Origin of the sequence: Aurantimonas aggregata, assembly GCF_010500835.1 — a bacterium.
Classification (GTDB): domain Bacteria; phylum Pseudomonadota; class Alphaproteobacteria; order Rhizobiales; family Rhizobiaceae; genus Aurantimonas; species Aurantimonas aggregata.
In genome coordinates this window covers 1-56,729 of record NZ_JAAAMJ010000010.1, presented here as the reverse complement: position 1 = coordinate 56,729, position 56,729 = coordinate 1, and the positions used below count along the sequence as shown (strand labels likewise).

Sequence of the window (56,729 nt, the reverse complement as noted above, 5' to 3'; positions counted from 1 at the left end):
CGAGCAGCGATTGGCAGCCGCCAATCTCTTGCCTTCTCGAAGGAAATTACCTCGATCGACACTCAATCGCCTTTTGTCAGCCGAGCCTTTCAGAAACCGCGTCGGCATAAGCATGAAGAGGGGGCGGTTCGAGTATACCCATGATGAAACAGCGACCCTTGATGCTCTTGCCAGAATTGCGAGTGATCTCGCGAGCCGCAAAGTTGTGCTTGGGCATCTTTGGGACGTTGATGGCAAGGAAGCATATCTGAACAGGTTGGACAGCGAAGGTGTCCTTCCCGGCCCTCGCCACACCATTGCTGTCCCTGCGAAAGGTCCGCCCACGCAGCCCAAAGCCAAACCCACTGCCAAGGCCGTTCCCACCATACGATCGACCCTCATCCCTCCCAAGGATTTCGGGCTGACTTGGCCGGGTCGCCTCCAACGACACCATCAGATTTGGGAGGAGCTGCAGTTTCACCTCGAGCTCAGAAATCACCCGAACGCAGTATCGGTTCTCCTCAGAGTCCTTATCGAGCTTGCCCTGGAGAATTATATCAAGTCGGCAAACGTGCCGGTTCATGAGAACGACAAGCTTGCCAAGAGACTAGAAAAGGTTGGCCAACATCTGTTAGCGGCGGGAGCAATCGACAGCAAGCAGATGGATGTGGTTCGGAAGTTCCAACAAGGGGACAAGCTCGTTTCGGCAGATACTCTAAATCGCTACGTACACTCACCCAATTTCGCACCGTCACCAGAACATCTCTCATCAATGTGGGACAGCCTAGCGGACGTAATCGTACTTTGTCTAAAAGCCTAGTACCGCGGCTTTTGATTGATTGATTCCTGCTTTTGAAATTTCGGCAGAGAAAGCTTCTGGCTTGCCTGCTCCATGAGGAATTCGGCCATTCCCTTGCCATTGAACCAGTAAACGAAATCCACGGAGTTTTTGTCCGGATTGTCATCGCTGAACGCCGTGAAGCCCTCTAACAGTAAATCCAAGGCATCGTTGTCGCCGGTAAAATCGAACCATTCTCCCGAGTACCAGTAGCTCGAAAAACCGGCGTGCAGGCACCGTTCATGGTGCGACATTCCCCAAAACGGCTTTTGGCCGATTAGCGTCATGTCAGGCAGCCAGGTCTTTGCCGCTCTAAGCCAATTTTTACCCCGCTTCGACTTTCCAATTTTGTATTTACCGTGGTTCTCGACAATGTAGATGTAACCAGGATCTACCCGGCTGATCTGCCACACTGGCACAATTGTTCCGGCGTCTTTGAAAATCATCATTCCGCCCCCTTGCGGGCGAACGATCCAGCCCTGAATTTAGGTGAGAACCGGCGATCAAATTCCGGGTGGAGGGCGTCGTAAAGCCAATTGAGCTGCCGGACGAGTTTTTTCATAGCGGCATTGAACTCGCGTTGAAGTTCAACGAGGCCCTCCCGATAAAGTCGCTCAACAGGCAGCGCTCGGCCATTAGGCCCCACTGCTCCACTAAAGCGATGCTCAAAGAGGCTGGCGACAAGAAAAACTTGGTCATCCGAGCTGAAACGGCGTTCAAGTCCATGGTGAAAACGGCGGTTTCGCTCGTGGCGCAAGTCGCCTTGATCGTCAATCATGGCCACCAAATGAGCGAGAAGCTCTCCGGGAATCGACTTCTTTTTGAGATTTTGCGCAGTGCAAGCTTCGAAAGCGAGTGTGCATTCGAAAACTTGGCTGACCAGAATCATCGCGCAATCAACAACCGAAACGTAGCGGGCAAGGAACACGTCCGCACATATCGTCAGCCATTCGTAGCGCGAAACTGGAAACTGCTTGAAACTATCAGGCATACTTGATGGCCACAGCATACCTCCGACCATGTTAAGTGATTCTACGCGTCGGGTCAGCATTGAGAGAACTTGATTGACGTCGTAGGCATATTTGCAATCGTCGTGCTTAGAAAGTTCATCGTACGTTTCGAAATGAAGTCCGATTATGGAAAGATCATAAATGCGGCCAACAAACGCGTGGCCGTCGGAGGGAAGTACGTACTGTTTGAGAAATCTGGTCGACATTGAGCAAGCTTAGCTCATATCCAGGCCCTGTTAGGGGCGATTGCGCTCATCCTAGCTGAAAAGCCCGAGCCGAATCCACTCTGCAGAACTCGGTTGCGCAAAGATGGCATACCCACCCAGAGCCGACGCCAGTACGCACACATCCCCAGGGCTCAGGGGCAGCTTTTGGGAAATCTCGGACGCCAGTTGAGTGGCTAAAATGGGCGCGAAGTGGACCAATTGGCAGCGGTCCCCCAATGACCCCTCGCCCTCCCAACTCGGTGCCTCTGCCCATCCCTACTCCACGAACACCCGCGTCGCTGCCGCCGCCCCCGTGGCGTCCACGACCGATATGCTGAGGAAGCCCGGCTCGGCCGGTTGCCAGCTCGACTGGCGCTCGAGCGTGCCGAGGGTCACCGGGCGGCCGTCGACATACCAGGTGAAGGGCGGTCGGCCGTTGCGGACTTTTAGCGGCAGCGTGCCCGTCCCGGCGCTTCCGCCCTCGCCGAAGCCGACTTCCACCCGCGCGGCGTTCGGCGGGAAGACGATCTCCGGCTTCAGCCCGGCCTCCGCGCGCTCGGCGGCGCGGCCCATGCGGCGCAGCGGCGGCGGCAGGCCGCTACCTGCCGAGGCGAGGATGCCGGGCGGCGGGCCGGCCAGCCGCGCCGGAGGCCCGAGCCGAGCGAAGACGTCCTGCATCACCGGCACCGCGCTCGCCTCGCCGACGAGGCCTTCGACCGGCGCGCCATCCGGCCGCCCGAGCCAGACGCCGACGACGTGGCGGCCGTCATAGCCGACGGTCCAGGCGTCGCGGTAGCCGTAGGACGTGCCGGTCTTGTGGGCGATCGTGCCCGGCGAGCCCTTGGCGGTGGTGGTCGCGCCGGCAAGGATCGAGGTGACGTACCAGGCCGCCTGCGGCGACAGGATGCGCTTGCCGGTTGCCGCCGCCCCCGGCTCGATATGCAGGGGCATCGCGACGCCGCCATGGGCGATGCCGCCATAGATCGCGACGAGGTCCTCCAGCGTCAGGCCGATGCCGCCGAGCCCGATCGCGAGGCCCGGCAGCGAGCGGTCGCCCAGCTCGGGCTTGGCGCCCGCCCGCCGCATCCGGTAGACCAGCCGCGCCGGGCCGACTGCGCTGAGCAGTTCCACCGCCGGCAGATTGCGCGACAGCTGCAGCGCCCGCCGCGCGGTGATGATGCCCTGGAAGTCGCGGTCGAAATTCTGCGGCGTGTAGCCGGAAAAGCCGCCCGGCGAATCGTCGACGAGGCTTTCGGGATGCGCCACGCCGCGCTCGAAGGCGAGGCCGTAGATCAGCGGCTTCAGCGTCGACCCCGGCGAGCGCGGCGCCCGCGTCAGGTCGACGAAGCCCTGCCGCTCGCGGTCGAACAAATCCGGCGAGCCGATATCGGCGACGATCTCGCCGGTGGCGTGGTCGGCGACGACGATGGCGAGGCTCACCGGCTTCCGCAGCGTCGCGGCCTTCTCCTTCGCGTAGGCCTCGAGTCGCGCCTGCACGGCCTTGTCGATGGTGAGGTCGATGATCTTGCGGCCCGGCTCCGCCGCCCGCAGCCGCTCCGCCGCATGCGCCGCCAGCATCGGCAGCGGCCGTCGCGACGGCGGCATCGCCTCGCGGCGGGCCCGTTCCGCCTCGTCGGCGTCGAGCAGGCCGAGCGCTTCCATCCGGTCGAGCACCCGGTCGCGCGCCGCTTTGGCGCGTTCGGGAAACCGGTCGGGGCGGTAGCGCTCCGGCGATTGCGGCAGCGCGACGAGCAGCGCCGCCTCCGCCGCCGTCAGCCGCCGTGGCTGCTTGCCGAAGAAGCTCAGGCTCGCCGCCCGCACGCCCTCCAGATTGCCGCCGTAGGGGGCGAGTTCGAGATAGAGCGACAGGATCGCCGCCTTGTCCTGGCTGCGCTCCAGCGCGATGGCGGAGAGGATCTGCTCGGTCTTCGCCGCAAAGCTGCCGGTCGGCAGCCGGCCGAGCATCCGCGCCACCTGCATGGTCAGCGTCGAGCCGCCGGAGACGATCCGCCCGTGCCGCGCCGACTGCCAGAGCGCCCGGCCGAAGGCGACCGGGTCGACGCCCGGATGCTCGGCGAAGCGCTTGTCCTCCCAGGCGAGCAGCATGGCGAGGTAGCGCGGGTCGACGTCCTCGGCCCCGGCCGCCAGCCGCCATCCGCCGTCGTCGTTGGCGAAGGCCCGCAGCAGCGCGCCGTTCCGGTCGCGCACCTCGACCCCGGTCACCGGCGTCGCGAAGCCGGCGATGCGCGTCGCCACGGCCCGTTCGAAGGCCGAATAGAAGCTGCCGACCACGACGATGGCGAGGAGCAGCGCGAGCAGCCCGCCCTGCGCCCACTTCCTCAGCCGCGACATGGCAGCGGCTCCCTGCCCGTCACCGCAGCGGGCCGACGACGCTGACCCGGCTCTCGTCGGTGCGCCCGCGCCGGGTCGGGTCGTACATGTTCTCGACCAGGGCCGCCGGATGCACGAACTCGCCCGGCGAAACCGCCCGGACGATATAGGCGAAGCGCCGCGTCGCGGTGTCGCCGTCGCCCTGGTCGACGGCGGCGAGGAAGCGGTCGGCGCGGAACTCGGTATGCGCCGCCTCGCCGGTCAGTTCCAGCCAGTCGAGCGCCGCGACGTCGCCGCCGCGCAGGATCGCCGGATTGTCGATCTCGAAGCCCGCCGGCAGCGGATCGTCGATGATCAGCCGCGCCGGCCCGGAGTCCACCGGCGTCATCTCGACCACCGCCACCAGCCGGTCGCCCTGGCCGATCTCGGCCGGGTCGGCGAGGTCGCCCTCCAGCGTGTAGTAGCTGCGGCTGATCGCGTAGCCGTCGACCGAGGCCGGCGGCGCGATCGCCGGCACGCCGCGCAGCGTCACCTCCGCCGTCACCGGCGTCGCCGCCCGGTTGGCGAGGTCCAGTCCACTGGCGAGACCGGCCGCATCGAAGGCGCGCGAATAGACGCCGTCGATGTCCTCGCCGCCGACGGTCAGCTGCGGCGGGTTGCGGCCGAGCAGCGCGTGGGCGGCCAGCAGCGACCAGGCGTCTTCCTGCGTGCTGGTGTGGCGCGTCTCCTGCCGCGCCGCATTGACCCGCTGCACCAGCCCGTCGAAGGAGAGCCCGTCGACATCCGTCTCCAGCCCGAGCGTCAGGATCGCGGCATCGTCGCGCAGCGGCGTGCCGAAATCGGTGCGGCCCGGGATCGGCGTCATCCGGCTGGCGGACGCGTCGATCGCCGTACGGAAGATCCGCTCCGCCCGCACCCGGTCGCCATAGAGCGCCAGCGCCGCGGCGATCTGCGCCTTGGCGAGCGGCGTCCTGAAGTTGTCCAGTTCGTTGTCGGCGAAGTAGCGCAGATCGCCGATCGCCGCCCGGCCGTTGCGGGCGAGGACGTAATAGGCGTAGGCGACCGGGCCGAAATCCGGCTTTTCCGGCAGATAGGCGAGGCTGTTGCGCAGATTGTCGATCGCCAGGGTGAAGGCGGTTTCGGGCACCGCGTAGCCGGCTTCCCTGGCGCGGGTCAGGAAGTCGGTGACATAGGCATCCAGCCAGAGGTCGCCGTAGTCCGGCTGCCAGAGGCCGAAACTGCCGTTCGACGACTGGTTGGCGAGCACCCCGGCGATGGCCTCGTCGACCCGCTGGCGCACGTCGTCGGTGCGGCCGAGCCCGGCCGCGATTATGGTCGGGTCGAGATAGACCAGCGGCATCGCCCGGCTGGTGATCTGCTCGGTGCAGCCATAGGGGTAGCGGTCGAGGGCCCGCACGACGCCGGCGACGTCGAACTCGGCGGCGCCTGTCACCGTCAGCGTCGCGGCGCCGGTGCCGGGCACGAGGTCGGCGAAGATGTCCGGATCGAGCGCCAGCCGCCCGCCATTCGCCGAGAGCACGACGCGGCTCCGCTCGACGGTTTCGGGCGCGATCGAGCGCACCGGGATCGAGAAGGCCTTGGTCAGGACCGCCCCGTCCGGCAGGGTGAGCGCCACCTCGAAGGCGGCGTCGCCGATCGCTTCCGCCGTCACCGGCAGCATGAAGCGCTCGCGCGCCCCTTCGCCGAGGTCGAGGCGCGCCGCGGCCTCGCCGCCGAGCGAGACGATGCCGGTACCGCCCGTCAGTGACAGGCCGATTTCGCCGGTCGGGCCTTCCACATGGGTGACGTCGATGGCGATCCGCGAGGAGTCGCCCGGCGCCAGGAAACGCGGCCGGCTGATGGCGATCACCACCGGATCGCGCACCAGCATGTCGGCATGCGCCTCGCCGACGCCGGTCTTGCTCCAGGCGAGCGCCATCAGCTTCAGCGAGCCGTTGAAGTCCGGAATGTCGAGCGGCACGGTCGCGGTCCCGTCGGCGCCGACCGTGACGATGCCGGAAAACAGCGCCACCAGCTCGTCCATCGGCGGCGGGCTCTCGTAATTGCCGCTGGCGTCGCCGCCCGAGCGCACCGTGCCGGGCGCGCCCTGCATCCGGTCGATCAGGCGGGAATAGAGGTCGCGGATCTCGACCCCCAGCCGGCGCTGGCCAAAATAATAGCCCGACAAAGACGGCGGCTCGAAGCGGGTGATGTTGAGAATTCCCTCGTCCACCGCCGCCAGCGTGAGATACGCCGTCTCGCCCGTCTGAACGCCGTCGACCGTGACCGCCACGTCGACGCTCTGGCGGGGCTCGATCTCGGCCGGCGCCGCGATCGAAACGTCCAGCTGCCGCTCGCCCGGATCGACGCTGGCATGGGCAAGGCCGATCGCCCGTCCCGGCATGCGCTTGGCGTCGAGATCCATCGGCCGGTAGACGATGGCCGCAATATAGGCGCCGGCGCCCCATTCGGGGGTCACGTCCAGCGTCACCTCGCCACCTTCCGCGCCGATCTCGGCGGTGGTCGACGCGATCAGGCTCTCGCCCATCACCAGCACTTCCGCCGTCCCGGCAAAGCGCGGCTCGATATGCACCGTCGCGGTGTCGCCGACGGCGTAAAGCGGCTTGTCGAGCGAGACGCGGGCCATGTCGGGCGTGTCCATCGACGCCGTCGCGACGTACCAGCCGGCGTCGAAGCCGGCGCTCGCCGGCAGCGCCGCGTCGCCCGGAGCGGTCAGCGACAATTCGTATTCGCCCCATTCGACCGGCAGCGACAAAGACGCCGGGGTGTCTGCCGCGATGTCGATCGTGCCGCTGGCGACGCGCTCGCCGCTGCGCACCGGCTCGTAGTTCCAGCTGCCGGCGGTCGAATACCACTGGAAGCGCGTATTGATCTTCTCCAGCCGCCACTCGACGCCGGCGAGCGACCGGCGCGCCCCGTCCGCATCGATGGCGATCACGTCGAACCCTGCCTCGGCACCCTCGGCCACGGCGCCATCGAAGCGCGGCTTGAGGCCGAGCCGCGGCTGCGACCCCGCCAGCGGCAGCGTCATCGTCCGCTCCACCGGCCGGCCGGACGCATCCATGACCCGAACCTGCAGCGAGGCCGTCACCGGCTTCGTCGTCGCCGGCGGCTCGAAGGCCGTCATCGCCAGCGTGGCGTTGCCGTCCACATCCGTCGTCGCGCTCTCGAAAGGCTGGCGGGTGGCCGTCGTGTCGTCGCCGGCAAGGCCGAAGCGATAGCCGGGGAAGGCCTCGATCGCGTCGGATGCCGTCAGCACCGCCTCGCCGCCGACCTCCAGTTCGCCGGCCGGCGCGCCGAACAGATAGCGCGCCGAAACATCGATCGTCGGCGGCGAAGTCGGGTCGAGCGTCTCAACCGAGGCGGCGAGATCGAAATCGATCGTCTCCGGCTCGAAATCCTCGACGATCACGGTCTTCTCGGCCAGCGCCGGCTGCTTCGGATCGGTGTGCAGCGCCACTTTCCAGACGCCGCGCATGGCGTTGTCCGGCAGGTCGAGATCCCAGACGAAGCCGCCAGCGCCCTGATCGGCGATCTGCCGGCGGGCGAACTCGACGCCGTCCGGCCGCGTGACGATGCCGGTCAGCGTCAGGCCCTCGACCGCCTCGCCCGTGGCATTGCGGACCGTGCCGGTGAAGAAGGCGGTGTCGCCGGTGCGGTAGATGCCGCGCTCGGCAGTGAGGAAGATGTCGAGCGGCCCGGCCGGTGCCCTTCCGCCGACGCCGCGGTCGGTGAGGTCGAACGGCGCCTGCGTCATGTCGAGGAACACGAAATCGCCGCCGCCTCTGTCCGCCGTCAGCACCGAGGGCCGGTCGCCGCCGGTGCCGCGCAAGAGGCCGGCGGGAAAGCGCGCATGCCCCGCCGCATCGGTGGTGGCGGTGCCCAGCACCTGGTTGTTGACGGCGACGAGTTCGAGTGCCGCGCCCTCGATCGGGCCGGCGGTGCCGAGCGAGCGGGCGAGGACGTGGAACCCGTCCTCGGCGGCGAAGCTGGTCAGGCCGATGTCGCTGACGACGAACCACTGCGTCGCCAGCGTGTCCTGGTATTGCGGGCCGTTCTTCGCCTTGGCGGAGAGGATGTAGACGCCGGGCTCGATCGTCTCGGCGATGGCCGAGACCGGGATCGCCGTCGTCACCTCGGCGTTGGTCTCGCGGGCGACGTCGACCGTGCCGGTCCAGACGTCCTCGCCGCTGTCGCTCGCCACCTCGTCGATCTGCCATTGCGACAGGCCGCGCAGGAAGCGCGCGTCGCCGATCGTGCGCGACAATGCGCGGTCGCCGATCCGCTGCAGCCTCGCCTCGATCTGGTCGGTGTTGATCGTCGTGACCGGGATCGTCGCCTCGCCGCCGGCCGGCAGCACATAGGCGTTCGTCGTAAAGCGCACCGACGGGTCGCGGTCGCGGACATACACGCTGATCTCGGCCGGCCGGCCCAGCATCTCGCCGTCGATCGCGGTGATGCCGGCCCGCGCGACGATGCGGTAGCGCTCGCCATGGGTGACGCCGTCGACGCAGATCTGGTTGCCGCTCGCCGTCACCGGCAGATTGTCGCCGCCCTCGACGCTGACATAGTCGCCGGCGTTCTCCGAGCCGGTGATCGCCCCTGACAGCGTGTCGGAGAAGGTCAGGCAGATGCGCGGGTTGGCGGAGTTGTTGTCGACCGTGTTTTCGAGGATGCGGAAGCCGTGCTCGGCGATGACCGCGTCGAGCCGCGACTGCACGGTTTCGACGTCGGCGATCTCGAGGCTTTCGCGATAGCTGCGGATGGCGCTCTTCCAGTCCTGCTTCGCCTCGAAGCTCGCCCCCAGCGCCCGCAGCGCTTCCGCCCGCCCGGCGTCGTCGGACGCCACCAGATAGGCGTTGACGGCGCCCAGCTCGCGGAACCGGTCGTTCTGCGGCCGCTCGGAATATTGCTCGGGATTGTAATCCAGTGCCGCGTCCGCCAGCCCCAGCCAGGCGCGATGGTCGAGCGGGTCGCGCTGCAGCGCCTCGCGCCAGGCGCGGATCGCCTCCGGCAGCGACAAGGCCGCTGCGGCGCGGGCGGCGAGACTGTCGGCGGTGACCTCGCCGAACTGGCTGTCGCGGTCGGCGCCGGCGAGTTCCAGCCGCAGCCGGCGTGCCTCGTCGAGCGTCGCGCGTGGCAGGAAGGCGAGCTCGGCCTCGCGGGCGGCGATCGTGTCGTCGTCGACGGCGGCCGCGACGACGACCTTGCCGGAGACGGCGCCGGCCACCGTGCGCAATTCGCCGACCTCTTCCTTGAGGAAGCACCACTGGCTGTTGGTGTTGAGCGTGAAGGCCTTGCAGCGCCGATCGCCGAGGCAGGCGGCGGTGCAGAGGTCGAGGTCGACTTCCTTCAGGATGTCGTAGTCACGGCCGAAATAATCGGCGCCCTCGGTGGTGACGATGCGCCGCTCGGCAACTTGCGCCCCTGCGGGAACGGCGACGACCAGAGCGAGGACTAGCGCGGCCAGCGCCGCTGACCAACTGCCGATGACGCGCATGCCTGATCTCCCGCCGGGACACATCCCTTGGCGGAGACTATGCTGGCGGGCCGTCATGCGCCAGCCGGAATCCGCGCCACCCCGCACTCTCTCCCGCCCGCCGAAACGCCGTCGGGGGGGGGATTGTCTCAAGCGCGAAAGCCTCAGCCGGCGAGCTTTGCCAGCAGGGCGCGGCCCTCGTCGATCTGGTCCTGGTTGATCGTGTGGGCGTTGCCCGGATAGAGCTTCGCCGTCACGTTCGCGCCGCGCTTCTGCAGGTGCTCCGCCGTCTCGCGGACCCTTGTGGCCGGGATGAACGGATCGCGCTCCGAGCAGCCGAGGAAGACCGGCATGCCCGTCAGGTCGGCCGGCGTCTCCCGGTCCGCCACCGATGGGCCGATCAGCCCGCCCGAGAAGCCGAGCAGCGCGCCGACCCGGCCGGGGTTGCGCGCGAGAAATTCTGCCGACAGGCAGGCGCCCTGCGAAAAGCCCGCCAGCACCAGGCGCTCGGGCCCGACGCCCTGGGCCGCGAGGCCGTCAAGGATTTCATCGACCCGCCCGAGCGCTGCCGACAGCGACGGCTCGTTGGCGGCGATCGGCTCCATGAAGGGCCGCGGATACCAGGCGCCGCCATCGGCCTGCGGCGCCAGATAGGCGATGCCGTCCTCGCCGAGCGCCTGGCCGAGGCCGAGAATGTCCTCGGCCGAGCCGCCGCGCCCGTGCAGGCAGACCACCGCCAGTTTCGCGGTGGCGAGCGATACCCCCGCCGTCAACAGGCGGAGGCGGGCGGCGAACATGTCGTTGGTCATCGTCGTCCCCTTATTTCAGCGGTTTCAGGTTTGCCTCGATCGAGGCCCGCTTGCCCTCCAGGAACGGCGGCAGCGACAGGCTCTCGCCGAGGCTCTCCATCGGCTCGTCGACGGCAAAGCCCGGGCCGTCGGTGGCGATCTCGAACAGGATGCCGTTGGGCTCGCGGAAATACAGCGAGCGGAAATAGTAGCGCTCGACCTCGCCGCTCGACGGCAGGCGGAAGCCCTTCAACCGCTCCGTCCACTGGTGCAGCTCGTCGATGTCGGCGGCGCGGAAGGCGACGTGGTGGACGCCGCCGGCGCCCTGGCTCGCCTGCGGCAGGCCCGGCTCGACCGCGACGTGCAGCTCCGCCGCCGGCCCGCCCTCGCCCATCTCGAAGACATGCACGGTGGCGCCGCCATCCTCGTAGCTGCGCGCCTCACGCATGTTCATCAGCACCGTCAGGATCGGCGCGGTGCGCGACAGGTCCGGCACCGAGATGGTGATCGGCCCGAGGCCGCGGATCTGGTGCTCGGCCGGCACGGTGCTGGCGTCCCACGGGTTGGCTTCGCCCTTTCCGCCGTCGTCGACCAGCCTGAGGCGCTGGCCTTCCGGATCCTCGAAATCGAGCGAGGCGCGGCCGTCGAGGTCGCGGACCGCGCCGACGTCGACGCCGGCCGACACCAGCCGCTCGCGCCAGTAGGCAAGGCTGTCCGAACCCGCCACCCGCAGCGCGGTGCGCGAGATCGCATGGGTGCCGCGCCGCTCGCGCGGTGCCGGCCAGTCGAAGAAGGTGATGTCGGTGCCGGGCGTCGCCTTCCCGTCCGCGTAGAACAGGTGGTATGCGCTCGTGTCGTCCTGGTTGACCGTCTTCTTGACCAGCCGCAGCCCGAGCAGCTGCGTGTAGAAGCGCAGATTGCCCGGCGCGTCGGCAGTAATCGCGGTCAGATGATGGATGCCTTTGAGGGCGAGGGACATGGCCGTCTCCGTTGCGTTCGATTGCTGGCACCAGATAAGCGGGCTCGGGGCACCGATTGAAAGGGCACTGCGCGTGACGAATCGTCTTCTTGGTGAACGGCCGTTGTCTCGAACCGACCCAGCCAGCGCGTCTCCGCCGGTCGCGGCGCTATGCGGCCCGCGCCCTGCCCGGACGCCCTGCGCGGGCCGCCCGGCCGGCTGTCGCCCTGTCCCGGCGCCGTCTGAGACCTTCCCTCCCGGCCGCCGGCCTTCCTTTCCGCCGCTCTCCGACGGCCCTCCGGCGCTGTCCCGCCCTGCACCCGAGGCCCGCTCGATGAGCCGCCTGACGCTCGACGACCTCGCCGCGTTGATCCTTGCCCGCCAGGGCGCCGCCGGCCGCCTCGTCGTTGCCATCGCCGGCTCGCCGGGCTCCGGCAAGAGCACCACCGCCGAGATGCTGCGCGAAAGGCTGAACGCTGCGTCGCCGGGCCTTGCCGACATCTTGCCGATGGACGGCTTCCACTACGACGACCTCGTGCTGGAAGCCCGCGGCCACCGCCCCCGCAAGGGCGCGCCGCACACATTCGACGTCGACGGGCTGGCGATCATGCTGGATCGCCTCCGGGCCGACGACGGCCGCGCCGTCGCCGTGCCGGTCTTCGACCGCGCCATCGAGATCGCCAGAGCCGGCGCCCGCATCATCGAACCCGCCGCCCGGATCATCCTCGTCGAGGGCAACTATTTGCTCCTCGACCACCCCGACTGGAGGGCCCTGCGCACCCGCTTCGACCTCACCGTCATGCTCGACGTCCCCGAAGCGGTGCTCCGCCAGCGCCTCACCGACCGCTGGCTCGGCCTCGGCCTCACCGGCCAGGCGCTGACCGACAAACTCGAGGGCAACGACCTGCCGAACATGCGGCTGGTGCTCGGGGGAAGCGTCGCCGCGGACGTGGTGGTGGGGGATGGGTGAAAGCGCCGCGGAAGGCGCCCCACCAGCCTGGGAGGAGTGGTCTTCCCTGCGCGCCGTTCTGAGCCCCTTCGCGGCCGCGTCCCTTACGGCTGCTCCTCCCCTTCGCCGCCGACACCCTCGGCCGGCAGGGCGTAGGCGATGAAGTAATCGCCGATCGGCGTCTCCATGAAGTCGTGGCCGCCGGCATTGATCACCACGATCTGGCGCCCGCCCGCTTCGTAGGTCATCGGCGTGGCCTGCCCCCCGGCCGGCAGGGCGACATCCCAGAGCCGCTCGCCGGTTTCCACGTCGATGGCGCGGAAGAGATCGTCGGTCGCCGCGCCGATGAAGAACAGGCCCGACGCCGTGATCACGCCGCCGCCATTGTTGGGCGTGCCGATCTCCAGCGGCAGCATCGACGGGATGCCGAAGGGGCCGTTCTTGCGGGCGGTGCCGAAGGGGCGGTCCCAGAGCACCTCGCGCGTCTCGAGGTCGATCGCCGCGATCCCGCCATAGGGCGGCTCGGAGCACAGCATACCGGTTAACGGTACCCGCCAGCCGGCATTGACGCGAATGCCGTAGGGCGTCTCCGCCTGCGGGCTGAGCGAACCGTGTGATCCTCCACCGACGTCGGGATCGTAATTGGGGTCGGTGATCGGCAGGACGCCCAGCTCCTCCACTTCCTCCCGCGGAACCAGCTGGTTGTAGTTGGGCATGTTGTTGTAGTTGGTGATCATGATGCGCTTCTCGGGATCGACCGCCACGCCACCCCAGTCGACCCCGCCATTGTATCCGGGGAATTGGATCCACGGCCGATCAACCGTCGGCGGCGTATAGACGCCGTCATAGGATGCCTGGCGGAACTGGATGCGGCACCACAGCTGGTCGAGCGGCGTCGCCCCCCACATGTCGGCTTCCGAGATCGTCGGCTTGAGCAGGTTCGGGAAGTCGGTCACGTAAGGCTGCGTCGGCGACAGGCGCTCCGGCTCGACGCCGCCCTGCGGCGCGGGCCGCTCCACGATCTCGACCAGCGGCTCGCCGGTCTCCCGGTTCAGGATGAAGAACTGGGCCTGCTTGGACGGCATGATGATCGCCGGCACATCACCCTCGGCCGTGGGGAAATCCACCAGGGTCCCCTGTCCGCCCAAATCGTAGTCCCACACGTCGTAATGGACCGTCTGGTAGTGCCAGGCGACTTCGCCGGTCTCCACGTCCAAGGCCACGATGGCGGTCGAATAGGTGTTTTCCGCTTCCGAGCGGTCACCGCCCCAGTAGTCGACGGCCGAATTTCCCATAGGCATGTAGACGAGCCCCAGATCGCTGTCGCCCGAGGCGATCGTCCACATGTTCGGGGTACCGGGCGTGTAGATTTCTCCTTCCGGCGGCAGGCCGGTTTCCCCCGGCCGCCCCATGTCCCAGGCCCAGTCAAGTTCACCCGTGACGGCGTTGTAGCCGCGGATGACGCCGGAAGGCGCTTCCCGCGTCTGCCCGTCGCTGACCTGGCTGCCCACGACCAGAACGTCACGCACCAGTGTCGGCGGCGAGGTGGGAGCATAGAAGCCGGGCGCGGTATCGCCGATTCCTTCCATCAGGTTAACGATGCCAGCATTGCCGAAGTCGGGGCACGGCTGCCCGGTCTCGGTATCGAGCGCGATCATGCGCGCATCGTGGGTGAGGTTGACGACGCGCGTCGCGCAGATATCGGTGCGCTCGGCCGTAGGATCCTCGAAATAGACCAGGCCGCGGCAGGAGGCGTTGTAACCGATCGCGTCGACCGGCGTCTGCGGATCGTAGGTCCAGAACTCGGCGCCGGTGGCCGCATCCAGCGCGCTGATCTTGTTCAGCGCCGAGCACAGGTAGAGGCGGTCGCCGACCTTGACCGGGGTATTCTGGTTGCCGAACGGTTCGTCGTTCTCGGGCAGATCACCGGTGCGGAACTCCCAGATCTTCTCGAGCTGCCCGACATTGTCCTTGGTGATCTGCGTCAGGGGCGAGTAGCGCAGCGCGTGGTGGGTTCCGCCATAGGCGGGCCAGTCCGTTCCGGTCTCCATGTTCACATAGGTGGGTTCGGACGCGGCCGTACCGGCAGCTTCCGCAGGGGGAACGGGAGCGGTTTCGGTGCCTTCCGCCTCGCGCTCCGAATTGAGCCCGTCGGGCGCGCCCGTGGTCCCCGCCGGCCCGGCGGGCTCGCCCGCGGTTGCCGGTGTGGCGTCGGGCACGATCACGGGAGTCTCGGCTCCAGCGGCCGGCGGCGAGACCGGCGCTTGCGGTTGCGCGGCTGGCTCTTCGGCTTCCTGGGCGACCGCGCTGTCGATGCCGTGGCCGGCAGTACCGACGGCGCCGAGCACACCCATCACGACCGCGGCCGTGGCACCAACGCCGCCCTGGTGGCGTCGAACCGAACTGCGCAGCGCCGGCAGCGTCGTCAACACCAGCAGCAGCACGACCGTCGGCGCCACCAGACGCGGCACCTGCGCCCAGGGATCCAGCCCCGCCTCCCACAGCGCCCAGACGATGGTGGCGAGATAGGTGACGATATATATCCAGACCGCCGTCCGCTCCAACCGGAACAGGAACCAAGCCGTCAGCAGCAGCCCGATGCCCGCCGGCAGGTAATACCAGGACCCGCCGAGCATGATCAGCCACAATCCACCGGCCGCAAGGGGCAGTCCGAAGATCACCAGCACGGCGGCCACGAACATGGTCCACCAGAACACGAAAGGCCGGTGCGCGGTCGGGGAAGCTTCGGACGTCATGCGGTTCTCCGTCTTTATGCTCAAGGGCCAACGCCCGAATGTTGCCACAGTTCCCTCCGCCTCGAATTCGATGTGCCGACCGAGGAAGATGGGGCCGCAGGCGTACTAATCTGCTTATCGTCTGGCGAGAGGTTCGCCATCAGATCGAGGGCACGGGGACAGGCGAGGCGAGTGGCGCGATCGCGGCAATCTGCCATCATCGGTTCGTCCTGAACCTCTTGGGAGGATGAGCATGACTCCACTCACCGGCGGCTGCCTCTGTGGCGACGTCCGCATCACCGCCACCGGCGCGCCCTATCGGGTGGGGCTCTGCCATTGTCTCGACTGCCGCAGGCTGAGCGGGTCGGTGTTCAACGCGTCGGCGATCTTTCCCGAGGCGGCGGTGACGGTCAGCGGCGAGACGCGCGACTTTGCCGGGCGCAGCTTCTGCCCGCGCTGCGGCGCCTCGGTGTTCGGGCGGAGCGAGGACGAGATCGAGGTGAGCCTCGGGGCATTGGACGAGCCGAGCCAGCTGACGCCGACCTACGAGCTCTGGACGATCCGCCGCGAGGCCTGGCTGCCGCCGGTGCCGGGCGCCCGGCAATACGAGCGCGACCGGGAATCCGACAGCCGACACGAGGCATAGCGGGGGCGCGAGCGGCGCGTGGTGGTCGCGGTCGGCGGGCGGCGCCTGGCCGGCGCGTCGCCCGGCCCGCCAAGAGGTATGGCCGCCATAGGGTTTGCAGTCGCCGCCGCTTCGGCGTAGGCCGACTGCGCCCGGCATCGGTGCCGGGATGCGTGACGGACGGTCCGAGATGAACACTGCCCCAGCCCAGTCGCTGAAGCCCCGCACCTATATGGCGGTCCTCGCGATCCTCGGCGTCGCGCATTTCCTCAACGACCTGATGCAGTCGCTGATCCCTGCGATCTATCCGATCATCCAGCGCAGCTACGATCTCGACTTCGCGCAGATCGGCCTGATCACCCTCACCTTCCAGATCGCCGGCTCGCTGCTGCAGCCGCTGGTCGGCGTCTACACGGACCGGCGCCCGGCGCCCTATTCGCCGGTCATCGGCATGGTGTTCACGCTCTCAGGCCTCATCGCCCTCGCCTTCGCGGCGAGCTACGCGGCGATCCTCGTCGCGGTGGCGCTGATCGGCATCGGCTCGTCGATCTTCCACCCGGAGGCGACGCGCATGGCGCGCTATGCGGCGGGCGGGCGGCAGGGCCTTGCGCAAGGCATGTTCCAGGTCGGCGGCCAGGCCGGCGGCGCGCTCGGCCCGGTCTGCGCGGCGCTGATCATCGTGCCGCTGGGCCAGCCGAGCCTTGCCTGGTTCACCGCGGCGGCGCTTTCGGCGATGCTGCTGCTGACCTGGATCGGCCGGCAGCAGGCGGCGATCAGCCTTCATTTCGCGGCGGTGAGGGAATCGCTCGCCGGCCATCAGGCGAATTTGCCGCGCCACGCGACGTCGACGATCGCCATCGGGCTCGTCGTCCTGACGCTGCTGATGTTCTCCAAGAACGCCTATGGCGAGAGCTTCCGCTCGTTCTACACCTTCTACCTGATCGAGCGCTTCGGCCTGTCGATCCCCGCCTCGCAGATGATGCTGTTCGTCTTCCTGATGGCCTCGGCGGCCGGCGCGCTGATCGGCGGCATCGTCGGCGACCGGATCGGGCGCTACCGGATCATCTGGATCTCGGTGCTCGGGCCGCTGCCGCTGACCCTGATCCTGCCCTATGCCGACCTGTTCTGGACGGGCGTCCTGACGGTGTCGATCAACCTAATCATGGCGAGCGCCTTCGCCTCGATCCTGATCTACGCGATGGAGCTGCTGCCCAACCGCATCGGCCTCATCGGCGGGCTGTTCTACGGGCTGAATTTCGGTCTCGGCGGCATCGCCGCGGCGATCCTCGGCGGCATGGCGGATCGCTACGGCATCGAGGCCGTCTACCATTTCTGCTCGTTCCTGCCGCTGGCCGGGCTGCTGGCCTGGTTCCTGCCCCGGATCGAGCAGGACCGACCGGGTGCCGCGGCCAAGCGCTGACGCGGCCGCGGACCGGCCCCTGCCGCTTCAGCCCCGCTGCAGCGCCAGCTGGGTGCCGAGGCCGACGAGGATCGCGCCGCCGGCGCGGCGGACGAGGCGCTGCGTGCGGCTGGAGCGTTTCAGCCGCTCGACCACCAGCCCGGCCAGCGCGACGCAGACGATGTCGGTCAGCGAAAACATGACGTTCACCGCGACGCCGAGCAGCGCCAGCTGCAGCCAGAGCGGAAAGGCGGCGCCGGCATCGACGAATTGCGGCAGGAAGGCGAGGAAGAAGATCGCCGTCTTGGGATTGAGGATCTCGACCGTGACGCTCTCGGCGAAGGCGCGGCGGGCGGAGCGCGGCGTCATGCGGGGCGTGTCCGCCTCGTCGGCCGGGACCGTCCGGAACAGCTGGATGCCGAGCCAGACGAGATAGGCGGCGCCGGCGAGCTTGACCGCGAGATACAGCGTGGGGACGGCGTGGAACAGCACCGACAGCCCGCCTGCGGCGGCGGCGATGTGGACGTAGCAGCCGAGATGCAGGCCGAGCACCGCCATCATCCCGGCGCGGCGCCCGCCTGCCATGGTCCTTGCCGCGGCATAGAGCATCGCCGGCCCCGGAATGACGGCGAACACCGCCGTCGTCAGAAGGAAGGCCGCCAGGATCTCGATGCTCGGCATGGTCGCACTCCCCTCTAAAGCCTGACGCCCGGCAGTTGGACCGCCTGGCGCAGCCAGTCGGCGATCTGCGCCGCGTCGAGTTCGTCCGCCTCGCGGATATTGACATAGCGCGTGCCCGCGACCTTCGAGGCCACCGGCGGCACCGGATCGAGGGATGTGCCCTGCATGAAGGTCAGCTGCACATAACGCCGGTAGCAATACATGGCGAAGAACCAGCCGTCGTCCTTGCCGTAGAGCGGCGTGTTCCACTTCACCGCCTTGCGGACGGCGGGAAACACGTCCTCGACGATCCGGTCGAGGCGCCGTCCGATGTCGCCCTGCCAGCCGGGCGCAGCGGCGATCCAGGCCTGGACGGGGCCATCGCCGTCGCCCTTGGGGATCTGCGGGTTGCCGCTGGACAGCAGTTTCGGCGGGGTCTCGTTCATCGGGCGATGCTAGCAAGGCCGTAAGCCGGGGGAAACCGGCGGCCGTCCCGGGCGGTGATCCGCCAGCCTACTCGGCCAGGCGGGCGGGATCGACCTTCAGCGTCACGATGAGGCCGCTTTCGGCCCAGTTGTAGTCGATCTTGCCGCGCAGATGGCCGGCGACGCTGCGCTCGATCAGCTTGCTGCCGTAGCCGCCGACGCCCGAGCGCGGCGAGACCTTCGGTCCGCCGCTCTCGGTCCAGACCAGCGTGACGGCCTCGTCATGCGCCGAGCAGGAGACGTCGAGCGTGCCGGTATCGACGGACAGCGCGCCATATTTCAGCGAGTTGGTGGCGAGTTCGTGGACGATCAGCGCGAGGATCGTTGTCGCCGAGTCGCCGACGCTCATGCGCGGCACCGAGACCCGGATGCGGCCGCTGAAGGCGCCGAGATCGTCGTAGGGCGCGAGCAGCACGGTCAAAAGATCGCCGAGCAGCGCGGAGGCCGCCTCGGTCTGCCCGGCGATCGGCCGGACGAGATCGTGGGCCCGGCCGAGCGCCGTCAGCCGCTGTGTCAGCTCGCGGGCCATGTCCTCCGTGGTCTTGGTCGAGCGCGAGGTGATGGCGGTAAGGCCGGAGGCGATGGCGAGGAGGTTCTTGACACGGTGGCTCATCTCGCCGGCGAGCAGCTCGCGCCCCTCCTCGGCCTGCTTGCGGCCTGTGACGTCGATGAAGATGCCGAACATGATCCGCCGGACCATGCCGACGTCGTCGCCCTGCCCGCGCGCCGAGATCCATTTCAGCTCGTCGCCGATCATGATGCGGAAATCGATCTCGTAGGCGCCGACGATCGCCCGCGTGGCGTTGAAGGCCGCCCGCACGCGGTCGCGGTCGGCCGGGTGGATATGCGCCGACAGATCCTCGAACTTGACGTCGGTGCCGCGCGGGATTCCCCACAGATCGTAGGCATGGTCGTCCATCGCCAGCGCGTCGGTGTCGACGTTCCACGACCAGAGCGTCACCCCGGCCGCCTCCACGGCGCGCACCAGGTTCTTCGGTTCCCAGAGAAGCGGCTTCAGGCTCTCGGCGGTGGTGGTCATCTCATCTCCAGCAGCCTGCGCGGCTCGGCAGGCAGGGCGGTCCTTGATGGCGCTATTTCGCAAGTCGACTATCAACTTGCAACCGCTGGTGAAGCCACAGCCGTTTTCCCTCTTCCCCCCGTGCCTTTCCTCGACAGACGTCCGGCGTCGGGACCCGGCCCCTTCGCCACGCCTAGCCGTTTACTTTCAAGCTGGCCTGGACCGCAGTCGAGATGCACCTCCCCCGTCGCCGGGGACCGTTCCGTGCCGAACGGTTCTCGTCAGAGGGGCGGTGCATCCCATGGTGTGGCACGAAGAGCCGCGAGGTCGCCCTGCTGCCCGAATATTCCCCAGTCGGCTTCGGGCACCTCCCGGATGACGACGTAGGCGGGGATGCGGCCGGTGAGTCCCGCGTGCTCTGCCAGCAGGTCGGTCGCACCCGCGATCAGCCTTTTCCTGCCATCGGCGTCGAGGCCGCCCTGCAAGACATAGATCACCAGGCTGATGATCTTCGCGGTCGCCGGCTTGCCGCCCATGAAGACCGCATCGGCCGGGTAATCGTTGAAGTAGACCCAAACCGTGCTGCGCACGAAGGCCGTGTCTGGGAGCGCCTCGCACGCGAGGCCATGGACGGTCAGCGCCGTCGCGAGTCTCTCGCGCGATACCGCGTCGAAAGTGCCCTCGGGCGCATGGATGATCATTTTCGGCATGGCTGTTTCCTGGAAGGTGACCCGGATGCTGTCGCAAGCGTCCCCGGGGTTTCGACGTCGGACGACGAGGGGACCGCACCGTGCCCAGCGGCACATGCGGCCCGGCAATCTGCGCGGCCTTAGATTCCCTGGCCGCCGGAGACCTCGATCCGCTGCGCATTGACCCAGCGATTGTCCTCGGAGAGGAGGCTGGCGATCATCGGGCCGATGTCGTCCGGCACGCCGACGCGGCCCAGCGCCGTCATCTCGGCGAAGTACTTGTTGAACTCCGGCGTGTCGCGGACGGCGCCGCCGAAGAAGTCCGTCTCGATCGCGCCCGGAGCCACCGTGTTGACGGCGATGCCCCGGCTGCCGAGTTCCTTCGCCATGTAGAGGCTCAGCACTTCCACGGCGCCCTTGACGGCCGAGTAGGCCGCCCATCCCGGGGCGGAGACGCGCGTGAGCCCGGACGACAGGTTGACGATGCGCCCGCCGTCGGCCAGCAACGGCAGCAGCGTCTGGGTCAGGAAGAAGACGCCCTTGAAGTGGACGTCGACGAGCTTGTCGAACTGCTCCTCGGTGGTGTCGGCGATCAGCGCATGGTCGCCGTGACCGGCATTGTTGACGAGGGCGTCGAAGCTGTCGCGCTGCCAAGTTTCTCGCAACGCCTGCCTCAGGCTTTCGGCGAAAGCGGCGAAGCTGGATACCTTCCCCGCATCGAGGTGCAGGGCGATGGCATTCCGGCCAAGGGCGCGGATTTCCGCCACAACGGCCGCGGCAGCATCCGCGCGGCTCTGGTAGGTGATGACGACGTCGCCGCCCTGACGGGCGATGCTGAGGGCGGTATTGCGGCCGAGGCCGCGGCTGCCGCCGGTGACGAGAGTGATCTTTGCCATAGGCTGGTTTCCCTGATGCAATTTCCGGATCGGCACGTCTTGGTGCGCCGAGACGGATATCGCCCCCGCCTCCTCGCTATTGTTGCCTGAAGCTCGCGGAGTCTTGCCTGAAACTCCAGAACGGCTAGGCAACGACATGCGCTTCCGCCTATCGTCCGGGCATGAACACGCTTCTGGACGCCATCCGGCATCACGCCGACACCCATGGCAGCAAGACGGGAATGGCTCCGACGCCCATTGCCGGCCTTTCGACCGTCCGCGCCGTGAGACCCAGCGGCCTGCTGCACGACATCTCGCGTCCGCTTGTCTGTCTCGTCGTCCAGGGCAGCAAGGCCGTCACCCTTGGCACAAGGCAGTTCGCGTTCTCCGCGGGGGAGTCGCTGCTGATAACCGCCGATGTCCCGACGGTCAGCCAGGTCACCCGGGCCAGCTCGGCCGCGCCCTACTATTCGCTCGTCATGGAACTCGACAGGACGGTGATTGCCGAGCTGGCGGTGGAGATGAGAGCCGTCCTCGTGTCCGAGGACGCGGCGGTGCGCGTCGATCCGACCGATGCGGAGGTGGCCGACGCGGCGCTTCGGTTGATGCGGCTTCTCGAGCGACCGCGTTCGGTGCCGATCCTGCAAGCGCAACTCATGCGCGAGATGCATTACTGGCTGCTGGCCGGCCGGCACGGCCAGGCCATCCGCCAGCTCGGAACACCCGACAGTCATGTGGCCCGGATCGCCCGGTCCGTGGCGGTCATCCGCTCGGCATATGCCCAGCCGCTGTCGATCCGGCAACTGGCGGCAGAGGCCAGGATGGGACCGTCCTCCTTCCACCAGCATTTCCGCGCTGTGACCTCGCTGTCGCCTCTCCAGTTCCAGAAACAGCTTCGCCTGATCGAGGCGCGACGGCTGATGATGTCCGAAGGCGTGTCCGCCAGCGCAGCGGCCTACGCGGTCGGCTACGAGAGCGTCCCGCAGTTCACGCGGGAATACGGGCGGCTGTTCGGCCTGCCGCCCGTCAGGGACACCAAAGCCGACTCGTCCGAGGGCAGGCGCGCCTAGGCGTCGGTCTTGCCGAACGCCCGAACACTCTCCGGCTTACTTTTCCATCGTGCAGGTACAAGCCAATCCTAGACCCGCCGCGCCGTCGTGCGGCTGCCCATCTGGTCGAGCGCGTCGGCGTTCCGTCTTCCCCATTCGTACAGCAACTCGACCGGCTCGACGAAGCGATTGCCGAGGTCGGTCAGCCGGTATTCCACCGCCGGCGGCACGGTTCCCTCGACATGCCGGGTGACGAGGCCGCTGGATTCCATCTCGCGCAAGGTCTGGGTCAGCATCTTCTTCGAGATGCCCGGCAGGCTGCGCTGCAGGACGCCGGTGCGGGCGCGGCCGTCGTGGCGGACATGCAGCGTGTGCAGGACCATGCTGGTCCATTTGGTGGCGAAGATTTCGAGCACGCGGCGCGGCGCGCAGTCCTCGCGCCACTCGCCCTCGGCGGATCCGGGTTGCACGTGGTTACCTCCAGGTGGCTAGGTCCCTGTTTGGTGCCGTCTAGCGGATGGCGCGGCCGCCGCCTAGCTCCGTCGTCAAGCGATCAAGGAGACAGACATGGCCAAGACGGCTCTCGTAGTGGGTGCAAGCGGCATCATCGGCAGCGCGACGGCGACGCTTCTCGTCCAGGAAGGCTGGACCGTGCATGGCCTGGCACGGCGCCCGGTCGAGCAGGATGGCGTGACCCCGGTCGTCGCCGATCTGCAGGATGCGGCCGGGACGGCGGCGGCCCTGGCGGACATCGATCCCGATGCGGTGTTCCTGACGACGTGGCTGCGCCAGGACAGCGAGGCGGAGAACATCCGCGTCAATGCCGCAATGGTGAAGAACCTGCTCGACGGGCTCCGCCCCACCGACAAGGCCCGCCACGTCGCGCTGGTCACCGGGCTGAAGCATTATCTCGGCCCCTTCGAGGCCTATGGAAAGGGCGCGCTGCCGCAGACGCCGTTCCGCGAGGAACAGGGCCGGCTCGACGTCGCCAATTTCTATTATGCGCAGGAGGACGAGGTCTTCGCCGCAGCGGCGCGCGATGGCTTCACCTGGAGCGTGCATCGCCCTCATACCGTTATCGGCAAGGCGGTCGGCAACGCCATGAACATGGGCACGACGCTGGCGGTCTACGCGACGCTCTGCCGCGAGACCGGCCGGCCATTCCGCTTCCCGGGCTCGACGGCGCAGTGGGAGGGGCTGACCGACATGACCAGCGCCAGCCAGCTGGCGCAGCATCTCCTGTGGGCCGCGACGACGCCGGCAGCGGCGAACGAGGACTTCAACGTCGTCAACGGCGACGTCTTCCGCTGGAAATGGATGTGGGTTGAGATCGCCGCCTGGTTCGGCCTTGAGCCGGCGCCCTTCGACGGCACGGTCGTCCCGCTGGCGGACCAGATGCAGGGCGACGACCAGCTCTGGCGCCAGATCGCCGCGCGCGAAAACCTCGCCGAACCCGATCTGTCGCGTCTTTCCTCGCCGTGGCATACGGACGCCGATCTTGGCCGGCCGATCGAGGTTGTCACCGACATGAGCAAGAGCCGGCGGATGGGCTTCACCGCCTACCAGCCGACCGACGACGCGTTCTTCGACCTCTTCGAGCGGCTGCGGGCCGACCGGCTGATCCCATAGGCCAAAGGGAGCGTTGCGGAAGCCAACCCCCTCTCTTGCCCTCAAGGGGTGAGAGGCCGTCGAGAGCGGCGACGCTTTGGCCGAGGCATCTGAGATGATCCACCCTCTCTCCCCTTGAGGGAGAGAAAGCCTTTTCGCGATCTTGGGCCGAGGCTTGCCGAGGACCCAAGTCGCAGAAAAGGCAAGAGAGGGGTGCGGGAGCGTCGACGGCGGACGCTTCGGGCGGCGGAGAAGAATACCCCTCTCTTGCGATTTCTATCGTTTAGCGCCTTCGGCACTAAGCCGATGAAATCGCTTTCTCCCCCTCAAGGGGGGAGAGGGGGCCCGGGCGACCGCCGTTTGCGAGGCGTCAGCGCCAAGCCGCCCTCTCTCCCCTTGAGGGAAAGAAAGCCTTTTCGCGGTCTTGGGCCGAGGCTTGCCGAGGACCCAAGTCGCAGAAAAGGCAAGAGAGGGGTGCGGGAGCATTAATGACGGACAGGGCGCTGCGGCATGCGGCCGCAGCGCTCTCCGATCATCCCGGGCGAGCCGGCAGCGATCCCCTTCCCTGCCGGCCGACTGGCGCTTTGCCCTTTTCGTTCACGTCAGCGACATGTCGATTGTGTATTCGTTGCGGGAACATAGCGCTGCGTCCGCGGTTATCCCTTTTGCATGGCGAGCGTCGGTCAGGCGCCAACGCAGGAAGTGCACCTTACCAAACTGTGACTATCGACCCCGCACCGAGGATGCTACTGCGCCCCGGTATCTTCTCTTCATGGCATGGACACCACCTTGGCCTCGATCGACACTACCAGGGCAGTTCCTGCCGCCACCAAACCACTTCCGTGGACCCGCGTCCTCGCCGGGTACCGCAAGCCCGATACGCGCCGCAGCGCGATCGAGATCGCGATCACGATCATCCCCTTCGTCATTCTCTGGGCGCTGGCAGCCTTCGCCTTCGTCAACGGCCATTACTGGGGCCTGATCCTGACGGTGCCCGCCGCCGGCCTCCTGGTCCGGCTATTCATGTTGCAGCACGATTGCGGCCACGGCGCCCTGTTCGCCCGTCGCAGCGCCAATGACTGGACCGGCCGGCTGCTCGGCGTCCTGACCCTGACGCCCTACGACTACTGGCGCCGCACCCATGCCGTGCATCACGCGACCACCGGCAATCTCGACCAGCGCGGCATCGGCGACGTCGATACGCTGACCGTCGGCGAGTACAAGGCGCTTTCCTGGTGGGGCCGCGCCCGCTACCGGCTCTATCGCCATCCCGTCGTGATGTTCGGCGTCGGCCCGGCCTATCTGTTCGTCTGCCAGTACCGCCTGCCGATCGGCCTGATGCGCGGCGGCATCCAGCCCTGGACGTCGACGCTGGCGACCAATCTCGGCATCGCGATCATCGCGGCGTCGCTGATCTGGACCGTCGGCCTCGTGCCGTTCCTCGCCGTGCAGCTGCCGATCACGCTGATGGCGGCGACGCTGGGCGTCTGGCTGTTCTACGTGCAGCACCAGTTCGAGGAGACGCACTGGTCGGAAGGCGAGGAGTGGAATTTCCAGCACGCCGCCCTGCACGGCTCGTCGCATTACGACCTGCCGGCGGTGCTGCGCTGGTTCACCGGCAATATCGGCATCCACCACGTGCATCACCTGTCGAGCACGGTGCCGTTCTACCGGCTGCCCGAAGTCCTCAAGAACCACCCGGAACTGCGCGACATCGGCCGCATCACGCTCTGGGAAAGCCTCGCCTGCGTCAAGCTCGTGCTCTGGGACGAGAAGGCCAAGCGGCTGGTCTCCTTCCGGGAAGCCGCCGTCGCCTGAAAACTGACGAACGGAGCGTCAGGTCCTTCAAGCCTTGACGCTCCGTCGCGCATGATACGTCTCTGCCGAAAACGGCAGGAGACGACGGATGCAGAGGATTCGAACCAGCCAGCTCGGCCTGGGCATCGGCCTCATCCTCCTGTCGGTGTTCCTGCTTTCCGGCGCCGACGCGGTGGTCAAGGCCGTCTCGGCCGACTTCCCGCTCTGGCAGATCTATGTCGCCCGCTCGCTGTTCGCCGTGCCGATCCTGCTGGGGCTTCTGGTGCCGGACGGCATCGGCAGGGCGTCCGGCATGCTGCGGCCCTGGGCGCTTCTGCGCAGTCTGTTGCTGACTGCCATGTGGATCGCCTACTACGCGGCGCTTCCGCACATGAACCTTTCACTCGCCGCGACCGCCCTCTACACCACGCCGCTGTTCATCGCCGCGCTGTCGACCTTCCTGACCGGAGACCGGATCGGGTGGCGGGGTCTCGCCGGCATCGCGATCGGCTTTCTCGGCGTCCTCGTGATCCTGCGCCCGACCGGCGCCGATTTCTCCGCCTGGATGCTGCTGCCGATCCTCGCGGCGCTCTTCTACGCGCTCGCCGCCATGGTCACCTCGATGCGCTGCGCCGACGAGAGCGCCCGGGTGCTGGCGCTGTCGCTGCACGGGTGCCTGCTGGCGACGGGCGTGGCCGCGGGATCGTTGCGGCATTGCTTCCGGAGCCCGCGGCCAACCCGTTCCTTTTCGGCCCATGGGCGCCGATGCATGGCGCCGACTGGCTGCTGATGCTCGCGCTTGGCTGCGCCATGGTGGTCGTCGCGATCGGCGTGGCACGAGCCTACCAGTCCGCGCCGCCGGCCATCATCGGCACGTTCGACTACGCCTATCTGCTGTTTGCCGCCCTGTGGGGCGTCACCGCCTTCGGCGAGCGCCTCGACGCGCTCGCCTTCCTGGGCATGGGGCTGATCATCGCCGCCGGGATTCTCGTCCTGTCCGGGCCGCGCCGAGCCGCGCGCACTGCCACAGAGCCGGCGGAGCGGCCGCAGGGCACCTAGAGCCGAAAGGCATATCCAGCCATCGACTGCGCCGGCCACTCCCAGCTCAAGCGGCCGCAGACCATTCCCGAGGAGACCCGCCTTATGACCCCCGAGCAGCTTGCCGCGCTCTACCAAACCTATCTCGACTGCCTCAACCGCCAGGACTGGGCGGCGCTCGGGCAGCATGTCGACGACGCGGTCACGCACAACGGCCGTCCCTTCGGGCTCGCCGGCTATCGGGACATGCTCGAGAAGGATTTCGCGGCCATTCCGGATCTTCGCTTCACGGCGGAAATGCTGGTCTGCGAGCCGCCGCGCCTTGCCGCCCGCCTCGCCTTCGACTGTACGCCGAAGGGGGAATTCCTCGGCCTTGCCGTCGACGGGCGTCGTTTGAGCTTCGCTGAGAACGTCTTCTACGAATTCGCCGGCTCGAAGATCGTCTCGGTCTGGTCGATCGTGGACAAGGCCGCCATCGAGGCGCAGCTTTGAACGGCCCGTCAGCGCGACACCGGCCGAAGCTGCGCAGGACCAGCGGTTCCGCTCACTGAGCCAGTTCCGCGTTCTCGATGCTGCTGCCGCCAGGCCGTCGGGTTGAGCCCGGTCACCCGCAGGAACTCCCGGTTGAAGTTCGACTTCGTGAGGAAGCCGGCATCGAACATGATCTTTGTGACCGGCTCGTCGGCTTCCGCCAGGAGTTGGCAGGCGGACTTCACCCGGTAGTCGTTGACGTATTGCGAGACGCTCATGCCGAAGCTGCGGTTGACCGCCCGGGACACATCCCGCGCCGGAAGCTTCAGCCGGCGGGCGATGCGGCCCAGATTGAGCTCGGTGTCGCGAAAGGCCTCGCTGTCCCGCATCAGCGCCTCGATCGCCGCGGCGACCGCTCGGTCTTCCGGCGTCGGCCGACTATCGGGTTCGATCGGCGCAGAGCGGCCGGTCGGTTCTTCCGCCACCGAACTGGCGCCGGCGATCGAGGCGGCATAACCGAGGACGAGTAAGGCGAGGACGTTCGCCACCGAGATCACCGCGCCGGAATGCGCGCCGCCATTCCATGCAAGATCCGCGCTGACGAGAATATCGATGATGGCCGAGCCGAGCAGCGCCAGGCCGGTGACCTGCAGCGCCCGATGGGAGCGCAGGGCGCCGTCGAGGCGGGACGCGACGAGCCCGTCGGGGCCGAGACGGGCGAGCCACAGCAGCGCGACGCCGTAGAAGAGAAATACCGCGATGATCAGCAGCCCGACCGGATCCGGCCAGGCCAGCATCAGGCCGACGACGGCGATGGCCGGCAGGCAATGCGGCCAGAAGCGCCGCAGCGTGGTTGTCCGTCCTTCTTCGGCGAGGCTCCGGAAACTCAGCCACGCCAGTGGCGCGATCAGCGTCGCCAGCAGTGCCATCAGCGGCCGCACCTCCCGTAGATCGTAGCCCCAGCGCAGTCCGATCAGCACCGACTGCACCGCATAGGCCGCGATCAGCAGGAGGAAGAGCCTCGGCGCGTCGCCCCGCCGCAGCGATTGCGCAAGGATCGTGACCAGAAGGACCGACACGACGAAAGGCAACGGCACAAAGATCATGATCGGACGAGGTCACCCGGGTGAAGGTTGCGCAAGCTTGACCTTTTTCCCGACGGAGGTCGACCCTGATCAGGATCGAGGTCGCCGGCAGCGCGGCGCTTTGCTCCCATCGCGAGAGCCAACCGCGAAGACAGGAGCCTCGCCATGAAAACCGCCCTCACCATTGCCGTCCTCCTTGCCGCCACGCCCTTCGCCCTCGCCGGGGACGATGGCCGCCAGAGCCTCGACGTCTCGAGCGTCACCGCGATCGCGGTCACCGGCGATGCCAGCGTGATCGACCTGAAAACCGCTCCCGACGGGCCCTTCGTGGCGACGCTTGCCGGACGGCGCACCGGCTGGTTCGCCCGCTGGTATTCGAGCTGGTCCACCGCAGACTGCCGGCCGTCGAGCCGCATGCGCCTCGACGGCACGACCCTCGTCGTCGACGTCACCTCGTCGTCCTGGTTCGACCTGTCCGACTGCACGGTGGAACTGATCGCCACCGTCCGGCCGCAGGCGTCGGTCTCCGTGGCGCAGGCAGCCTCGCAGGTGAAGCTGACCGGTGATTTCTCCACCGTCACGCTGGACAACGAGGCGGCGGATTTCGCACTGGACGGGCATGCGGCGGAAATCGCGCTGAAGAGCAAGGCGCTCCGCTCGCATCTCACCTTCGACAAGACACGGCAGAGCGAGACCGTCAGCATCGACGCCGAGGCGCTGGACGTCGACCTCGCCTTCGTCGCCGGAACCGCGATCAGCTATACGGTGACGGCCGCCGCCTCGATGGTCGACAGCGCTCTGGCGAACACGCCGGGGGCGAAACCCGCGATCGACATAAGGGGACAGTTCGTCCGGGCGTCGATCCGGTAAGCTCGAGCAGCTTCGCTGCCGGCGGGCGACATTCGCCACTTGTCGAGGCCCGCGGCGCGCTTCTGCCCGATCGGCTGGATCGCATTCCGGCTCCTCAGGCGGCATGCCGCACAATTGCTCGCTCGACTAACCGATTCCTCGCGGGAAGTGCTACAGCGTCGGCAGGGCCAAGGAGGCTTTGCATGCAGACGGTTCTGACCTGTCTTCAGGAACTGCACGACCCGCGTCTGCTGACGCTGGCGGGTTTCGTCTGCCTCGTCGGCGTCTATGCCTCCTTCTCCATCGCCCAGCATGCCGGCCGCTCCAAGGGCACCCATCAGCGCAACTGGGTCGTCGTCAGCATCGTCGCGGCGGGTTGCACGGCCTGGGCGACGCACATGATCGCGCTGCTGGCCTTCCGGCCAGGCATGCCGGCGGCGTTCGAGCCGGTCCTGATGACCCTGTCGCTGCTCGCCGCGATCGTCGGCATCGCCCTCGGCATGCTGATGTCGATCGGCCGGCGTGGCCGGCTGCGGCGGTTCCGCGCCGGCGTGGTGATCGGCCTCGGGATCGTCGCGTTGCATTACATCGGCCAGGCCTCCTACGTCGTCCGGGGACACGTCGCCTTCGATCCTGGCATGGTCGCGGGATCGATCGCCGTCAGCCTGATCGTCTTCGGCGCGGCGGTCGTCGTCGCCGGCGAGCGCAGCCAGGGCCTGCGGCCCCTCGGCGTGCCGCTGCTGATCCTCGCCATCGCCTTGCTGCACATCGGCGGCATGTCGGCGCTGCAGCTGACGTTCGACCCGCTTGTCGCCCTGCCGGCCCATTCGCTCTCGCCGGCGGTCGTCGCGCCCATCGTCGGCGCCGTCGCATTCAGCCTGGTCGTCCTCGCGCTGTTCGGGCTGCGCTTCGCCATCGCGGCGGCGGCGCGCCATCGCCGCGACCGGCAGCGGCTGCACGAACTCGCCAACATCGCCCTCGAGGGCCTAACCATCTGCGATGACGGGGTGATCGTGACGGCCAACGACAGCCTCGCCAAGCTGTCGGGCTACACGGCCGGCGACCTCGTCGGGCGCCCGGTCGCCGAGTTGCTGCCGGATCTCGCCATCGCCGACCTGGCGGACCGTGAGGAAGTCGAGGCAAGCCTTCACGGCGCCAACGGCGTCGTCGTGCCGGTCCGGGTGCTGCAGAGCGTGGTGACGCTCGGCACAAGGCCGCAGACCGTCCTCGCCTTCCGCGACCAGCGCGAGCGGTTGCGGACGGAATCACGGCTGCGCAAGCTCGCCTTCTTCGACCCGCTCACCGGCCTGCCGAACCGCCCGCGCTTCGTCGACCTCTTGGATGAGCGGGCGAAGACCTGCCGCCATGACCGCCGGCCCTTCGCCGTCCTCGCGATCGACATCGACCGTTTCAAATGGGTCAACGACACGCTCGGCCATGTCGTCGGCGACGCGCTTTTGCGCCGCGTCGGCTCGCGGCTCGGCGCCGTCGCCAAAGGGGCGAGCCTCGCCGGACGGCTCGGCGCCGACGAATTCGCGCTGCTCGTCGAGGGCGGCGCGGGCAGCGCCGAGGCGGCCGTCCGGGACGTCGTCGAGCTGTTGTCCCGTCCCTTCCTCATCGACGGCCGCGCCATCGACATCACCGCCAGCGTCGGCATCGTCATCGCCCCCGAGGACGGCGCCGATGCCGAGGCGCTGACGCACAATGCTGATCTCGCGCTGTCGGGCGCCAAGGGAGATGGCGGCAATCGCCATCGCTTCTTCGAGCCGGCGATGAACGAGGAGGCGCGGCAGCGCCAGATCCTCGAAACCGAGCTGCGGCAGGTGCTGGCGCGCGGCGAACTCGTCGCCCACTACCAGCCGCAGACCGATCCGCGGACCGGGTTGTTCCAGGGGGCCGAGGCGCTGGTGCGCTGGAACCACCCCGAGCGGGGCATGGTGCCGCCCGATCACTTCATTCCGCTGGCCGAGGAGATCGGCCTGATCGGCGCTGTCGGCGAATGGGTGCTGCACACGGCCTGCACCGAGGCCTGCAACTGGGCCGACGACCTCTCGGTCGCCGTCAACCTCTCGCCGATGCAGCTGCGCGACCGCAACCTCGCGGCGACGGTGCTGGCCATCGTCGAGGCCTCGGGGCTAGCCGCCCACCGGCTGGAGCTCGAGATCACCGAAAGCGCCATCATCGCCGACGACGAGACGACCTACGGCAATCTGCGCACGCTGCAGGCGGCCGGCATCCGCATCTCGATGGACGATTTCGGCACCGGCTATTCCTCGCTCAGCTATCTGCGGCGCTTCCCCTTCGACAAGCTGAAGATCGACCGTTCCTTCGTCCAGAACATTCCCGAGGATCGCGACAGCGTCGCCATCGTGGAGGCCGTCGCGATGCTCGGCCGCCGGCTCGGCATGACCGTGACGATGGAGGGCGTCGAGACCGAGGCGCAGCGCGCCTTCGCGGCGACGCAGGGCTGCGACCAGATCCAGGGCTACCTGATCAGCCGGCCTGTTCCCGCGGCGGTCATCCGGGCGATGTTCTCCGTGACGCTGCCGCACGGGCTGACGGCATGAACACGCTCCACCGGCTGCTCTACCGCAGCGAGGCGTCGATCGCCGGCTCGCGCCAGACCGTCGACGCCGTCGTCGACGGCATCGTCGCGGCCGCGCGGGAGGCCAACGCCGCCGCCGGCATTACCGGATCGCTGGTGTTCTCCTCCGGCATCTTCGTCCAGGCGCTGGAAGGCCCGCTAGCGCCGCTCGAAGCCATATTCGAGCGCATCTGCCACGATCTGCGTCACCGGCAAATGCAGCTCCTTGCCATGCACACAGCGAGCGAGCGGGCCTTTCCCGACTGGTCGATGGCGCGCAGCTTTGCGCCGATGGACCTCACCGGTCTCGGCACCGAATCCGACGTCCGCCTCCACCGCGCCAGCGCCGCCGAGGCGATCCGCGCGATGCGCGGCGCCATCCTCACCGGCACGGTCCAGGACCTGTACCCGCCCGCCCGCCCGGAAGGGCGCTGAGAAGCACCCGAAAGCCTCAGGCGATGGCCTGCCATCGGACGGCTCCGCCGTGCAGGAAGCAGGCTTTCGAGAAGCTGCCGAGATCGACCGCGTTGGGCAGGCGGATGTCGCCGATGCCCGGCATGGGGCTGCGTTCGGGGTCGAAGGATCGGTCGATCTGCGCGATGAACGCCAGTATGGCCCCACTCTCGCGGGAGAAGCCAGCGAGAGTGCGTATCTGGTCCGACAGCGCCGGCTTCTGCCGCTGCTGGTCGAGAATCTGCAGATAGTCGACGACGGCGACGGTGCCCGCGGGCGACCCGGCGAGATGTTGGACGATGGTGTCCGCGCAGATGTCATCGGCGGCGACGATCTCCAGCCTGTCTCCGACGCCCCCGCCGCCAGCCTCCAGCGATCCGATGCGCGCCCGCGTCTCGCGGTCGGAGTATTCGAGGGTGAAGAACACGGCCCGCCTGCCCTCGCGCGCCGCATCGATCAGCAGCTGCAGGCCGGCCAAGGTCTTGCCGTGGCCCGGGCGCCCCCCGAGCAGCAGGAGATCGCCATCCGACAGCTGCGACAGCATGGGCTTTTCCGGCGGATCGGCCGCCAGTCGGGACGCCAGCAGGCTCCAGGTCGCAAAGCCCTCATCGCGGGCAACTCGATCCAGCGCTTCGGCGAGCGTGATCGTCTCGTTGCGGGCAAGGAGCCTTGCCCGGCGTTTCAGCTGGTAGACAGGCGCGGATAGTCGCATCACCAAACCTCCATCACGAGCCGGACACGCAACCCCTCCTTATGCGGACGCTCGAACGGATGGTTCGACGGCGATCGTTGCCCCGTACGTGCAGTACTTCCCCGGATCGGAGGGAGGCGGCGCGGGCCGAGCCGTTGCGCGAAGGCTAGCGCAGCGGCGAGACCCGGACAAGGCGACGATGGCTGCTGGCGACGGCACCACGGTCATTTCTGCCGATCCCTCGCCGTCCCCTCGTCCCGCGACCGGTGATGCTGCCGCGAGGCAACACCGGCTCGTTTAAACGCGCCGTTCGGGCTGAGATGCGCCCACGACGGCTCTCCGCAGCCGAGGCCGTGGCATAAAGGCTGCGACGGAAGCCGGACGAGGGACGCACGATGGGGACACGAGGCCGGACGCCTGCGGCAGCAGTCTTCGCGCTTGCCGGGCTGCTTGCCTGCAGCGACGCGCAGGCGCAGGGCGGCGTCGCGTTCGAGCGGCAAGGCGTGCCCGAACTCCTCGTCCGCGACGGCTCGGGCGAGACGGTGTTCTCGATCCGGCCGACGGGGCGCGTCTATCTCGACGCCGTCGGCGCCGACGGGCGGGTTCTGGCACCCGGATCGTCGCTGGGCGGGATCTCGCTCGATCCGGCGGACGATCCCTATCCCTCGGACGATGTCGACCTGTCCGGCGGGCGCATCGGCGTCGACGGCGTCCTGTTGCGCGACATCGACTACGAATTCGAGCTCGATTTCAGCGGCGAGGAATGGACGGTCACCAACGCTTATCTCGCCTATGGCGGCGATCTCCTGCCGTTTTCGGTCTCGCTGGGCCAGTTCAAGCCTCCGACATCGCTCGCCGAGCAGACGAGTTCGCGCTTCACCACTTTCGCCGAGCGGCCGATGTTCACCGATGCCTTCGGCTTCGAGCGGCGGCTGGGGGTGGGCATCGACCGCGACGGCGAGAACTACAGCCTTGCCGCCGGCATCTTCCGCAACAACGTCAACCAGGACGGGCCGGAAGACGGACTGCTGGTGGCCGGCCGCGCGACCTGGGCGCCGGTCTACAACGGCGATACGGACGACATCGCCCCGACAGCGCTGCGCGCCGTCCATCTCGGCGCCTCGGCCTTCTACCGCAAGACCGGCGAGGCCGATGAAGTCTACGATTTCTACGGCGGCAACGTCACGGGGCCGCTGCCAACCGTCTTCGGCACGCGGCCGTTCCGCGGCGACAGCGACGTCTTCCTCGGGCTCGAGGCAGCGATGGTACGCGGGCCGTTCTCGATGCAGGCCGAATACGGCGTCGACCTGGTCCGGGCCGATTCGTCGCTGATGGGCGACGGGCCCGCCGGCCGTGCCGACGATCCGGTGTTCCACGGCGGCTACCTGGAGGCGAGCTATTTCGTCACCCGGAACGCGGCGCGGAACTACCAGGCCGGCACCGGCGATTTCGGCCGGCCGATCCTCGCCGAGGGCGCATCCTTCCTCGACGGCGGCTGGGGCGCGCTGGAGATCGCCGGCCGCCTCGACTATCTGAACCTCGACAGCGGCGGCCTGGCGGGCGGCGAGATCGTCGCTTATGGCCTCGGCGTCAACTGGTGGACGAGCCGTTACAGCCGCCTCGTCGTCGACTATTTCCGCACCGAGATCGACGGCGCCACGGACGTGTCGTTCGGCGAGGGCCTGCCGGCGGGCAACAGCGTCGACACGCTGCTGGCGCGCGTCCAGGTCGACTTTTAGGGGGCGCGGCGGTCGCCGGCTGGTGCACCGTGCTCCTGCGGCCGGTCGCTCATCGCCCCGATACGGCGCCGACCTAGATCGCCAGGCGCTCGCCGTTCAGCGCCAGCTTGACGACGACGCCCTCGTCGGACCAGTCGTACTCGATCGTGCCGCCGAGTTGGCCGGCGACGCTGCGCCGCACCAGCTTCGAGCCGTAGCCCTCGGCGCTTTCCGGCGCTTCCGCGGACGGGCCGCCCCGCTCGGTCCAGACCAGGGTGACCTCCTCCTCGTCGGTGCTGCCGGAGAGGTCGAGAATGCCGGTATCGGTCGACAGGGCGCCGTATTTCAGCGAATTGGTGGCGAGCTCGTGGATGATCAGCGACAGCGTCGTCGCGGCCTTCTCGCCGACGCCCATGCGCGGCACCGCGACGCGGATGCGGCCGCTGAAGGCGCCGAGATCCTCGTAGGGCGCCAGCAGCACCGACAGGAGGTCGCCGAGCAGCGCCGCCGTGCCCTGGCCGCTCGCCAGCGGGCGCACCAGGTCGTGGGCGCGGCCCAAGGCCGCCAGCCGGCCGGTCAGCTCCTTGGCCATTTCCTCGGCCGTCGTCGTCGAGCGCGAGGTGATGGTGGTGAGGCCGGAGGCGATGGCGAGAAGGTTCTTGACCCGGTGGCTCATCTCGCCGGCGAGCAGCTCGTGGCCCTCCTCGGCCTGCTTGCGCCCGGTGACGTCGAGGAAGATGCCGAACATCTGGCCGTTGTGCAGCGCCGCGTCGTCGCCGAGGCCGCGCGCCGAGATCCAGCGGATCTCCTCGCCCACCATGATACGGAAATCGATCTCGTAGGGCCCGACGATGCCGCGCGTCGCGGTGAAGGCGGCGCACCCGGTCGCGATCGGCCGGATGGATATGCGCCGACAGGTCCTCGAACCGGACCTGGCCGACCGCGTCCAGCCCCCAGAGCTCGAAGGCCCGCTTGTCCATGGCGAAATGGTCGTCCGCCACCGTCCACGACCACAGCGCCACCCCCGCCGCGTGGATGGCGCGGCGCAGGTTTTCCGGCTTGGACAAGGGATGGTGCGGATCGCTGAAGGGCATGGGGCACTGCTCACTACGGGGATGGAGCGCTTCTACCGCGTCTTGCCGAGCTGCGCGCGTTTTTCTTGGCGGGCCGTTACGGAAGGAAGCGCGCCCCTCTCTCCCCTTGAGGGGAAGAAAGCGATTTCATCGGCTTAGTGCCGAAGGCGCCAAGCGATAGAAATTGCAAGAGAGGGGTATGCTTCTCCGCGACGCGCCCCGCCCGCCATTAACGCACCCTCACCCCTCTCTTGCCTTTTCTGCGACTTGGCCCTCGGCACGCCTCGGGCCAAGACCGCGAAAAGGCTCTCTCTCCCTCAAGGGGAGAGAGAGTGGCTTAGCGCCGACGCTTCCGCAAACATCAATCGCCCAGGCTCCCCTCTCCCCCCTTGAGGGGGAGAAAGCGATTTCATCGGCTTAGTGCCGAAGGCGCTAAACGATAGAAATCGCAAGAGAGGGGTGACCGCGCAGCCGCCTACGCCTACGCCTCCGCGCCCCTTCCTACCCGCTCCCGTGCGACCGCAAGAACCCTGCCCGCCACCGCATCGATGTCGGCTAGCACTGCCTCATTGTCGAACCGCAGGATCAGATACCCGGCCTCGGCAAATGCGACATCGCGCCTGGCGTCTTTCGCCGCGCCCTCCGGCGTTCCCCCATGCTGCCACCCGTCCAGCTCGACCACCAGCCGCGCTTCCGCGCAGACGAAATCGGCGATGAAGCCCAGCATCGGCAACTGGCGCCGAAACTTCAGACCCCCGAGCCTTCCCGCGCGGACAAGATGCCAAAACCGGCGCTCGGCCTCCGTCGGGTCGGCCCGCATGGCCCTGGCAAAACGTCGGTGTCGGGACGGAACGAGACGATGCGGCGACATGATGCGCAGACCGAAGATTTGGTCGCCGAACCTACGCCGCATCTCGCATTCGCTGCAACCGTCGCCCTCTCCCCCCTTGAGGGGGAGAAAGCGATTTCATCGACTTGGGGCCGAAGGCGCTAAACGATAGAAATCGCAAGAGAGGGGTATGCTTCTCCGCCGCCGTCCGCCCCGCCCGCCAGCAACGCTCCCGCACCCCTCTCTTGCCTTTTCTGCGACTTGGTCCTCGGCAAGCCTCGGCCCAAGACCGCGAAAAGGCTTTCTCTCCCTCAAGGGGAGAGAGGTGGATCATCGCTGACGCCTCGCAAACGGCGGTTGCCCGGGCGCCCCTCTCCCCCCTTGAGGGGGAGAAAGCGATTTCATCGGCTTAGCGCCGTAGGTGCTAAACGATAGAAATCGCAAGAGAGGGGTATTCTTCGCCGCGGCCCCCTAAAACTCGATCCCCCGCTGCGCCTTCACCCCCGACCGGAACGGGTGCTTGATCATTTCCATCTCGGTGACGAGGTCGGCGATCTCGATCAGCTCGTCCTTGGCGTTGCGGCCAGTGACGACGACGTGCTTCATCGCCGGCTTGCCCTTCAGGAACTCGACCACCTCGGCGATGTCGAGATAGTCGTAGCGCAGGACGATGTTGAGCTCGTCGAGCAGCACCAGGTCGTGCTCCTCGTCCATGATCAGCGCCTTGGCGCGGTCCCAGGCGGCGCGGGCGGCGGCGATGTCGCGCTGGCGGTCCTGGGTTTCCCAGGTGAAGCCGTCGCCCATCGCGGTCATCGTCACCTGGTCGGGGAATTTCTCCAGCACCTTGCGCTCGCCGGTCTCCCACTTGCCCTTCACGAACTGCACGATGGCGACCTTCATGCCGTTGCCGAGGGCCCGGAAGACCAGGCCGAAGGCGGCGGTGGACTTGCCCTTGCCCTTGCCGGTGTGGACGATCAGCAGGCCCTTCTCGACCGTCTTGGTGGCGAGGATCTTGTCGCGCGCCGCCTTCTTCTTCTTCATCTTCTCGGCGTGGCGGGCGTCGAGCTCGGCCTCGCTCATGCCGTCGGTGATGCGGGTGCGTTCGGTCTCGCTCATGAAGTCCCTCCCCTGTTCAGTCGGAAGCCGGTGCGAGCTGCTTGGCGAAGAAGATCCGCTCTTCGCCCTTCGGATAGTTCGGCAGGCGCCCGAAGACGGCGTAGCCCATCTTTTCGTAAAAGCCCGGCGACTGGAAGGAATAGGTGTCGACCCAGGCGCCGGTGCAGCCCGCCGCCGCCGCGACGGCTTCGGCCTCCTTGAGCAGCGCCCGGCCGAGACCCTGGCCGCGCCAGCGCTCCGGCACGGCGAGGATCTCGACATGCATCCAGTCCCAGTAGAGCTGGGCGATCAGCCCGCCGTCGATGCCGTGCTCGTCGGTCAGCGCCAGCGTCAGATGGTGCGGCGAGAAGCTGAAACGCTTGACGGTCGCGGCCTCGGCGAAGGGCGCGGTGATCGCGGCGCGGCGGTCGCCGTCCAGCCCTTCGATCCGCTCGATGCGTACGGTCACGTCTAGCCTGTCTGCTCACGAAGGAGCGCTCTGGAGCGTTGCCGCCACCGAGTTCGAGCGCGGTTTCCACAGGCCCCGGTCGATGGCTTCGGCGAACCTGTCGCACAGGTCGCGGAAGGCATGCGGATTATGGTCCTGCAGGAATGCCCGCACCCGTTCGTCGATGACGAAGGCGCGATAGGCCGCCTCGAAGTGATGGTCGCGGACGGCGCCCGTGGTGGCGGCGAAGGCGAACATGTAGTCGACGGTGGCGGCGATCTCGAAGGCCCCCTTGTAGCCGTGGCGCATGACGCCGGCAATCCATTTCGGATTGACCACCCGCGCCCTGACGACCCGGCCGATCTCCTCCTCCAGCGTGCGGACCACCGGCCGCTCGGGGCGCGAATGGTCGTTGTGGTAGACGACCGGCCGCCGGCCGGAGACATGCTCCACCGCCGCGGTCATGCCCCCCTCGAACTGGTAGTAGTCGTCGCTGTCGAGCAGATCGTGCTCGCGGTTGTCCTGGTTCTGCACGACGGCTTCGACGGTCGCGAGCCGCGCCTCGAAGCCCTGCCGGTCGGCCTCGCCCTCCGTGCCGGCGCCGTAGGCATACGAGCCCCAGACGAGATAACTCTCGGCAAGATCTGCCTTGTCGGTCCAGCCCTTCTCGTCGATCAGCGCCTGCAGCCCCGCCCCGTAGGCGCCGGGCATCGAGCCGAAGACCCGGAAGCCGGCGCGCCGCGCGGCTTCGGGTTCGGGCACGCCCGAGGCGACCAGCGCCGCGCGCTCTTCCGCCATGCGGGAAGCGACGGGGTTTTCCTCGGCCGGCTCCTCCAGCGCGCCGACCGCCCGCGCCGCCCGGTCGAACAGCGCGATCTGGTCGGGGAAGGCGTCGCGGAAGAAGCCGGAAATGCGCAAGGTGACGTCGACACGCGGGCGGCCGAGTTCGGCCAGCGTGATGATTTCGTAGCCGGTGACGCGCCGCGAGGCGCGATCCCAGACGGGCCTCGCGCCGATCAGCGCGAAGGCCTGGGCGATGTCGTCGCCGCCGGTGCGCATGTTCGACGTGCCCCAGGCGGTGATGCCGATCGACCGCGGCCAGTCGCCATTGTCCTGCAGATGGCGCGTGACAAGCAGCTCCGCCGAACGGCGGCCGAGATCCCAGGCGGCCTCGGTCGGCACGGCTCTGGTGTCGACGGAGTAGAAATTGCGGCCGGTGGGCAAGACGTCCGGCCGCCCGCGCGTCGGCGCGCCGGAGGGACCGGGCGCGACGAAGCTTCCGGCGAGCCCCGCGAGCAGCCCGGCGATCTCGGCGGGACCGGAGCTCGTGACGGCGGGGCGCAGCCGCGCGTCGATCTCGGCAAGGACGGCAGTGGTGGCGGTCCAGTGGTGCTCGGGCGTGGTGTCGCCGGCGACGAGGCTTGCGGCCAGCAGTTCGAGGCGCTCGACCGTGTCGCCGTTGCTGCGCCAGGGGTCGGGGGACAGGGCTTGCAGGAGGGGTGGACGGGGGCCGGTCCATGCGGCGGCCATGTCGCAGTCGAGCGGGTCGAAGGGGATGGTGCTGCCCTGGTCATGATCGATCTCCCCCCTTGTGGGGGAGATGCCGGCAGGCAGAGGGGGGTGGGCTTCGCTGGCCTGCTCGGCCGGGACGGCCAGTTTACTAGCCGCAGCGCGTTTAGTCGGTTGCTCGGATCGGCTGAGGTTGGCGGGTGCCATACCCCCCTCTGTCCTGCCGGACATCTCCCCCACAAGGGGGGAGATCGGCTTGTTGCCGGCCTCAGCGCTTTTGGTCTGCTGCTCGGCGGACGAGGCAAACCCACAGTCCTCGCCCCCTTCGATCTTCCCCCTTGTGGCGGGGTCCGAAGGACGGGACGAGACGCGTGGCTCGTCCCCAAAGCCGGCAGGCAGAGGGGGGTAAGGCGCACCACCGCGCTCTGACGTCGTACGAGACAGCACATCCGCCGCCAGCGCCCGGTGCAGCGAAGCATCCGCCGCCGAAATCCCGCGCGGCAGGCGGGCGAGTGCCACGACGAGGTCGGTCAGCAGCCTGCCCTCCGGTGCCAGGCCGAAGACGTGCAGCCCGTCGCGGATCTGCATTTCCTTGAGGTCGCAGAGATAGGCGTCGAGCTTCGCCAGCGCCGCCGCCGCGCCGTCGTCGATCCCGATGCCGGCGTCGTGGTCGAGGCCGATGTCGCGGACGAGGTCGAGGATGCGGCCCTTCAGCAGCTCGAGGCGGCGCGGGTCGCTGCCGGCGGCCTGGTAGTATTCGTCGACAAGGGCCTCGAGATCCTTGAGCGGGCCATAGCTCTCGGCGCGGGTCAAGGGCGGCGTCAGGTGGTCGATGATCACCGCCGAGGCGCGGCGCTTGGCCTGCGTCCCCTCGCCCGGATCGTTGACGATGAACGGGTAAAGATGCGGCAGCGGTCCCAGCACCGCCTCCGGCCAGCATTCGGCCGACAGCGCCAGCGCCTTGCCGGGCAGCCATTCGAGATTGCCGTGCTTGCCCATGTGGACGATGGCGTCGGCGCCGTACTCGGTCCGCAGGAAGGCATAGAGCGCGAGGTAATTGTGCGGCGGCACGAGGTCGGGGGAGTGGTAGGTCTCCTTCGGGTCGATATTGTAGCCGCGCGCCGGCTGGATGCCGACGAGCGTCTCGCCGAAGCGCGCCAGCGGCAGCGCGAAGGCGAGGCCCTGCGGGCGCTCGACCACGGAGGGATCGTTCTCGGGATCGCCCCAGCGGGCGGTGGCTGCGTCCTGCAGGGGTTGCGGCAGCGTCGCGAAGAACCGGCGGTAGGCACCCAGCGACAGCGTCTCGCGGATCGTCCGCGCCACGGTGCCGGCATTGGTCGGCCCGGCCATCAGATGGTCGATCAGCGCGTCGCCGTTCGCGGGGATGCCCGAGACGGCGTAGCCGGCGTCCGCCATGGCGCGCAGCAACTCGATCGTGCCGGCCGGCGTGTCCAGCCCGACGCCGTTGCCGAGCCGGCCGTCGCGGTTGGGGTAGTTGGCGAGGAGGATCGCGACGCGCCGCTCCGCCGCTGCCTTGCCGCGCAGCCTTGCCCAGCGCGCCGCGAGCTCGGCGACGAAGGCGATCCGGTCGGGCAGCGCGCGATGGGCGACGATGTCGGTCTCGGTCAGCGCGTCCCAGTCGCCCGCCGACTTGAAGGCGATGGCGCGGCTCAGCACCCTTCCGTCGACTTCGGGGAGCGCGACGTTCATCGCCAGGTCCCGCGCCGACAGGCCCTGCGGCGAAGCCTGCCAGGACTCGCGCGAGCCGCTGGCGAGCACCGCCTGCAACACCACCGCGCCCTGCTCCTCCAGCACCGTCGGCACCCGCTCGCCGCCGGGCGAGGAGACGGCGAAACCGGTGAGGTTGATCACCACGGCCGGCGCCCGGCGGGCGAACAGCGCCCGCAGCGTCGCCACCGAGACCGGATCCTTGAGGCTGGAGATAAACACCGGCAAGACGTCGAGCCCGCGTTCGGCGAGCGCCCGCGCCAGCGCTTCCACCGGTTCGGTCTGCCCGCTCTGCGCCAGCGCCCGGTAGCAGACGATGGCCGCGAGGGGTTTTTCGGGGGCAGCGTTCTGCGCTCGATCTGGGGCGTGAGGCGCGTCCTGCGCCACTTCGACAGCTTTGAAGGACGTACCCCCCTCTGGGCTGCCGCCCATCTCCCCCACAAGGGGGGAGATCAGCTCATCGCGGGGCTCGGCATCTTCGACGTCAGGCTCGGCGGCTGAGGCAAACCCGCTGGCCTCACCACCGTCGATCTCCCCCCTTGTGGGGGAGATGCCGGCAGGCAGAGGGGGGTGGGCGTCGCTGGCCGGTTCGGCTGGAGCGGCTGGCATGCCGCCCTCCTTGCGCTCGAGTACTTCCTTCGTTGAACTGAGGTCGGCGGAGGACGTACCCTCCTCTGTCCTGCCGGACATCTCCCCCACAAGGGGGGAGATCGGCCAGTCGCCGACGCCAGATGCGGCCCCGAGTTCCAGCACCCCGGCCTTCAGCAGCGGCTGGGCGTCCGCCGGCGCTTCCCCGCCATCGAGCAGCGAGCGCAGCGACAGGAGGAAATTGTCGGCGTTGGCGGCACCTCCCTCGACGAGATAGGCCCAGAGCCGGTCGCGGATCACCGGCGACACGGTCGAATAGCGGTCGAGGCCGGGGTCCAGCTTGTCGTCGCCGGGCAGCACGACGAGCTGGCCGCCCGTCGCCTGCGCGTTGGCGAGCAGCGCGTCGAGGCCGTAGGGCCAGTAGGCGGCGCCGCCGAGCAGGCGCACGACGACCAGCTTGGCGTGGCGGAGGGTGCGCTCGACATGGACGTCGACCGACATCGGGTGCTTCAGCCGCAGGAGATTGGCGAGCCGGAGCGAGGGCGCCGCGTCGCCGAGGCGCCGTGCGGCGAAGGCGAGGCCGGCGATCTCGGTGTCGGCCGCCGACAGGACGACGACGTCGGCCGGCGACTGGCCGAGATCGATCGCCTCGCCGCCGTCGTCGATCGTGCCCTGTTGGGCAAGGAGAAGGTGCAAGAGCTGCTCCTACTCGGCGGCGTCCCGCGCCGCGTCGTCGGTCAGGCCGCGTATCGCCGCCGTGATCGCCCCGCAGGTCGCCGCGTCCAGCCCGTCATGCAGGCCGATGACCACGAGCCGCGTGGCGCGAGTCTCGCCGAACTTCCACGGCCGGTCGAAATAGGTCTCGATCCGCTGGCCGACGGCCTGGACGACGAGGCGCATCGCCTTGCCCGGCACCTCGGCGAAGCCCTTAACGCGCAATATGTCGTGGGTCGCGATCAGGCCGGCGAGGCCGTCGGCGAAAGCTTTTGGATCCACGACGCTGCCGGCGTCGACGACGAAGCTCTCGAACTCGTCGTGGTCATGCTCGGCGCCGTCCGCCTCGTGCTCGATCTCGTGATGCGACTTGCGCTCGGCGATGAGGTCCTCGGTGCCGGCGGCGATGCCGAGCAGCACGTCGGCCGGCAAATGCCCGGCTTCGGCGCTGACGATCTTGACGCCGGCCGCCGCCTGCCCGGCGATTTCGGCGCGCACACGCTCCAGCGTTGCCGCGTCGACGAGATCGGCCTTGTTGAGGACGATCAGGTCGGCGGCGCGGATCTGGTCCTCGAAGAGCTCCTCCAGCGGGTTGTCGTGGTCGAGGCTCGTATCGGCGATGCGGGCGGCGGCGACCTTGTCCTCGTCGTCGGCGAAGCGGCCTTCGGCGACGGCGGCGGTGTCGATCACCGTCACCACGCCGTCGACGGTCACGCGGGTCTTTACCTCCGGCCAGTTGAAGGCGGCGACCAGCGGCTGCGGCAGTGCAAGGCCCGAGGTCTCGATGACGATGTGGTCGGGCAGCCGGTCTCTTGCGAGCAGCTTGGTCATCGTCGGGATGAAGTCGTCGGCGACGGTGCAGCAGATGCAGCCATTGGTCAGCTCGATGACGTCGTCCTCGGTGCAGGTCTCGATGCCGCAGCCGGTGAGGATGTCGCCGTCGACGCCGAGATCGCCGAACTCGTTGATGATCAGCGCGATCTTCCGGCCGCCGGCATTCTGCAGGAGGTTGCGGATCAGCGTGGTCTTGCCGGCGCCGAGGAAGCCGGTGATGACGGTCGCGGGGATTTTCTGCATGGGTTCAACCCTTCAATTGGAGCGGCAGCCCGGCTGCGATGAAGATCGCTTCGTCACAGGCGGCCGCGACGATCTGGTGGAGGCGCCCGGCGTGGTCGCGGAAGCGCCGGGCCATGGCATTTTCCGGCACGATCGACAGCCCGACCTCGTTCGAGACGAGGACGACCAGCCCCTTCGGCCGGGCCCGCAGGCATTCGCCGAGGCGCTCGGACTCGGCGTCGACGTCGCGCTCGGCGAGCATCAGATTGGTGACCCACAGGGTCAGGCAGTCGACGAGCAGTGCCGTCTCCGGCGCCGCCTCCCGCTCGATCGCCGCAACGAGGTCGAGCGGCGCCTCGACGGTCCGCCAGGAAGCCGACCGGCGCGCCTGGTGCGCGCCGATCCGTGCCTTCATCTCGGCATCGAACGCCTGGCCGGTGGCGAGATAGACCGGTGCAAGGCCGCTCTCGACGATGCGACGCTCGGCGAAGGCGCTCTTGCCGGAGCGCGCGCCGCCGAGGACGAAGACCGAGCGGCTTGCCGCGCCTGGCTCAGCCGGCAAGGCCGACGATCGCCAGCATCTGCTCGCCGAGGATGATCGCCCCGGCGCCGGCGACGACACCGCCGCCGATCCTGAGGCCGAAATTCTCGCGCGCCGCGCGGCCCTCGCCGAGAAGCTTCACCGCGACATGGCCGGCGGCGATGGCAACGACGTACTGGATAGCGGCAAAGCCGACGAGATAGGCGATCACCGCACCGGATTCCGAGCCGACCACGGCCTCGCCATAGGCATAGCCATGGAACAGGCCGGCGACGGCGAAGAGCCCGCCGGTCACCAGCATGCCGTAGTTGCGGCCGGACAGTGCCAGGACGCCGATGGCGGCGACCGACAGCGCAATGACGAATTCGGCGGCCGGCAGGTCGAAGGCCATCAGATGCAGCAGCGTGCCGGCGACGGTCGCCCCGACGAACAGCAGCGGCGCGAGGAAACGGTGCGCGGTCAGCGCCGCCAGCAGGCCGACGCCGACGATGAAGGCGAGATGGTCCAGGCCGATCACCGGATGGGCAAGGCCCGACAGCAAGCCGTCGATGGCGCTCTGCGGCGCCATGCCACCGCCCGGATGGTGGGCGAAGGCGGCGGAGGGCAGAAGGGTGAGCAGCCCCGCGAAGGCGAGGCGATTGAGGTTCGGCATCAGACAACTCCCGTGTCCAGTTGATTTGGACGCAGGCATTCCGTCGAACCGGCGCGTTTCCCCCATAGCTCCACCGGACAAGCGGTCCGGCGGATCGAAACACGGGTCCGACAGGAACGCCCGTCCTGTAGGCTCTGGCGTTGGACGGCAGGTCTCCTGGCTCGCGGGTCATCGGTCGTCGCCTCGCCTTCCCGGAGCTTGAAGGCTCCAGTGGCTTTCCGGTCGGGCCAATGAATTGGCACGTCCGGTGGTGACGACCTCGCCGCTCTACAGTCGCGGGGTCGGCTGCGATATGGACCCCCTGATTGGGTCGGCCCGTCGCATTCCCTCTTCGCCCCAGCCGTTTTGCAGCCGGGGAACCGTCCTTCGACCGGCGCACGATTCCCCGTGCTCCCGGTCAGTCGGCGACAGTAACGATCGGTCTTGGCCGCGCAAGTCATTTCGCCGCAGCATCAAGGGCCCGAACGCCAAGCGGCCCGGGCGATGAAGCCCGGGCCGCTCGTCTGTCAGTCGTCGCGATCGCGGCTCAGCGCGCGGCGGTCTGCTCGCAGGCTTCGATATGCTTGGCGAGCGCCTCGTTGGAGAGGATGGCGCTGATCGACTTGATGTCGCGGTTCTGGAACTTCGGCAGTCGCTGCAGTTCCTGCAGGCGTTCGAGGAGCGTAGCTCGGCTCATGATCGATCTCCTTTGATATCGGCGCCTTCATGCCGCGTCGCGGGCGGCACGAAGGCGCGTTGGGCGGACGCCGTCAGGCCGCCCGCACACTCGCGGTCACGGGGATCTCGATATCGACCTCGAGGGTCGAGACCTGTTCCCCGCGATCCATCTTGACGATCACCTTCTCGCGGTCGACCTGGACGTGCTTGGCGATGACGGCGAGGATTTCCTCGCGCAGGAGCCCGACGAGATCGGAATGGCCGACCGACGCGCGCTCGTGGGCGAGCAGCACCTGCAGGCGCTCGCGCGCCATCGGCGCGGATGTCTGCTTGCTGAAGAAGCTGAAGAGGTTCATGCGGCCCTCCGCCCGAAGATCTTGCCGAAGATCCCCCGCTTCTCGCCGGGAATCGTCATCGGAACCTGCTCGCCGGCGAGGCGCCGTGCGGCATCCTTGTAGGCCAGCGCCGGGGCGCTGTTGCCGTCGCTGAGCGTCACCGGCGTGCCGAGGTTGGAGGCGCGCAGGACGTCCATGCTTTCCGGGATGATGCCGAGCAGCGGGATCGACAGGATCTCGAGGACGTCGTCGACCTTCAGCATGTCGCCGCGCTCGGCGCGGTTGGCGTCGTAGCGGGTCAGCAGCAGGTGCTTTTCCATCCGCTCGCCGCGCTCGGCCTTGGCGGTCTTGGAATCGAGCAGGCCGATGATGCGATCGGAATCGCGCACCGAGGAGACTTCCGGATTGGTCACGACCACCGCGACGTCGGCATGGCGCATCGCCAGCGTCGCGCCGCGCTCGATGCCGGCCGGGCTGTCGCAGATGATCCAGTCGAAGCTTGCCCGCAGCTCGTTCATCACCCGCTCGACGCCCTCGGAGGTGAGGTTGTCCTTGTCGCGGGTCTGGGATGCGGGCAGCAGGAACAGCGTCTCCAGCCGCTTGTCGCGGATCAGCGCCTGCGGCAGCTTGGCATCGCCCTGGACGACGTTGATGAGGTCGTAGACGACGCGGCGCTCGGCGCCCATCACCAGGTCGAGATTGCGCAGGCCGACGTCGAAATCGACCACGACGGTCTTTTCGCCGCGCTGCGCCAGTGCCGCCCCGAGCGCGGCGGTCGACGTCGTCTTGCCGACGCCTCCCTTGCCCGATGTCACGACGATTACTTTTGCCATCTTGTTCTCCTCATACCGACCGCGCCGTCAGGCGACGGTCTCGGCCTTGATCGTATCGCCTTCGAGCCAGACCTGGACGGCCTGCCCCCTGAGTTTGGCGTCCATGTCGTCGACCATCTTGTAGAGACCGTCGATCGCCAGAAGCTCGGCCTCGAGCTTGCGGCAGAAAATGCGGGCATCGGCATTGCCGACCGAACCGGCCATCGCCCGCCCGCGGAGCGCGCCGTAGATGTGGATCGAGCCCCCGGCGACGATCTCCGCACCGGACGCGACCGAACCGAGGATCGTCACGTCGCCTTCCGGGAAGATGATCGACTGGCCGGAGCGCACCGGCTGGGTGACGATGATCGAGGCGGCGGGCCGCTGCACCTGCGGCTCCGCCTTGGCCACGGGCGCCGTGCCGGCCTTCGCGTCGCTCGTCTCGGCCGGCGCGGCTTCGGCTGCCGGGGCCTCGAAATCGGCGGCGGGCCGCCCGCCCTTCATCGCCGGCGGCATGCCGATGCCCAGCAGCGACGATCGGGCACCCTCGATGCCCATGATGCGGACGCTGCGCTCGCCGAGTTCGCCGATCAAATCCTTCAGCTGCTCCTGGCTGATCTCCAGGCCCTCGACGTCGAGGACGATCGGACGGCCGAGGAAGAAGCCGGTGGAACGCGAGGCCAGATCGTCCAGCCGCGCCAGCCAGCCGTCGAAGGGCAGCTCGGGCGACAGGACGAGGGCCAGGAACGAGCGACCCTTCAGGCGTATCGGGCGGGTGTCGGTTAAGCTCTTGGTCATCTCGGTTAATTTTCGGTTAGAACTTCATGTAAACGGCGATCGGTTAAGCGATGGTTAACGGCCGGACCATGCGCCGGGCTGACGCCGACCACCGGCGACGCTACGCCGCCACGGCGCGATCGGCTTGCGGGACACGCGCAACTGCGCCATGACGCAAGGGAGCATTCCGCGACGGGGAGAGAGCCATGACCACCAGACGCAGCATCATTATGGCGGGCGCGGCGGCGATGCTGGCGTGGCTGCCGGCGGCGGCGAGCGCGCAGGAGCCGATCCGGCTCGGCGAGATGAACAGCTACACCGCGCTGCCGGCCTTCACCCTGCCCTATCGCAAGGGCTGGCAGCTGGCGCTCGACCAGATCAACGCCGACGGCGGTATCGACGGACGGCCGATCGAAGTGATCAGCCGCGACGACAACGCCCAGCCGGGCGACGCCATCCGCATTGCCGAGGAGTTCGTTTCCTCCGACCGCGTCGCTGTGATCTGGGGCGGCTTCTTCTCCAATGTGGGCCTCGCGCTCACCGATTTCGCCAAGCAGCGAAAGGTGCCCTACCTCGCCACCGAGCCGCTGGCCGACGCCATCGTCTGGTCGGCCGGCAACCGCTACACGTTCCGCCTGCGCCCCTCGACGGCGATGCAGTCGGCAATGCTGGCCGAGGAAGCCGCCAAGCTCGACGCCACGCGCTGGGCGATCGTCGCGCCAAACTACGCCTACGGCACCGACGCCGTGACGGCTTTCAAGGCCGAGCTCCTCAAGCGCAAGCCGGATGTCGAGTTCGTCGGCGAGCAGTGGCCGCCGCAGGGCAAGATCGACGCCGGCCCGACCGTACGCGCGCTGGAGGCGATGAAGCCGGACGCGATCTTCAACGTCACCTTCGGCGGCGACCTCGCCAAATTCGTGCGCGAGGGCGAAATCCGCGGCCTGTTCGAGGACCGCGACGTGGTCAGCCTCCTGTCGGGCGAACCGGAATATCTCGAGCCGCTGGGCGCCGAGGCGCCGGAAGGCTGGATCGTCACCGGCTATCCCTGGTACGCGATCGACACGCCCGAGCATAAGGCCTTCGCCGAAGCCTACGAGGCGGCCTACGGCGAACACCCCTATGCCGGCTCGCTGGTCGGCTACAACTCGATGCTGTCGCTCGCCGCGGCCCTGCGCAAGGCGGGCTCGGAAGACGCCGAGGCGCTGGTCGACGCGTTCGAGGAGCTCGAAGTGGTGGATGCGCCCTCCGGCACTTTCCGCTACCGCGCCTCGGACCACCAGTCGACGATGGGCGCCTGGGTCGGCAAGACCGCGGTCGAGGACGGCAAGGGCGTCATGGTCGACTGGCGCTATGCCGACGGCGCCGACTATCTGCCGACCGACGAGGCGGCAAGGGCGCTGCGGCCGGCCGAATGAGCCACCGGCCCCGCCTCGCCCGCCGGCGATGACGGCATGACGACGCTCGGCTTCTTTCTCGCGCAGCTGCTCGCGGGCCTCGCCGACGCCTCGGCGCTGTTCCTCGTCGCCGTGGGCCTGTCGCTGATCTTCGGCGTGACGCGGATCGTCAATTTCGCGCATGGCTCGTTCTTCATGCTCGGCGCCTATATCGCCTATTCGGCGGTGACGTATTTCCCGACCGGGCATCTCGGCTTCTGGGGCGGCGTGCTGATCGCCGCGATCGCCGTGGCGCTGATCGGCGGGCTGGTCGAGATCGTCGTGCTGCGCCGGCTCTATGCCTCCACCGAGCTCTACCAGCTGGTCGCGACCTTCGGTGTCCTGCTGATCATCCAGGATGCGGCGCTCGCCATCTGGGGGCCGACCGACCTCTTGGCGCCGCGCGCGCCGGGGCTCGGCGCCGCGGTGCGAATCCTCGGCGAGCCGGTGCCGCAATACGACCTGGTGCTGATCGCCGCGGGTCCCCTCGTCCTCGGCCTCGTCTGGCTGGCGCTCAACCGGACGCGCTGGGGCATCCTCGTGCGCGCCGCCACCGAGGACCGCGAGATGGCGGGGGCGCTCGGCGTCGACGAGGCGAAGCTGTTCACCGGCGTCTTCATGCTGGGCGCGTTCATGGCCGGCCTCGCCGGCGGGCTGCAGATCCCGCGCGAGACGGTGAGCCTGACGATGGATCTCGACGTCGTCGTCGAGGCCTTCGTCGTGGTGGTCGTCGGCGGCCTCGGCAGCATCGGCGGCGCCTATGCGGCGGCGGTGCTGATCGGCGTCGCCAACGCCTTCGGCGTCTTATTCTTCCCGACGCTGGCGATGGTGCTGCCGTTCCTGGTGATGGCGGCGGTGCTGGTGATCCGGCCGGTCGGCCTGTTCGGCAGCCAGGCGCTGGCGGCACCGGCCGCCTCCGAGCGCGGCGCGACCTTGCGGCTGCCCGGCCGCGTCCACGGCCTGCTGCTTGCCGCCGGCGTGATCGCCCTCGCGCTGCTGCCGCTGGCCACCCCCGGCTTCGCGCTGGTGCTGGCGACCGACATTCTCGTCGCGGCGCTGTTTGCCGCCAGCCTGCAGCTGCTGATGGGCGTCGGCGGGCTGATCTCCTTCGGCCATGCCGCCTATTTCGGCCTCGGCGCCTATGGCGCGGCGCTGGCGGCCAAGCTGCTCGGCCTGCCGATGCTGCCGGCGATGGCGCTCGGCGTCGTGGTCGGCGGCTGCGGCGCGCTTCTCCTCGGCTGGTTCTGCGTGCGGCTTTCGGGCGTCTATCTCGCCATGCTGACGCTCGCCGGCGCGCAGATCCTCTGGTCGACGGCGATCCAGTGGCGCGGCGTCACCGGCGGCGACGACGGCATTCTCGGCGTCTGGCCGGATGCCGCCTTCGCCTCCCGCCCGGCCTATTTCCTCATGACGCTGGCGCTGGTGGCGACCGGGCTCTGGCTGATGCGGCGGATCGCCCATTCGCCGTTCGGCTACGTGCTGCGGGCCGGGCGCGACGCGCCGCTGCGGGCCGAGGCGCTCGGCATCCACGTGCGGCGCTGGCAGCTCGGCGCCTTCGTCCTCGCCGGGATCTTCGCGGCGCTGGCCGGGGCGATCTTCGTCTTCTCCAAGGGCAGCATCTTTCCCAACGAGATGTCGGTCTCCCGCTCGGTCGACGCGCTCCTGATGGTGCTGATCGGCGGGGTGCAGTCGCTGTCCGGCCCGATCGTCGGCGCGCTGGTCTTCACCGGCATCGAGGACTGGATCAGCCGGCTCGACCACTGGCGTTCGATCTTCGGGGGGATGATCCTCCTGGTCTGCCTGTTCGCGCCGCGCGGCCTCGCCGGCTTCGGCCGCCAGATCGCCGACCGGCTGCGTCGGCGGCGCGGGCAGACGACGGCGCCGGCATGAGCGTGCTTTCCGTCGACCACCTCGCCAAGGCGTTCCAGGGCGTCGTCGCCGTCGACGATCTGTCCTTCACGGTCGAGCCCGGCGAAATGGTGGCGCTGATCGGCCCGAACGGCGCCGGCAAGTCGACCAGCTTCAACATGCTCAACGGCCAGCTGACGCCGGATCGCGGCAGCATCCGCCTGTTCGGCAAGGACATCACCGGCTGGCCCACGCGGCGCATCGCCCGCGAGGGCGTCGGGCGCACCTTCCAGATCACCCAGACCTTCGGCTCGATGACGGTGCGCGAGAACGTCCAGACGGCGCTCATCGCGCATCGGCGCCGCGGCTTCGACCTGTTCACGCGCGCCGTCGCCTTCGACCCGGCGGCAGCCGATGCGCTGCTGGCAACCGTCGGGCTGGACGAGGCGGCGGATCGTCCCGCCGCGCAGCTCGCTTACGGCGACCTCAAGCGGCTGGAACTCGCCGTCGCGCTGTCGGGAAAGCCGCGCCTGCTGCTGATGGACGAGCCGACCGCCGGCATGGCGCCCGGCGAGCGCCAGGCGCTGATGGCGCTGGTGCGAGAGATCGCCAGCGCCGCCGACGGCCCGAGCGTCCTCTTCACCGAGCACGACATGGACGTCGTCTTCGCCCATGCCGACCGGATCCTCGTAATGAACCGCGGCGCGCTGATCGCCGAGGGAGGGGCCGAGGCAATCCGCAAAGATCCCAAGGTTCGGGAAGTCTATCTCGGCGGCGGAGCCGGGTCGGGAGCGAGCATGGGGCAGGCCGATGCTTGAGCTCGACGCGATCGACAGCTTCTACGGCGAGGCGCACATCCTGCGTAGCGTGACGCTTTCCGTCGCCAGAGGCGAGGTCGTGGCTCTCGTCGGGCGCAACGGCGCCGGCAAGACCACGACGCTGAAAACCGCGATGGGCCTCGTCCGGCCCCGCAAGGGTCGCGTCACCTTCGCCGGGCACGACATCACCGGTCTCGCGCCCTGGCGCGCCGCCCGGCTCGGCCTTGGCTACGTGCCGGAGGAGCGGCGGATCTTCAAGGACCTGACGGTCGCGGAAAATCTCGAAGTCGGGCGAAAGGCTGGTGCCGACGACGCGGAAGGCTGGTCGGCGGAGCGGCTCTATGCGCTGTTTCCGAACCTTGCCGAACGGCGCGGCCAGAAGGGGGGCCGGCTGTCGGGCGGGGAACAGCAGATGCTGACGCTCGCCCGCACGCTGATGGGCAACCCGTCGATGCTGCTGCTGGACGAGCCGTCCGAAGGTATCGCGCCGGTGATCGTCGAGGCGATGGCCGAAGCGCTGCTCACGCTGAAGCGCGCCGGCCTCGCGGTGCTCCTGTCGGAGCAGAATCTCGGCTTCGCCCGGACGATCGCCGATCGGGTGGTGCTGCTGGAGACCGGCACCGTCCGTTTCGACGGCGATTTCGCCGCCATCGACGCCGATCCCGCCATCCTGTCGCGCTATCTCGCCGTCTGAGACGCCGTCAGGCGACGGCGGCGAGTGCGTCGCGTTCGGCCTGGCTGTCCGAGCGGTTGCCGAGCCGGACAACGGCCCTGAGCGGCAGATGGTCGGAGGCCATCCTCGCCTTTGGCGAGTTGTGGACCGCGATGCTGGAGATCAAATCGTGCGGCTTGGCGAGGACCCGGTCCAGCGCCCATAGCGGAAAGCGCGAGGGAAAGCTCGGGATCGCCGCTTCCAGCGGGCCGAAATGCGGCTCCAGCCCGGCGAGCGACGAGCGCTTGCCGAGCCGCCATTCGTTGAGATCGCCCATCAGGAGGGTCGGCATGTCGTCGCCCGGCCCGATGGCCTGCAGCAAAGTGTGTGCCTGCAGCGCCCGCGAACGGCGCAGCAGACCCAGATGCGCCGCGATGATCCGCAGCGGGCCGCTCTCCAGCTTGAGCTCGACGACCAGTGCCCCGCGCGGCTCGGCCCCCGGCAGGGACAGCTGGTGTGCGGCGGTGACCGTGCCGCTGCGGATCAAAAGCACGTTGCCGTGCCAGCCGTGGCCGCCCTGGGAGATCGGCAGTGAGATTGGCACCAGACCGGTCTGCCGCTCCAGCGAATGCAGGTCGAGCAGGCCGGCGCGCTCGCCGAAGCGCTGGTCGGCCTCCTGCAGCGCGACGAGGTCGGCATCGAGTTCGCGAATGACCGAAATCGTCCGGTCGGGATCGAAGCGGCCGTCGACGCCGACGCATTTGTGCACGTTGTAGGAGGCGATGGTGGTCGCCTCGCCGAGGCCCTTGCAGCTTTCGGAAACGAAGGACTGGCGCTCCTGGCGCAGCGTGGAGACGAGCAGGGGCCGGAGTTTCCTGGACTTTTCCGGTTGCGGCTGCTTGGTTCGGCGCATGCGGCACGACTCCGACGACGGTTTTCTCGGCTGATTTCAGACGGCAACGCATATGGGCCGACCGGGCGGGACGCAACCGATATGGTGACGCTCGCGCTTTGCTCCTATAAGGCGACGTGCCTTGGAAGCCACCCAACGAGCCCCGGACTCGCATGTTCCCTTACAGCCGCGTGCACTGCGGCAAAAGGCGAATGAAGACAGGAATGACGCAGAGATGAGCATCGTCGCCATCATCGCGGGATGCGTCGTCGTTCTGGTCCTCGCCGTCCTGATCTTCTTCTATGCCTTCGGCCGTGTCGCGCATGTCGATCCCGGCACGCCATCCTTCGCGCTGCCGCCCGAGGACGATGCCACGGCGCTAGACCGGGACGTCGCCGCGATGCTCCGCCGGCATCCGGGCGAAAGCGGGCTGATGCTGATCACCGGCGGCACCCGGGCCTTCGCCGCCAGGGTGCTGGCCGCCCGCACCGCCGGGCGGAGCCTCGACCTGCAATATTACTACTGGCTCGACGATTTGACCGGCGGGCTCCTGGCCAGCGAGCTCATCGACGCCGCCGACCGCGGCGTGCGGGTGCGGCTGCTGCTCGACGACATCAACACCCGCGGCAGGGACCGCAGCTACCTGGCGCTGGATCGCCATCCCAATGTCGAGGTGCGGCTGTTCAACCCGGCCAAGAGCCGCTCGAACGCGCTGCATCGCGGCGTCGAGACGCTGCTGCGCCCGTTCAGCGCCACGCGGCGCATGCACAACAAGGCGTGGATCGCCGACGGAAGGCTCGCCATCGTCGGCGGGCGCAATGTCGGCGACGCCTATTTCGACGCCTCCGACACGGCGAATTTTCGCGACATGGACCTCTTGGCGGTCGGGCCCGTGGTCGACCAGGCGGCGACTGTCTTCGACGATTTCTGGAACAGCAGCGCCGTCCTGCCGATCCGCAAGCTGGCGCGCTACGGCCGGGGCGACCTGCCCGAGCTGAAGGAGCGCTGGGCTGGGCTGATCGCCAGCGAGCGCGCAGCGCCCTTCATGCGGCGGCTGAGCGAGGAAGGCGGCGCGCAGAAGATGCTCTGCGACGCTTCAGTGTTTCACTGGACGCCGGAGGCGCGGGTGATCTCCGATCCCCCGGAAAAGGCTCATAGCCGTGGCCAGAAGAACTGGCTGTGGAACGAGATCAACCCGGTGGTGCTGTCTGCCCGCTCGCATCTGGAGATCGTCTCGCCCTACTTCATTCCGGGCTATCAGGGCGTCCGTCGGCTGACCGAGCTGGCGGCAAGGGGCGTCGACATCACCGTCCTGACCAACTCGCTGGCGGCGACCGACGTCGCGGCGGTGCATGGCGCCTATGCCAACTACCGGGCGCCGCTGCTGCAGGGCGGCATCACGCTGTTCGAGCTCCGGCCCCGCAGGCGGCGCGACGACATCTCGCTGTTCGGCTCGAGCACGGCGAGCCTCCACACCAAGGCGTTCACCGTCGATGGCGAGGCCGGCTTCATCGGCTCGTTCAACTTCGATCCGCGCTCGGTGTCGCTCAACACCGAGATGGGCGTGCTGTTCCGGCAGGCTGCGCTGACGCGCGAAGTTCGCGCGGTGGTGATGGAGCAGATGGCGCCGCAGAGCAGCTATCGCGTGACGCTGAAGCACGGCTCGCTGGCCTGGCAGGATGGGACCGGGCCGGAGGCGCGGGAAGAACGCCGCGACCCCGAGACCACCGTCTGGCGGCGCATGGCGGTGGCCATCATCGGCTTCCTGCCGATCGAGTCGCAGCTTTAGGGCAGGCCAAGCGCGAGCGCCCAGGCGATCAGCCGGCGTTGGGTTCGCCGCCGTCGCCGAACCGTGCGCCCTGATGTTCGCCGAGGCTCGGTGCCGGGCGCTCCAGCGAGAGGTCCGCCGCGCCGAAGCGGATCGGCGTGCGCACGCCCGGCAGGCCCTCCGGCGCGATCTGCATGCCGCGATGGACGATCTGCGGATCGGCGAAGACCTCCGCGACGTCGTTGATCGGCCCGGCCGGGACGCCGACGGCTTCCAGCCCGGCGAGCAGCGCATCGCGCTCGAACCGACCCGTCGCCGTCGCCAGCGCGGCGACCAGCGTCTCGCGGTTGGCGACGCGCGATTCGTTGCTCCGGTAGCGCTCGTCGAGCGCGAGGTCGGCGACGCCCAGCACGCCGCAGAGCCGGCCGAACTGCCGGTCGTTGCCGCAGGCGATGATCAGATGGCCGTCGGCGACCGGAAACACCTGATAGGGCACGATGTTGGGATGGGCGTTGCCGAGGCGGCTCGGCACGATGCCGGAGGCGAGATAGTTCAGCGCCTGGTTGGCCAGCACCCCGGCCATGCAGTCGAACAGCGCCATGTCGACATACTGCCCCTGCCCGGTCCGCGCCCGGTCGGCAAGCGCCGCCTGGATGGCGATCGTGCCGTAGAGGCCGGTGAAGATGTCGGCGAAGGCGACACCGATCTTCTGCGGCTCGCCGGCCGGTTCGCCGGTGAGGCTCATCACCCCGCCCATGCCCTGGATCATGAAGTCGTAGCCGGCCCGGCCGGCATAGGGCCCGTCCTGGCCGAAGCCGGTGACCGAGCAGTAGACGAGGCGCGGGTTGACCCTCTTCAGGCTCTCGTAGTCGAGGCCGAACTTCGCCAGGCCGCCGACCTTGAAGTTCTCGATCAGGACGTCGGCATCGGCGGCAAGTCCGCGGACCAGCGCCTGCCCTTCCGGCGTGGCGAAATCGGCGACAACCGAGCGCTTGCCGCGGTTGCAGGCGTGGAAATAGGCCGCCGTCCGCTCGCCGTTCCGCTCGACGAAAGGCGGGCCCCAGCCGCGCGTGTCGTCGCCGGCGGGACTCTCGACCTTGATCACGTCGGCACCGAGATCGGCCAGTGTCTGGCCGATCCAGGGCCCGGCGAGGATGCGGGCAAGTTCGAGGACTTTCAGGCCGGCCTGGGGAGCATGGGTCATCGAACTATTCTCTCGTGAAAGCGTAAAACGTCAGCCATATGTTGACATATGTCGCCACATCGCTTACGTTTTGAACGTGATCGTATCAAACGACGGAGTGGGTTGCGGGGGTGATCAGGAGCTTTCGCAACAAGGCCCTCTCGCAACTCTGGGCGACTGGATCAACGGCCAAGATCGACAGGAGACTGCATCGCCGCCTGCTGGTCCGCCTCGATCGGCTGGATGCGTGCCTGTCGCCTGAGGAGATGAACCTGCCAGGTTTCGATTTCCATGCACTGAAAGGCTTCGATCCAACGCGGTACACCGTTCACATCAACGGCCCCTGGTGCGTCACCTTCGAGTTCGAAGACGGCGACGCCTACCGCGTCGACTTCGAGCAATATCACGACAAATAGCCGATGGGAGGTAAACGACGTGCCCGAATTCAAGGCAACCAGAGACCCGAATCGCTGCCCTTCCCATCCGGGAGCGCTGATCGGCGACCTCCTGGCCGATACGGGCAAGACCCGGATCGAGATCGCCGAGCGACTGGGGATCTCCCGCCAGCATCTCTACGACATCATGCGGGAGAAGAAGCCGGTTTCGCCGCAGGTGGCAGCACGCCTGGGCAAGCTTTTCGGCGATGGCGCGGCAGTCTGGCTGCGCATGCAGGCGGCATACGACGCCTGGCACGCGGAGCGAGACGTCGATGTCAGCGCGATCGAGCGGCTGGAGTCCGCCTGATACCAACGTGCGCGATAGCTGACTCTGTAGGGGTTCCCAAGGCGGGCGAAGTCTGAAGCCATGGCAAACGGAGGTTTGCCATGGCTTCAGCGATCCCGCTTCGTTCCGATTTCAACGGACCCGCTCTTCGAGAGCTGGCCAAGACGACAAAGCATGCGGCGCAGGCGCGTCGGCTTCTGGCACTGGCCG

The 56,729-nt window shown here is 68.3% G+C and carries 49 protein-coding genes, 1 pseudogene and 1 riboswitch (1 of these 51 running past the window's edge); of the genes and pseudogenes, 21 read left to right on the top strand and 29 right to left on the bottom strand.

Annotation, left to right across the window (positions count from 1 at the left end; genetic code table 11):
- On the top strand, positions 1–799 hold the 3' portion of the coding sequence (locus GTW51_RS13625; RefSeq protein WP_163044492.1) for a hypothetical protein. Its footprint begins 500 nt before the window's first position; only the last 799 of its 1,299 coding nucleotides appear in the window; its start codon lies beyond the left edge, outside the window; it ends in the stop codon at positions 797–799.
- On the opposite strand, the gene GTW51_RS13620 is transcribed toward GTW51_RS13625, so the two are convergent.
- The 6 genes from GTW51_RS13620 to GTW51_RS13595 all read right to left on the bottom strand — a co-directional run bounded on the left by GTW51_RS13620 (position 796) and on the right by GTW51_RS13595 (position 11,631).
- Positions 796–1,266: a hypothetical protein gene (locus GTW51_RS13620; RefSeq protein WP_163044491.1), complete on the bottom strand. Its 471-nt coding sequence runs from the start codon at positions 1,264–1,266 to the stop codon at positions 796–798. The two genes, GTW51_RS13625 and GTW51_RS13620, sit on opposite strands and share 4 nt — an antisense overlap.
- A complete protein-coding gene (locus tag GTW51_RS13615) occupies positions 1,263–2,033 on the bottom strand; it encodes a hypothetical protein (protein WP_163044490.1) in 771 nt (256 codons plus the stop codon). The genes GTW51_RS13620 and GTW51_RS13615 overlap by 4 nt, the downstream gene beginning before the upstream one ends.
- Before the next feature lie 276 nt (positions 2,034–2,309).
- Complete coding sequence (gene pbpC / locus GTW51_RS13610; RefSeq protein ID WP_163044489.1) at positions 2,310–4,385, bottom strand: penicillin-binding protein 1C; 2,076 nt, start codon at positions 4,383–4,385, stop codon at positions 2,310–2,312.
- A 19-nt stretch (positions 4,386–4,404) separates the two neighbouring features.
- Complete coding sequence (locus tag GTW51_RS13605) at positions 4,405–9,885, bottom strand: alpha-2-macroglobulin family protein (RefSeq protein ID WP_163044488.1); 5,481 nt, start codon at positions 9,883–9,885, stop codon at positions 4,405–4,407.
- Positions 9,886–10,028: 143 nt separating this feature from the next.
- On the bottom strand, positions 10,029–10,673 hold the full coding sequence (locus GTW51_RS13600) for an alpha/beta hydrolase (RefSeq protein ID WP_163044487.1): 645 nt from the start codon (positions 10,671–10,673) through the stop codon (positions 10,029–10,031).
- 10 nt (positions 10,674–10,683) lie between these two features.
- Complete coding sequence (locus GTW51_RS13595) at positions 10,684–11,631, bottom strand: ring-cleaving dioxygenase (protein ID WP_163044486.1); 948 nt, start codon at positions 11,629–11,631, stop codon at positions 10,684–10,686.
- 313 nt (positions 11,632–11,944) lie between these two features.
- On the opposite strand from GTW51_RS13595, the gene GTW51_RS13590 reads away from it, so the two are divergent.
- Entirely contained in the window at positions 11,945–12,580 is a 636-nt protein-coding gene (locus GTW51_RS13590) for a nucleoside/nucleotide kinase family protein (protein WP_163044485.1), read from the top strand.
- Between the two features lie 83 nt (positions 12,581–12,663).
- Here the strand turns inward: GTW51_RS13590 and GTW51_RS13585 are convergent, their stop codons facing one another.
- A complete protein-coding gene (locus tag GTW51_RS13585) occupies positions 12,664–15,315 on the bottom strand; it encodes an outer membrane protein assembly factor BamB family protein (RefSeq protein WP_246233095.1) in 2,652 nt (883 codons plus the stop codon).
- 232 nt (positions 15,316–15,547) lie between these two features.
- Here GTW51_RS13585 and GTW51_RS13580 point away from each other — a divergent pair, with 232 nt between their 5' ends.
- Together GTW51_RS13580 and GTW51_RS13575 are read left to right on the top strand one after the other, a co-directional pair.
- The gene (locus tag GTW51_RS13580; RefSeq protein ID WP_163044484.1) at positions 15,548–15,940 is read left to right on the top strand and encodes a GFA family protein; all 393 of its coding nucleotides are present in this window, start codon (positions 15,548–15,550) and stop codon (positions 15,938–15,940) included.
- A 169-nt stretch (positions 15,941–16,109) separates the two neighbouring features.
- Positions 16,110–17,339 carry an MFS transporter gene (locus tag GTW51_RS13575; protein WP_163044483.1) on the top strand — a complete coding sequence of 410 codons (1,230 nt, stop codon included), beginning with the start codon at positions 16,110–16,112 and terminating at the stop codon, positions 17,337–17,339.
- 27 nt (positions 17,340–17,366) lie between these two features.
- On the opposite strand, the gene GTW51_RS13570 is transcribed toward GTW51_RS13575, so the two are convergent.
- From GTW51_RS13570 to GTW51_RS13550, 5 genes are all read right to left on the bottom strand, one after another.
- Entirely contained in the window at positions 17,367–17,999 is a 633-nt protein-coding gene (locus GTW51_RS13570) for a LysE family translocator (RefSeq protein ID WP_163044482.1), read from the bottom strand.
- Between the two features lie 14 nt (positions 18,000–18,013).
- A complete protein-coding gene (locus tag GTW51_RS13565) occupies positions 18,014–18,424 on the bottom strand; it encodes a DUF1801 domain-containing protein (protein WP_163044481.1) in 411 nt (136 codons plus the stop codon).
- Between the two features lie 67 nt (positions 18,425–18,491).
- Positions 18,492–19,502 carry a sensor histidine kinase gene (locus GTW51_RS13560; protein ID WP_163044480.1) on the bottom strand — a complete coding sequence of 337 codons (1,011 nt, stop codon included), beginning with the start codon at positions 19,500–19,502 and terminating at the stop codon, positions 18,492–18,494.
- A 260-nt stretch (positions 19,503–19,762) separates the two neighbouring features.
- The gene (locus tag GTW51_RS13555) at positions 19,763–20,191 is read right to left on the bottom strand and encodes a tautomerase family protein (RefSeq protein ID WP_163044479.1); all 429 of its coding nucleotides are present in this window, start codon (positions 20,189–20,191) and stop codon (positions 19,763–19,765) included.
- Between the two features lie 119 nt (positions 20,192–20,310).
- Positions 20,311–21,066, bottom strand: a complete 756-nt coding sequence (locus tag GTW51_RS13550; protein ID WP_163044478.1) for an SDR family NAD(P)-dependent oxidoreductase — start codon at positions 21,064–21,066, stop codon at positions 20,311–20,313.
- Between the two features lie 161 nt (positions 21,067–21,227).
- Here GTW51_RS13550 and GTW51_RS13545 point away from each other — a divergent pair, with 161 nt between their 5' ends.
- Positions 21,228–22,115, top strand: a complete 888-nt coding sequence (locus tag GTW51_RS13545) for an AraC family transcriptional regulator (protein ID WP_163044477.1) — start codon at positions 21,228–21,230, stop codon at positions 22,113–22,115.
- Positions 22,116–22,183: 68 nt separating this feature from the next.
- Here the strand turns inward: GTW51_RS13545 and GTW51_RS13540 are convergent, their stop codons facing one another.
- Positions 22,184–22,564: a winged helix-turn-helix transcriptional regulator gene (locus GTW51_RS13540; protein WP_163044476.1), complete on the bottom strand. Its 381-nt coding sequence runs from the start codon at positions 22,562–22,564 to the stop codon at positions 22,184–22,186.
- A gap of 97 nt (positions 22,565–22,661) precedes the next feature.
- On the opposite strand from GTW51_RS13540, the gene GTW51_RS13535 reads away from it, so the two are divergent.
- From GTW51_RS13535 to GTW51_RS13515, 5 genes are all read left to right on the top strand, one after another.
- Positions 22,662–23,723 (top strand): SDR family oxidoreductase, encoded by a 1,062-nt coding sequence (locus GTW51_RS13535; protein ID WP_163044475.1) that lies wholly within the window; start codon positions 22,662–22,664, stop codon positions 23,721–23,723.
- Between the two features lie 768 nt (positions 23,724–24,491).
- On the top strand, positions 24,492–25,520 hold the full coding sequence (locus GTW51_RS13530) for a fatty acid desaturase (protein WP_246233093.1): 1,029 nt from the start codon (positions 24,492–24,494) through the stop codon (positions 25,518–25,520).
- 88 nt (positions 25,521–25,608) lie between these two features.
- The gene (locus GTW51_RS13525; RefSeq protein ID WP_163044473.1) at positions 25,609–26,289 is read left to right on the top strand and encodes a DMT family transporter; all 681 of its coding nucleotides are present in this window, start codon (positions 25,609–25,611) and stop codon (positions 26,287–26,289) included.
- Positions 26,265–26,558, top strand: a complete 294-nt coding sequence (locus GTW51_RS13520; protein ID WP_163044472.1) for a hypothetical protein — start codon at positions 26,265–26,267, stop codon at positions 26,556–26,558. Before GTW51_RS13525 ends, GTW51_RS13520 begins: the two co-directional genes overlap by 25 nt.
- An 84-nt stretch (positions 26,559–26,642) precedes the next feature.
- A complete protein-coding gene (locus GTW51_RS13515) occupies positions 26,643–27,029 on the top strand; it encodes an ester cyclase (RefSeq protein ID WP_163044471.1) in 387 nt (128 codons plus the stop codon).
- A gap of 8 nt (positions 27,030–27,037) precedes the next feature.
- Here GTW51_RS13515 and GTW51_RS13510 read toward each other — a convergent pair whose 3' ends face one another.
- Positions 27,038–28,114, bottom strand: a complete 1,077-nt coding sequence (locus tag GTW51_RS13510; protein WP_163044470.1) for a helix-turn-helix domain-containing protein — start codon at positions 28,112–28,114, stop codon at positions 27,038–27,040.
- Positions 28,115–28,258: 144 nt separating this feature from the next.
- On the opposite strand from GTW51_RS13510, the gene GTW51_RS13505 reads away from it, so the two are divergent.
- The 3 genes from GTW51_RS13505 (at position 28,259) to GTW51_RS13495 (ending at position 31,961) form a co-directional block, all read left to right on the top strand.
- Complete coding sequence (locus tag GTW51_RS13505; protein WP_163044469.1) at positions 28,259–28,963, top strand: hypothetical protein; 705 nt, start codon at positions 28,259–28,261, stop codon at positions 28,961–28,963.
- 182 nt (positions 28,964–29,145) lie between these two features.
- Positions 29,146–31,509: a bifunctional diguanylate cyclase/phosphodiesterase gene (locus GTW51_RS13500; RefSeq protein ID WP_163044468.1), complete on the top strand. Its 2,364-nt coding sequence runs from the start codon at positions 29,146–29,148 to the stop codon at positions 31,507–31,509.
- Positions 31,506–31,961 carry a BLUF domain-containing protein gene (locus GTW51_RS13495; protein ID WP_163044467.1) on the top strand — a complete coding sequence of 152 codons (456 nt, stop codon included), beginning with the start codon at positions 31,506–31,508 and terminating at the stop codon, positions 31,959–31,961. Before GTW51_RS13500 ends, GTW51_RS13495 begins: the two co-directional genes overlap by 4 nt.
- 16 nt (positions 31,962–31,977) lie before the next feature.
- On the opposite strand, the gene GTW51_RS13490 is transcribed toward GTW51_RS13495, so the two are convergent.
- A complete protein-coding gene (locus GTW51_RS13490) occupies positions 31,978–32,691 on the bottom strand; it encodes a DNA helicase (protein WP_163044466.1) in 714 nt (237 codons plus the stop codon).
- 374 nt (positions 32,692–33,065) lie between these two features.
- Between GTW51_RS13490 and GTW51_RS13485 the strand changes: the two genes are divergently transcribed.
- Positions 33,066–34,409, top strand: a complete 1,344-nt coding sequence (locus GTW51_RS13485) for an OprO/OprP family phosphate-selective porin (RefSeq protein ID WP_163044465.1) — start codon at positions 33,066–33,068, stop codon at positions 34,407–34,409.
- A gap of 73 nt (positions 34,410–34,482) precedes the next feature.
- Here GTW51_RS13485 and GTW51_RS13480 read toward each other — a convergent pair.
- From GTW51_RS13480 to minC, 12 genes and pseudogenes are all read right to left on the bottom strand, one after another.
- Positions 34,483–35,482: pseudogene (locus GTW51_RS13480) on the bottom strand (sensor histidine kinase).
- A gap of 460 nt (positions 35,483–35,942) precedes the next feature.
- The gene (locus tag GTW51_RS13475) at positions 35,943–36,332 is read right to left on the bottom strand and encodes an endonuclease domain-containing protein (protein ID WP_163044464.1); all 390 of its coding nucleotides are present in this window, start codon (positions 36,330–36,332) and stop codon (positions 35,943–35,945) included.
- A gap of 429 nt (positions 36,333–36,761) precedes the next feature.
- Positions 36,762–37,370: a cob(I)yrinic acid a,c-diamide adenosyltransferase gene (gene cobO / locus GTW51_RS13470; RefSeq protein ID WP_203566080.1), complete on the bottom strand. Its 609-nt coding sequence runs from the start codon at positions 37,368–37,370 to the stop codon at positions 36,762–36,764.
- Between the two features lie 52 nt (positions 37,371–37,422).
- Complete coding sequence (locus tag GTW51_RS13465; protein ID WP_163044462.1) at positions 37,423–37,854, bottom strand: GNAT family N-acetyltransferase; 432 nt, start codon at positions 37,852–37,854, stop codon at positions 37,423–37,425.
- 15 nt (positions 37,855–37,869) lie between these two features.
- Positions 37,870–42,354 (bottom strand): cobaltochelatase subunit CobN, encoded by a 4,485-nt coding sequence (locus tag GTW51_RS13460; RefSeq protein ID WP_163044461.1) that lies wholly within the window; start codon positions 42,352–42,354, stop codon positions 37,870–37,872.
- Positions 42,355–42,363: 9 nt separating this feature from the next.
- Complete coding sequence (cobW, locus tag GTW51_RS13455) at positions 42,364–43,449, bottom strand: cobalamin biosynthesis protein CobW (RefSeq protein ID WP_163044460.1); 1,086 nt, start codon at positions 43,447–43,449, stop codon at positions 42,364–42,366.
- A gap of 4 nt (positions 43,450–43,453) precedes the next feature.
- On the bottom strand, positions 43,454–43,990 hold the full coding sequence (gene cobU / locus GTW51_RS13450) for a bifunctional adenosylcobinamide kinase/adenosylcobinamide-phosphate guanylyltransferase (RefSeq protein WP_163044459.1): 537 nt from the start codon (positions 43,988–43,990) through the stop codon (positions 43,454–43,456).
- Positions 43,980–44,621: a HupE/UreJ family protein gene (locus GTW51_RS13445; RefSeq protein ID WP_163044458.1), complete on the bottom strand. Its 642-nt coding sequence runs from the start codon at positions 44,619–44,621 to the stop codon at positions 43,980–43,982. The genes cobU and GTW51_RS13445 overlap by 11 nt, the downstream gene beginning before the upstream one ends.
- A gap of 129 nt (positions 44,622–44,750) precedes the next feature.
- A riboswitch (cobalamin riboswitch) is annotated at positions 44,751–45,000 on the bottom strand.
- A gap of 147 nt (positions 45,001–45,147) precedes the next feature.
- Entirely contained in the window at positions 45,148–45,297 is a 150-nt protein-coding gene (locus GTW51_RS23560; RefSeq protein WP_183209740.1) for a hypothetical protein, read from the bottom strand.
- 73 nt (positions 45,298–45,370) lie between these two features.
- Complete coding sequence (gene minE, locus GTW51_RS13440; RefSeq protein ID WP_163044457.1) at positions 45,371–45,634, bottom strand: cell division topological specificity factor MinE; 264 nt, start codon at positions 45,632–45,634, stop codon at positions 45,371–45,373.
- Positions 45,631–46,446, bottom strand: coding sequence for a septum site-determining protein MinD (gene minD, locus GTW51_RS13435; RefSeq protein WP_163044456.1), 816 nt, complete (start codon positions 46,444–46,446; stop codon positions 45,631–45,633). Before minD ends, minE begins: the two co-directional genes overlap by 4 nt.
- Positions 46,447–46,473: 27 nt before the next feature.
- Positions 46,474–47,223 (bottom strand): septum site-determining protein MinC, encoded by a 750-nt coding sequence (gene minC / locus GTW51_RS13430; protein ID WP_163044455.1) that lies wholly within the window; start codon positions 47,221–47,223, stop codon positions 46,474–46,476.
- 185 nt (positions 47,224–47,408) lie between these two features.
- On the opposite strand from minC, the gene GTW51_RS13425 reads away from it, so the two are divergent.
- The 4 genes from GTW51_RS13425 to GTW51_RS13410 are packed head-to-tail and all read left to right on the top strand — an operon-like array spanning position 47,409 to position 51,995.
- Positions 47,409–48,617, top strand: a complete 1,209-nt coding sequence (locus tag GTW51_RS13425) for an ABC transporter substrate-binding protein (protein WP_163044454.1) — start codon at positions 47,409–47,411, stop codon at positions 48,615–48,617.
- Between the two features lie 36 nt (positions 48,618–48,653).
- On the top strand, positions 48,654–50,525 hold the full coding sequence (locus tag GTW51_RS13420) for an ABC transporter permease (RefSeq protein ID WP_163044453.1): 1,872 nt from the start codon (positions 48,654–48,656) through the stop codon (positions 50,523–50,525).
- Complete coding sequence (locus GTW51_RS13415; RefSeq protein ID WP_163044452.1) at positions 50,522–51,301, top strand: ABC transporter ATP-binding protein; 780 nt, start codon at positions 50,522–50,524, stop codon at positions 51,299–51,301. The genes GTW51_RS13420 and GTW51_RS13415 overlap by 4 nt, the downstream gene beginning before the upstream one ends.
- Positions 51,294–51,995: an ABC transporter ATP-binding protein gene (locus tag GTW51_RS13410; protein WP_163044451.1), complete on the top strand. Its 702-nt coding sequence runs from the start codon at positions 51,294–51,296 to the stop codon at positions 51,993–51,995. The genes GTW51_RS13415 and GTW51_RS13410 overlap by 8 nt, the downstream gene beginning before the upstream one ends.
- A gap of 7 nt (positions 51,996–52,002) precedes the next feature.
- On the opposite strand, the gene GTW51_RS13405 is transcribed toward GTW51_RS13410, so the two are convergent.
- Complete coding sequence (locus GTW51_RS13405; protein WP_163044450.1) at positions 52,003–52,866, bottom strand: endonuclease/exonuclease/phosphatase family protein; 864 nt, start codon at positions 52,864–52,866, stop codon at positions 52,003–52,005.
- Positions 52,867–53,080: 214 nt separating this feature from the next.
- Between GTW51_RS13405 and GTW51_RS13400 the strand changes: the two genes are divergently transcribed.
- Entirely contained in the window at positions 53,081–54,634 is a 1,554-nt protein-coding gene (locus tag GTW51_RS13400) for a phospholipase D family protein (protein ID WP_163044449.1), read from the top strand.
- A 28-nt stretch (positions 54,635–54,662) separates the two neighbouring features.
- Here the strand turns inward: GTW51_RS13400 and GTW51_RS13395 are convergent, their stop codons facing one another.
- A complete protein-coding gene (locus GTW51_RS13395) occupies positions 54,663–55,817 on the bottom strand; it encodes a CaiB/BaiF CoA transferase family protein (protein WP_163044448.1) in 1,155 nt (384 codons plus the stop codon).
- Positions 55,818–55,927: 110 nt separating this feature from the next.
- On the opposite strand from GTW51_RS13395, the gene GTW51_RS13390 reads away from it, so the two are divergent.
- Both GTW51_RS13390 and GTW51_RS13385 read left to right on the top strand, forming a co-directional pair.
- A complete protein-coding gene (locus GTW51_RS13390; RefSeq protein WP_163044447.1) occupies positions 55,928–56,212 on the top strand; it encodes a type II toxin-antitoxin system RelE/ParE family toxin in 285 nt (94 codons plus the stop codon).
- 19 nt (positions 56,213–56,231) lie between these two features.
- Entirely contained in the window at positions 56,232–56,540 is a 309-nt protein-coding gene (locus GTW51_RS13385; protein WP_163044446.1) for a HigA family addiction module antitoxin, read from the top strand.
- Positions 56,541–56,729 lie beyond the last annotated feature (189 nt).

Excerpts from the sequence above, each read along its gene's own strand:
- GTW51_RS13620 (WP_163044491.1), bottom strand. The coding sequence starts at position 1,266 with ATGATGATTTTCAAAGACGCCGGAACAATTGTGCCAGTGTGGCAGATC.
- GTW51_RS13615 (WP_163044490.1), bottom strand. The coding sequence starts at position 2,033 with ATGTCGACCAGATTTCTCAAACAGTACGTACTTCCCTCCGACGGCCAC.
- pbpC (WP_163044489.1), bottom strand. The coding sequence starts at position 4,385 with ATGTCGCGGCTGAGGAAGTGGGCGCAGGGCGGGCTGCTCGCGCTGCTC.
- GTW51_RS13605 (WP_163044488.1), bottom strand. The coding sequence starts at position 9,885 with ATGCGCGTCATCGGCAGTTGGTCAGCGGCGCTGGCCGCGCTAGTCCTC.
- GTW51_RS13600 (WP_163044487.1), bottom strand. The coding sequence starts at position 10,673 with ATGACCAACGACATGTTCGCCGCCCGCCTCCGCCTGTTGACGGCGGGG.
- GTW51_RS13595 (WP_163044486.1), bottom strand. The coding sequence starts at position 11,631 with ATGTCCCTCGCCCTCAAAGGCATCCATCATCTGACCGCGATTACTGCC.
- GTW51_RS13590 (WP_163044485.1), top strand. The coding sequence starts at position 11,945 with ATGAGCCGCCTGACGCTCGACGACCTCGCCGCGTTGATCCTTGCCCGC.
- GTW51_RS13585 (WP_246233095.1), bottom strand. The coding sequence starts at position 15,315 with ATGACGTCCGAAGCTTCCCCGACCGCGCACCGGCCTTTCGTGTTCTGG.
- GTW51_RS13580 (WP_163044484.1), top strand. The coding sequence starts at position 15,548 with ATGACTCCACTCACCGGCGGCTGCCTCTGTGGCGACGTCCGCATCACC.
- GTW51_RS13575 (WP_163044483.1), top strand. The coding sequence starts at position 16,110 with ATGAACACTGCCCCAGCCCAGTCGCTGAAGCCCCGCACCTATATGGCG.
- GTW51_RS13570 (WP_163044482.1), bottom strand. The coding sequence starts at position 17,999 with ATGCCGAGCATCGAGATCCTGGCGGCCTTCCTTCTGACGACGGCGGTG.
- GTW51_RS13565 (WP_163044481.1), bottom strand. The coding sequence starts at position 18,424 with ATGAACGAGACCCCGCCGAAACTGCTGTCCAGCGGCAACCCGCAGATC.
- GTW51_RS13560 (WP_163044480.1), bottom strand. The coding sequence starts at position 19,502 with ATGACCACCACCGCCGAGAGCCTGAAGCCGCTTCTCTGGGAACCGAAG.
- GTW51_RS13555 (WP_163044479.1), bottom strand. The coding sequence starts at position 20,191 with ATGCCGAAAATGATCATCCATGCGCCCGAGGGCACTTTCGACGCGGTA.
- GTW51_RS13550 (WP_163044478.1), bottom strand. The coding sequence starts at position 21,066 with ATGGCAAAGATCACTCTCGTCACCGGCGGCAGCCGCGGCCTCGGCCGC.
- GTW51_RS13545 (WP_163044477.1), top strand. The coding sequence starts at position 21,228 with ATGAACACGCTTCTGGACGCCATCCGGCATCACGCCGACACCCATGGC.
- GTW51_RS13535 (WP_163044475.1), top strand. The coding sequence starts at position 22,662 with ATGGCCAAGACGGCTCTCGTAGTGGGTGCAAGCGGCATCATCGGCAGC.
- GTW51_RS13525 (WP_163044473.1), top strand. The coding sequence starts at position 25,609 with ATGCAGAGGATTCGAACCAGCCAGCTCGGCCTGGGCATCGGCCTCATC.
- GTW51_RS13520 (WP_163044472.1), top strand. The coding sequence starts at position 26,265 with ATGCATGGCGCCGACTGGCTGCTGATGCTCGCGCTTGGCTGCGCCATG.
- GTW51_RS13515 (WP_163044471.1), top strand. The coding sequence starts at position 26,643 with ATGACCCCCGAGCAGCTTGCCGCGCTCTACCAAACCTATCTCGACTGC.
- GTW51_RS13510 (WP_163044470.1), bottom strand. The coding sequence starts at position 28,114 with ATGATCTTTGTGCCGTTGCCTTTCGTCGTGTCGGTCCTTCTGGTCACG.
- GTW51_RS13505 (WP_163044469.1), top strand. The coding sequence starts at position 28,259 with ATGAAAACCGCCCTCACCATTGCCGTCCTCCTTGCCGCCACGCCCTTC.
- GTW51_RS13500 (WP_163044468.1), top strand. The coding sequence starts at position 29,146 with ATGCAGACGGTTCTGACCTGTCTTCAGGAACTGCACGACCCGCGTCTG.
- GTW51_RS13495 (WP_163044467.1), top strand. The coding sequence starts at position 31,506 with ATGAACACGCTCCACCGGCTGCTCTACCGCAGCGAGGCGTCGATCGCC.
- GTW51_RS13490 (WP_163044466.1), bottom strand. The coding sequence starts at position 32,691 with ATGCGACTATCCGCGCCTGTCTACCAGCTGAAACGCCGGGCAAGGCTC.
- GTW51_RS13485 (WP_163044465.1), top strand. The coding sequence starts at position 33,066 with ATGGGGACACGAGGCCGGACGCCTGCGGCAGCAGTCTTCGCGCTTGCC.
- GTW51_RS13475 (WP_163044464.1), bottom strand. The coding sequence starts at position 36,332 with ATGTCGCCGCATCGTCTCGTTCCGTCCCGACACCGACGTTTTGCCAGG.
- cobO (WP_203566080.1), bottom strand. The coding sequence starts at position 37,370 with ATGAGCGAGGCCGAGCTCGACGCCCGCCACGCCGAGAAGATGAAGAAG.
- cobW (WP_163044460.1), bottom strand. The coding sequence starts at position 43,449 with ATGCAGAAAATCCCCGCGACCGTCATCACCGGCTTCCTCGGCGCCGGC.
- GTW51_RS13445 (WP_163044458.1), bottom strand. The coding sequence starts at position 44,621 with ATGCCGAACCTCAATCGCCTCGCCTTCGCGGGGCTGCTCACCCTTCTG.
- GTW51_RS23560 (WP_183209740.1), bottom strand. The coding sequence starts at position 45,297 with ATGAGCCGAGCTACGCTCCTCGAACGCCTGCAGGAACTGCAGCGACTG.
- minE (WP_163044457.1), bottom strand. The coding sequence starts at position 45,634 with ATGAACCTCTTCAGCTTCTTCAGCAAGCAGACATCCGCGCCGATGGCG.
- minD (WP_163044456.1), bottom strand. The coding sequence starts at position 46,446 with ATGGCAAAAGTAATCGTCGTGACATCGGGCAAGGGAGGCGTCGGCAAG.
- minC (WP_163044455.1), bottom strand. The coding sequence starts at position 47,223 with ATGACCAAGAGCTTAACCGACACCCGCCCGATACGCCTGAAGGGTCGC.
- GTW51_RS13425 (WP_163044454.1), top strand. The coding sequence starts at position 47,409 with ATGACCACCAGACGCAGCATCATTATGGCGGGCGCGGCGGCGATGCTG.
- GTW51_RS13420 (WP_163044453.1), top strand. The coding sequence starts at position 48,654 with ATGACGACGCTCGGCTTCTTTCTCGCGCAGCTGCTCGCGGGCCTCGCC.
- GTW51_RS13415 (WP_163044452.1), top strand. The coding sequence starts at position 50,522 with ATGAGCGTGCTTTCCGTCGACCACCTCGCCAAGGCGTTCCAGGGCGTC.
- GTW51_RS13410 (WP_163044451.1), top strand. The coding sequence starts at position 51,294 with ATGCTTGAGCTCGACGCGATCGACAGCTTCTACGGCGAGGCGCACATC.
- GTW51_RS13405 (WP_163044450.1), bottom strand. The coding sequence starts at position 52,866 with ATGCGCCGAACCAAGCAGCCGCAACCGGAAAAGTCCAGGAAACTCCGG.
- GTW51_RS13400 (WP_163044449.1), top strand. The coding sequence starts at position 53,081 with ATGAGCATCGTCGCCATCATCGCGGGATGCGTCGTCGTTCTGGTCCTC.
- GTW51_RS13395 (WP_163044448.1), bottom strand. The coding sequence starts at position 55,817 with ATGACCCATGCTCCCCAGGCCGGCCTGAAAGTCCTCGAACTTGCCCGC.